Here is a 57,671-nt window from a genome sequence, read left to right as displayed (position 1 = left end):
TCCCTCCGACGATCGCGCTGTGCCGGGAGCACTACGGCGAGGACAGCGCGATCGTGTTCGGCTGGGTGCTCGCCGCCCACCAGGTGGGTGCGGCCCTGGTGGCCTTCCTCGGCGGGGTGGCGCGCGACGTCTTCGGCTCGTACGACGTGGTCTGGTACGCCTCGGGCGCGCTGTGCGCGATGGCCGCGCTGATGTCGATGGTGGTCCGCCGCCGCCCCGCGGCCTGACGCACGGACGCCGCGGAGGGCGTACGGGGAAAGGGGCGGCGGCGGACCGGACGGGCTCAGCCCGCGGTGACGGTGATCTTCAGCTCCCCGTCCGGCCCGGCGAGCAGCACCGGAGTGGCCGGGCCGCCGAGGTCGCGGACGGCGGCGCGGTCGAGGGCGGCCGGTTCGGCGGCCTCGGTCACCACGGCCGCCGCCTCCAGGGACTGCGCACCACTGGCGACCGCCATCGCGACGGCGGTCTGCAGGGCGCTGAGGCTGAGCGAGTCCAGCGTCACCGTGCCGGCCACGTAGGTGCGGCCGGTCTCGTCCCGGACGGCCGCCCCCTCGGCCACGCCGTTGCGGGCGCGGGCGCTGCGGGCCAGGGTGATGATCTTGCGGTCCTCGGGGTCGATCCCGTTGCCGCCGGAGATGCTGTCGGTCATGCCGGAAAGCATAGGGACCGGAAAAACGGAGCGCCTCGGCGGACCCGTGCCGGAGCACGGCGCCGCCGAGGCGCTCTCCCCTCCATCCCCCGGCCTGTGGGTGGTCAGCCCTTCGGCGACGACGGCGTGAAACAGTGCATAGGGATCTTCCTTGGCGGAAGCAAAGCCAAGACTAGGGCACGGCAAACCGTGGATCCGAACGTCCTGCGAAATTGTGACCTTGCACCCGAAGGGTCCGCCGCACCGACCGGTCCGCACCTGGGTCGAAAACCGGCCACCGGTTTACGGTCGATCCAGCCGCAGCCGCTCCGCCCGCGGGAGCCCCGCCACCACCAGGTCGTACGAGTCCTCGACGAGCTCCTTCAGGAGGGTGCCGGGGACCTCGGAGACGGTCACGGTGTTCCAGTGCCGCTTGTTCATGTGCCAGCCGGGCATCACGGCCGGGTACTGCTCGCGCAGCCGCAGCGCGTTCTCCGGGTCGCACTTGAGGTTCACCCGCAGTGGACTGGCGTCCAGGGCGCTGAGCGCGAACACCTTGCCGAGCACTTTGAAGACCGAGGTCTCCGGGTTGAAGGGGAACTCCTCCACGACGGCGTTGAAGCCCAGGCAGAACGCCCGCAGCTGCTCCGGGGTCACGGCGCGGGGTCCTCCCCGGCCGTGTCGGGCGCTGCCTCCGGCTCCACCAGCACCGTCACGATCCTGTTCCGGCGGCCCGCCGGGGCCTCCGCCGTCAGCCGCAGCCGGCGGCCGTCGGGCAGCTCCACCACGGATCCGGCGCCCGCGATCGGCACCCGGCCCAGCGCCTTGGCGAGCAGCCCGCCGACCGTCTCCACGTCCTCGTCGTCGTACTCGTCGATGCCGAACAGCTCGCCGAGGTCCGTGATGTCGAGACGGGCCGTCACCCGGTAGCGGTCGCCGCCGAGTTCCTCGACGGGCGGAAGTTCCCGGTCGTACTCGTCGGTGATCTCGCCGACGATCTCCTCCAGGATGTCCTCGATGGTGACGATGCCCGCGGTGCCGCCGTACTCGTCGATGACGACGGCGACGTGGTTGCGCACCTGCTGCATCTCCCGCAGCAGGTCGCCCGCGTTCTTCGTGTCCGGCACGAAGACGGCCGGGCGCATCGCGGTGGACACCGGATCGGCCTCGGCCTCGCGGTTGATGTGCGTCTTGCGGACGAGGTCCTTGAGGTAGACCATCCCGACGATGTCGTCCTCGTTCTCCCCGGTCACGGGGATCCGCGAGAAGCCGGACCGCAGCGCGAGCGTGGTGGCCTGACGGATCGTCTTGTACCGCTCGATGCAGATCAGGTCGGTGCGCGGGACCATCACCTCGCGCACCAGGGTGTCGCCGAGTTCGAAGACCGAGTGCACCATGCGGCGCTCGTCGTCCTCGATCAGCGACTCCTTCTCCGCGAGGTCGACCATGGCGCGCAGCTCCGCCTCGGAGGCGAACGGGCCCTTGCGGAAGCCCTTTCCGGGAGTGAGGGCGTTGCCGAGGAGGATCAGCAGCTGCGGGACCGGCCCCATCACGCGGGCCAGCGGCAGCAGGACGTACGCGGCGGCGGTCGCGGTGTTCAGCGGGTGCTGGCGGCCGATGGTGCGCGGGGAGACGCCGACGGCCACGTACGAGACGAGGACCATGACGGCGATCGCGACGACCAGGGCGGTCCAGTTCTCGCCGAACTCGTCCAGGCAGACGTAGGTGACCAGGACCCCGGCTGCCATCTCGCAGAACACCCGGACCAGCAGGGCGACGTTCAGGTAGCGGGTCGGGTCGGAGGCGACCTGGAGCAGCTTGGCGCTGCCGCGCCGCCCGGAGCGGACGGCCTCCTCGGCCCGGAAGACGGAGACGCGGGCGATGCCGGCCTCGGCGCAGGCGGCCAGCCAGGCCACGATGACCAGCGCCACCGCCCCGGCGATCAGCTGGGCGGCGCTCACGAGACGGTGGGCGCGGGCGACGGACCGGTCAGGCCGCGCTCGGCCCGCCAGCCGTCGACGATCGCCGCCTGCAGGCCGAACATCTCGGCCTTCTCGTCCGGCTCCTCGTGGTCGTAGCCGAGCAGGTGGAGGACCCCGTGGACGGTGAGGAGCTGGAGCTCCTCGTCCATCGAGTGCCCGGTGGGCGCGTCCTCGCCCTGCTTCTTGGCGACCTCGGGGCAGAGCACGATGTCGCCGAGGAGCCCCTGCGGGGGCTCCTCGGAGTCCTTCGTCGGCGGGCGCAGCTCGTCCATCGGGAAGGACATGACGTCAGTGGGTCCGGGCAGGTCCATCCACTGGATGTGGAGCTCCTCCATCGCCTGGGCGTCCACCACGATCACCGAGAGCTCGGAGAGGGGGTGGATCCGCATCCGGGTCAGGGCGTAGCGGGCGACGTCGAGGATCGCCTGCTCGTCGACCTCGGTTCCGGACTCGTTGTTGACGTCGATCGACATGTGGTTCTCGAACTACTTCCCGTTGCGGCTGTCGTACTGCTCGTACGCGTCGACAATACGGCCGACGAGCTTGTGCCGGACGACATCCTGGGACGTGAGCCGCGAGAAGTGGACGTCCGGGACGCCGTCCAGGATCTCCTGGACCTGCTTGAGACCGGACTTGGTCCCGCCGGGCAGGTCGATCTGCGTCACGTCACCCGTGATGACGATCTTCGAATCGAAGCCGAGCCGGGTGAGGAACATCTTCATCTGCTCGGGGTTCGTGTTCTGCGCCTCGTCCAGAATGATGAACGCATCATTGAGAGTTCTGCCACGCATGTACGCCAGCGGCGCGACCTCGATGGTGCCCGCGGCCATCAGGCGGGGGATGGAGTCGGGGTCGAGCATGTCGTGCAGGGCGTCGTACAGCGGGCGCAGGTACGGGTCGATCTTCTCGTAGAGGGTGCCGGGGAGGAAGCCGAGGCGTTCGCCGGCCTCCACGGCGGGGCGGGTCAGGATGATCCGGCTGACCTGCTTGGACTGCAGGGCCTGGACCGCCTTGGCCATGGCGAGGTACGTCTTTCCGGTGCCGGCGGGGCCGATGCCGAAGACGATCGTGTGCTTGTCGATCGCGTCGACGTACCGCTTCTGGTTGAGGGTCTTGGGTCGGATGGTGCGGCCGCGGCTGGAGAGGATGTTCTGGGTGAGCACCTCGTGCGGGGTCTCCGGCACGGCGTCCGTGCCGTCGCCGCCATTCGCCCGGAGCATGGCGATCGAGCGTTCCACTGCGTCCTCCGTCATCGGCTGCCCGGTGCGGAGCACCAGCATCATCTCGTCGAACAAGCTCTGGATCAGGGCGACTTCCGCGATGTCGCCGACGGCGGTCACCTGGTTGCCGCGGACGTGGATGTCGGCGGCGGGGAACGCCCGCTCGATCACGCGCAACAGGGCGTCACCCGAGCCGAGCACCATCACCATCGGGTGCTTCGCGGGGACGGTGAAGTGGGCTCGCGCCTGTCCCGGTGCAAGGGTCTGGTCTGTGGGTGTCTGAGTCATGGGCCGGCTCTCTGGCCTGCACATACCTCCCGTTGCGAGGTCTCGCCGTTCGACGACCTCTGTGACTTCCAAGCGTACGACGCCGCCGCGACGCTTCCGAGAGGTTTTCGGGGCTCCGCCCCGGACCGGCCGAAGTCCGGACAGGGGAAAAAATCAAGCCCGTCCGGCGTTTGAGGACCGGGGTCCGGGGCGGAGCCCCGTGGGCTGGGGCGCCGGGTCAGGCGGAGTGGCGGAAGCCGATGGTGGGGACGGCGCGGCGGCGCGGGCCGCAGGCTTCCGCGTCGAGGGCCGAGTCCGCGAGCAGCCCGTCCAGGAACCCGTACCGGCGCAGCTCCTCCGGCAGCCCGCCGGCCCGCTCCCGCACGGCACGCCACCAGGCCGCGACCTCCGGCCACCCCGGCGCGGACAGCGAGCCGCCGAACTCCTGGACCGACAGCGCCGCCGTCAGACCGGCGAACGCCAGCCGGTCGGCCAGCGGCCAGCCGGCCAGGGTCCCGGTGAGGAACCCGGCCACGTACACGTCCCCGGCCCCGGTGGGATCCAGCTCCGCCACGGCGATGCCCGGTACCCGCGCGGTCTCCCCGGTCCGCCCGTCGACGGCGTACGAGCCCTCCGCCCCCATGGTGACGACTGCGATCGGCACCCGCTCGGCCAGCGCCCGGGCCGCGGCCAGCGGGCACTCGGTGCGGGTGTAGTGCATGGCCTCGCCGGCGTTCGGCAGGAAGGCCTCGCAGTGCTCCAGGTCGTGCAGCCCGTCGAGGTCCCAGCGGCCGCTGTCGTCCCAGCCGACGTCGGCGAAGATCCGCGCGCCGCGGGCGGCGGCCGAGGCGATCCACTCGGACCGGCGGCCCGGTTCCAGGGAGGCTACGGCGGCGCGGGCCCGGGGCGGGCAGTCCGGGAACGGGCCGGGCCCGGCCGGCGGGGGCGCCTCGTGGCCGTGCGAGACCATCGTCCGCTCGCCCTCGTACGCCATCGACACGGTGACCGGTGAGTGCCAGCCGGGGATGGTCCGCGACATCGACAGGTCGATGCCCTCGCCCTGCTCCAGAGCGTCCCAGCAGTACTCGCCGTAGTGGTCGTCGCCGAAGGCCGCGGCGAGCGAGGTGCGCAGGCCGAGGCGGGCCAGGGCGGTGGCCATGTTGGCGACGCCGCCGGGGCTGGAGCCCATGCCGCGGGCCCAGGACTCGGTGCCGCGGACGGGTGCGGAGTCGAGCCCGGTGAAGATGATGTCCAGGAAGACCGTGCCGGTCAGGAACACGTCGCAGCCCGGGTCCTGCGGGGCCCTTACGGCGCGCAGCGGGTCCAGCGGGGCTCGCAGGGGCGGGTGGTGTCCGTTCCGGCTGGTCACGTGAGGTCTCCCCGTCCTGAGGGGTCGTTTCTGCTGCGTCGGCAGGGGCGGCAGGGACTGCCGGGAGGGAAAATCACCGCAGGACCGCCAGCCCTGCCCGGGATGCCCCCGCCCCAAACCCAGTGTGGCCCAGATCACCGGCATACGGCGTACGGGGCGCCGGCCGGGCCGGGGGCGGGGTCAGGAGCGCCGGGGCAGCGGGACCCTCAGGAGGTCCTGGGCGACGGTCAGTTCGCCGTCGAAACTGGTCGCGCGGGCCTGCCGTTCGAAGGCTTCGGGGTCGGTGTACCGCTGCGAGAAGTGGGTCAGGACCAGGTGCCGGACGCCTGCGTCGCGGGCGACCCGGGCGGCCTGCCCGGCGGTCAGGTGGCCGTGCTCGGTGGCCAGGTGCTCGTCCTCGTCGAGGAAGGTCGACTCGATGACGAGCATGTCGCAGCCCTCGGCGAGCGCGTCCACGCCCTCGCACAGCCGGGTGTCCATGACGAAGGCGAAGCTCTGCCCCCGCCGGACCTCGCTGACCTGGTCGAGCCTGACCTCGCCGAGCCGGCCCTCGCGCTGGATCCGGCCCACGTCCGGCCCGGAGATCCCGTACCCGGCCAGCAGCTCCGGCAGGATCCGCCGGCCGTCGGGCTCGGTGAGCCGGTAGCCGAACGACTCCACGGGGTGGCTCAGCCGGCGCGCCTCCAGCCGGTACGACGGCCCGGCCGCGAGGACCCCGTCCGCGCTGACCGGCGCCTCGTCGATGACGACGGTCTCACGGTAGGCGGTGGCGTGCCGCAGCCGGTCGTAGAACTGCTGCCCGGACGCCGGGAAGTGTGCCGTGACCGGGTGCGGGACCCGGTCCAGGTTGATCCGCTGGATCACCCCGGCCAGGCCGAGCGAGTGGTCCCCGTGGAAGTGCGTGATGCAGATCCGGTCGATGTCGTGCGCGGCCACGCCGGCCCGCAGCATCTGCCGCTGGGTGCCCTCGCCGGGATCGAAGAGGATCCCCTCTCCGTCCCAGCGCAGCAGGTACCCGTTGTGGTTGCGGTGCCGGGTCGGGACCTGGCTCGCGGTGCCGAGCACCACGAATTCACGTACGGACACGGAGGGTTATCCCGGGGGCCACTGGAGGCCGCGGCCGCCGAGCACGTGCGCGTGGGCGTGGAAGACGGTCTGGCCGGCGCCGGTGCCGGTGTTGAAGACGATCCGGTAGCCGGAGCCGTCCACCTTGTCCTCGGCGGCGATCTCGCCGGCCTCCCGCAGCACGTCGGCGGCGAGCGCGGGCTCGGCGGCGGCCAGCGAGGCCGCGTCCGGGTAGTGCGCCTTGGGGATCACCAGGACGTGCGTCGGGGCCTGCGGGTTGATGTCGCGGAACGCGACCGTGGTCTCCGTCTCGCGCACGACCGTCGCGGGGATCTCCCCCTTGACGATCTTGCAGAACAGGCAGTCCGCCTGCGGTTCCCCTGCCATGTGCTTCGCCTCCGTAGCGTGATCGGTCAGTCGCATCGTAGCGAGCGCCCGGCCGGGGACCGCTCGACGGGCCCTGGAGCCCGGCTGCTACGACCAGCGACCGGTGCGGGCCAGGAGGACGGCGGTGGCCGCGGTGCCGGCCGTGGAGGTGCGCAGCACCGAGCGTCCCAGCCGGTACGGGCGGGCGCCGGCCTCGGCGAACACGGCCAGCTCCTCCGGCGAGACGCCGCCCTCGGGGCCGACGACGACCACGATCGAGCCGGCCGCGGGCAGCTCGGCGAGGGCCAGCGCGCCGCTGTCGGCGTCCCGGTCCTCGTGCAGGACGACCGCGAGGTCGGCCTCCGCGAGCAGGGCGGCGACCTGCTTGGTGGACAGGGCCTCGGTGACCTCGGGAAAGCGGACCCGGCGGGACTGCTTGCCAGCCTCGCGGGCCGTGTTGCGCCACTTGGCCAGGGACTTGGCGCCCCGGTCGCCGCGCCACTGGGTGATGCAGCGGGCGGCCTGCCAGGGCACGATCGCGTCGACCCCGGTCTCGGTCATGGTCTCGACGGCCAGCTCGCCGCGGTCGCCCTTGGGCAGGGCCTGCACCACGGTGATCCGCGGGGCCGGCTCGGGCTCCTCGGCGACCGTCCGTACGTCGACCACCAGGCGGTCCTTGCCCTCGGCGGCCGCGACCACGCCCTCGGCCCAGGCGCCGCGGCCGTCGGTGAGGACGACCTCCTCGCCGGGTTCCAGCCGCTTCACGGAGACCGCGTGCCGGCCTTCGGGCCCGTCCAGGACGAACTGCGGCCCGGCGGGCACCTTGTCGACCACGAACACGGGGGCGGTCATGACGCACTCCTCATCTGCATCGCGCTCTGCGCTTCGGCCACTTCGGCCGTGAGAACCTCCACCAGCTGCCCGGCGGGCAGGGTGCGGGCCAGCCGGTGGCCCTGTCCGGCCCACAGGGCCATCCCCTGCGGGTCGCCCGCGTCGGCGGCGGCCTTGCGCAGTCCGGTGGTCAGATGATGCACCTGCGGGTACGCGGCCGGCGCATAGGGGCCGTGTTCGCGCATGAACCGGTTGACCAGCCCGCGGGCGGGCCGCCCGGAGAAGGCCCGGGTCAGCTCGGTGCGGGAGAACAGCGGGTCGGTCAGGGCCCGCTTGTGCAGCGGGTCGGCGCCGGACTCCGGGCAGGGCAGGAACGCGGTGCCGAGCTGGGCGGCGGCCGCGCCCGCGGCCAGCACGGCGGCTATCTGCGCCCCCCGCATCAGGCCGCCGGCGGCGATGATCGGGACCGCGACGGCCTCGCGGACCTGCGCGACGAGCGGCAGCAGGCCGAAGCCGCCGCCGTCGGCCTCCGGGTCGTCGCGGTGGGTGCCCTGGTGGCCGCCGGCCTCGATGCCCTGCACGCAGACCGCCTGGGCGCCGGCGTGCTGCGCGGTCCGTGCCTCCTCGGCGGTGGTGACGGTCACCGCGGTGCAGGTTCCGGCGCGGTGGAAGGCGTCGAGGGTGGCGGGGTCGGGGCAGCCGAAGGTGAAGGAGACCAGCGGCACCGGGTCGTCGAGGAGGATCGCGACCTTGGCGTCGTAGCCGTCGTCACAGCCGCCGAAGACGTCCTCGCCGAGCGGGGTGTCGTACCAGGTGGCCTCGCCGGCGAGCTGGCCGCGGTACGCCTCGACGGCGGCCGGGTCCACGGCCGGGGGCTGCGGCATGAAGAGGTTGACGCCGAAGGGGCGGGCACTGAGCGCGCGGAGCCGCTTGATCTCCTGGTACATGCCGTCGGCGGTCTTGTAGCCGCCGGCCAGGAATCCGAGTCCGCCCGCGTCCGACACGGCCGCGGCGAGTTCGGGGCGGGAACCGCCGCCTGCCATCGGAGCCTGCACGACCGGATACCGGCAGAGATCGCTCAGTGCGGAGGACATGAGCGCATCGTGCCATGTCCCCCGCACCAGGCCGAATCAGGGCATTCGCCTGGCATAGTCCGGCGACCGGAACGCGCCGGCCGTGGCCCGGCCGCCGGTAGGGGAAGCCCGACGGCGGCGAACCGGAAGCCCGGCCCGCCGCCGTCCGTCAGGCGTCAGCGCCCGTTGAACGCGTCCTTCAGGCGACTGAAGAGCCCCTGCTGCCCCGGCTGACCGCATCCACCCGGGGAGCCACCCCCGGACCCCCGGGGCGCGGCAACCCACCGCCGCCCGTCAGGCGTCAACGCCCGTTGAACGCGTCCTTCAGACGGCTGAAGAGCCCCTGCTGCCCCGGCTGGAACTGGCCCAGGGGGCGTTCCTCGCCGCGGAGCTTGGCGAGCTGGCGGAGGAGGTCCTCCTGCTGCGGGTCGAGCTTGTTCGGGGTCTGGACCTCGACGTGCACGATGAGGTCGCCCCGGCCGCCGCCGCGCAGGTGCGTGACGCCGCGCCCGTGCAGCGGGATCGACTGGCCGGACTGGGTGCCGGGCCGGATGTCGACCTCCTCCATCCCGTCGAGCGTCTCCAGCGGGCACTTGGTGCCCAGCGCGGCCGCCGTCATCGGGATGGTCACGGTGCAGTGCAGGTCGTCGCCGCGCCGCTGGAACACCGGGTGCGGGAGCTCGTGGATCTCCACGTACAGGTCGCCGGCGGGGCCGCCGCCGGGGCCGACCTCGCCCTCGCCGGAGAGCTGGATGCGGGTCCCGTTCTCCACACCGGCGGGGATCTTGACGGTGAGGCTGCGACGGGACCGGACCCGGCCGTCGCCCGCGCACTCGGGGCACGGGGTCGGGACCACGGTGCCGAAGCCCTGGCACTGCGGGCACGGGCGCGAGGTCATGACCTGGCCCAGGAAGGAGCGGGTGACCTGGGAGACCTCGCCGCGGCCGCGGCACATGTCACAGGTCTGGGCGGAGGTGCCGGGGGCGGCGCCCTCGCCGGAGCAGCCGGTGCACACGATCGCCGTGTCGACCTGGAGCTCCTTGGTGGTCCCGAAGGCCGCCTCGTCGAGTTCCAGGTCCAGGCGGATCATCGCGTCCTGGCCGCGGCGGGTGCGCGAACGCGGGCCCCGCTGGGACGCCTGTCCGAAGAAGGCGTCCATGATGTCCGAGAAGTTCCCGAAGCCGCCGGCGCCGAAGCCGCCTGCGCCACCGCCGCCGCCCGAGGCGGACAGCGGGTCCCCGCCGAGGTCGTAGACCTGCTTCTTCTGCGGGTCCGACAGCACCTCGTACGCGGCGTTGATCTCCTTGAAACGCTCCTGCGTCTTGGGATCGGGGTTCACGTCCGGGTGCAGCTCGCGGGCGAGCTTGCGGAAGGCCTTCTTGATCTCGTCCGGAGACGCGTCGCGGCGTACGCCGAGCACGGCGTAGTAGTCCGTGGCCACTTACGACTCCGCCAGGATCTGTCCGACGTAACGTGCCACTGCGCGTACCGCTCCCATCGTTCCGGGGTAGTCCATGCGGGTCGGTCCGACCACGCCGAGTTTGGCGACTGCCTCGCCGCCCGAACCGTAGCCGACCGAGACGACGGACGTGGAGTTCAGTCCCTCGTAGGCGTTCTCATGCCCAATGCGTACGGTCATGCCGGATTCGTTGGCCTCGCCGAGCAGCTTGAGGAGCACGACCTGCTCCTCCAGCGCCTCCAGCACCGGCCTGATCGTGAGGGGGAAGTCGTGCCCGAAGCGGGTGAGGTTGGCGGTGCCGCCGATCATCAGCCGTTCTTCGGTCTCTTCCACCAGGGTTTCCAGCAGGGTAGCGAGGACGACCTGGACGGTGCCGCGGTCGTCCGTCTCGAACGACTCCGGCAGGTCCTGCACCAGCTGCGGCACGTCCGCGAACCGGCGGCCGACGACCCGGCTGTTGAGCCGGGCCCGCAGGTCGGCCAGCGCGGCCTCGCCGAACGGCGCCGGTGCGTCGACCATCCGCTGCTCGACCCGGCCGGTGTCGGTGATGAGGACGAGCATCAGGCGGGCGGGTGCCAGCGCGAGCAGTTCGACGTGCCGGACGGTGGAGCGCGTCAGCGACGGGTACTGCACGACCGCCACCTGCCGGGTCAGCTGCGCGAGCAGCCTGACCGTGCGTCCCACCACGTCGTCGAGGTCGACGGCGCCGTCCAGGAAGTTCTGGATGGCCCGGCGCTCCGGCGAGGACAGCGGCTTGACGCCCGCGAGCCGGTCGACGAAGAGCCGGTAGCCCTTGTCGGTCGGGATGCGGCCGGCGCTGGTGTGCGGCTGGGCGATGTACCCCTCGTCCTCCAGGACCGCCATGTCGTTGCGCACGGTGGCCGGCGAGACGCCGAGCTTGTGGCGCTCCGTGAGCGCCTTGGAGCCGACCGGCTCCTCCGTCCCGACGTAGTCCTGGACGATGGCGCGCAACACCTCGAGTCTGCGTTCGCTGAGCATCGGCGCACACCTCCAGCTGTGATGCCTGTTCGTTCCGTTGCGGTCCTGCTGCTGGCACTCGGGCTGCCCGAGTGCCAGAGATCCCCCGGTCAGTGTACGGCGGTGAGGTACACCCCTAGCAAGGGCGGCCCGTCACGGTAGCGTCGCGCCATGGACGTCCAATGGGAAGAGGCCGGGTGGGAGGGGCTGACCGGGCGAACCGGCCGGCTGCGCCTCCCGGTGTGGGACTGCACGGCGGGACTGGTGGTGGGAGACGATGCGGTGCTGCTCGTCGACCCCGGCTCCTGTGTCCGCGAGGGGGCCGCGCTGCGGGCCCAGGCGGAGCGGCTGGCGGGCCGCAGAGTGACTCATATCGCATTCACGCACGGCCATTTCGACCATGTCCTGGGCGCCTCGGCGTTCTCGGGGGCCGAGGTCTACGGCGCGGTGGGCCTGGACGGGCTGCTGCTGGCGGGCCGGGACCTGCTGCGGGAGGAGGCCGTACGGCACGGGCTGGCAGAGGCGGAGGCCGCGGATTCGGTGGAGCTGCTGGTGCCGCCGCGGCACCTGGTCTCGGGCGAGTGGACGCTGGACCTGGGCGGGGTGCAGGTGCTGCTGGCGAACGTCGGGCCGGGGCACACCGGGCACGATCTGGCGGTGTTCGTGCCGGGCGAGCAGGAGGTCGTGTTCTGCGGGGACCTCGTGGAGGAGTCCGGCGAACCTCAGGCGGGTTTCGACGCGGTCCGCAGGCAGTGGCCGGCGGCGATCGGCCGGCTGCTGGCGCTGGGCGGCGAGGACGCGGTGTACGTGCCGGGGCACGGGGCGGTGGTGGACGCGGCGTTCGTGCGTGCGCAACGCGCCACACTGGCGGCGCGTTTCGGCGTGTCGCCTTCCTGACCCGGCCCCCCTCCCTACTGTCGTCCGAATGCGCGAGTACTCACCCGACCTGACCCCGCCGTGGAAGCGGAGCGCCGCCCGGCCGGTGCCGGAGGTGCCGGCGGATCCGGATCTGGTCGTGGAGGTGGCCGGTACGGACTTCTGCGGCGCGGTGACCGCCTGCGAGGGCGGGACGGTGACGCTGGAGGACCGCTTCGGGAAGCGGCGGGTCTTCCCGCTGGAACCGCGGGGCTTCCTGCTGGAGGGCGAGGTCGTCACCCTGGTCCGCCCGTCCCGGCGCCCGGCCGCACCGGCCCGCACGGCGTCGGGGTCGGTGGCGGTCCCGGGGGCGCGGGCGCGGGTGGCACGGGCCGGGCGGATCTACGTGGAGGGGCGGCACGACGCGGAGCTGGTGGAGCGGGTCTGGGGTGACGACCTGCGCATCGAGGGCGTCGTCGTGGAGTACCTGTCCGGGATCGACGACCTGGCGGCGGTCGTCGCGGAGTTCGCCCCGTCGGCGGACGCGCGGCTCGGAGTCCTGGTCGACCACCTGGTGCCCGGCTCCAAGGAGTCCCGCCTGGCGGCGGCGGTCACGGACCCGAACGTCCTGGTCGTGGGCCACCCGTACGTGGACGTCTGGCAGGCGGTGAAACCGGGCTCTCTGGGAATCCCCGCCTGGCCGGTGGTCCCGCCGGGCCAGGACTGGAAGACGGGCGTCTGCCACGCGCTCGGCTGGCCGCTGCCCACCGGGGCCGCCTGGCAGCACATCCTGTCCCGCGTCCACACCTACCAGGACCTGGAACCGTCCCTCCTGTCCCGGGTCGAAGCCCTCATCGACTTCGTCACGGCCCCCTGACCCGCCGGGCTGGAATGTGCCGCGTCCGGGCTTCGGCTGCCCAGAGGGCCGGATGCGGCGGGGCAGAATCCAGCCCCGCCGGCGTTTGAGGCGCGGGGGTCCGGGGGCGGAGCCCCCGATCTTTGAGGCGCGCCGGCAACGGCGGCGCCGGGTCGGGGGCGGGGCCGGTCCAGCGGCGGGGCCGGTCCAGCGGCGGGGCTAGTCGACCAGGTCGCGGACGACCGCGTCGGCCAGGAGACGACCGCGCAGGGTCAGGACGGCACGGCCGTCCTGATAGGCCGCGTCCTGGAGGAGACCGTCCGCCAGCGCCCGCCGGGACGCCGCCAAGCCCACAGGCGCGAGCAGGGACAGCGGCACGCCTTCCAGCAGCCGCAGCTCCAGAAGGATCCGCTCGACCCGCCGGTCCTCGTCCGACAGGACCTCACGCCCCGCCCCGGGGGAGCGGCCGGCCGCCAGCGCCCCCGCGTACGCCCCGGGATGCTTCACGTTCCACCACCGCACCCCGCCGACGTGGCTGTGCGCGCCCGGCCCGGCCCCCCACCAGTCCGCCCCGCGCCAGTACAGCTCGTTGTGCAGGCAGCGTCCCACCTCGGACGTGGCCCAGTTGGAGACCTCGTACCAGTCGAAGCCGGCCGCGCCGAGCACCTCGTCGGCGATCAGGTACCGGTCCGCGTGCACGTCGTCGTCGGTCATCGGCACCTCGCCCCGCCGGATCCGGCGCGCCAGCTGCGTCCCCTCCTCGACGATCAGCGCGTACGCCGAGATGTGGTCGGGCCCGGCCCCGAGGGCCGCGTCCAGCGAGGCCCGCCAGTCGTCGTCGGACTCGCCCGGGGTCCCGTAGATCAGGTCCAGGTTGACATGCTCGAAGCCGGCCGCCCGCGCCTCCCCCACACACGCCTCGGGCCGCCCCGGCGTGTGCGTCCGGTCGAGCACCTTCAGCACGTGCTGCCGCGCGCTCTGCATGCCGAACGAGATCCGGTTGAACCCGCCCGCCCGCAGCTCCTCCAGGTACGCCGGCCCGACCGACTCCGGATTCGCCTCGGTGGTGATCTCGGCATCGGCCGCCAGGCCGAACTCGTCCCGGATCGCACCCAGCATCCGGACGAGGTCCGCGGCGGGCAGCAGCGTGGGCGTGCCGCCGCCGACGAAGACGGTCCGCACCTCGCGCGGGTCGTCACCGAGCACCTTGCGGGCGAGGCGCACCTCGTCGACGAGGGTCTCGGCGTAGTTCTCGCGGGAGGCGAGCACGCCGCCGGTGCCGCGCAGCTCGGTGGCGGTGTACGTGTTGAAGTCGCAGTAGCCGCAGCGGGTCGCGCAGTACGGCACGTGCAGGTAGAAGCCGAGTGGCCGGTCCGCCGCCCCGTTCAGGGCATGCGCGGGCAGCGACCCGTCTTCGGGCATGGGTTCGCCGTCGGGCAGTACGGAAGGCATGCCCCCATTCTCCCGCACCTCCCGGGAACGGCCGACCGGCCGACGGGCGGCGCCCTCCCGGCCCGGGGCCGGGAGGGGGCGAGGAGGGGGCAAGGAGGCGGCGCGAAGGGGCGGGGAAGGCTTCCCGCCCCTTGTGGTCACGCCTCGCGCGTGCCCTCGTACATCCCGTCGATCAGGGCCTTGAACTCGCGCTCGACCGCCGGGCGCTTCAGCTTCAGGCTCGGGGTGAGTTCGCCGTGCTCGACGTCGAGGTCGCGCGGCAGCAGTTCGAACTTCTTGATCGTCTGCCAGCGCTGGAGGCCCTGGTTGAGGGTGTCGACGTAGCCCTGGACCAGCTCGCGGGTCTGCGGGGCGGCCGTCACCTCGGCGTAGGACTTGCCCTCCAGGCCGTGGTCCTTGGCCCAGCCGAGGAGCGCGGGCTCGTCGAGCGCGATGAGGGCGGTGCAGTAGTTGCGGTCGGCGCCGTGCACGAGGATGTTCGACACGAACGGGCAGACCGCCTTGAACTGGCCCTCGACCTCGGCCGGCGCGACGTACTTGCCGCCGGAGGTCTTGATCAGGTCCTTCTTGCGGTCGGTGATCCGCAGGTAGCCGTCCGCGGACAGCTCGCCGATGTCGCCGGTGTGCAGCCAGCCGTCGGACTCCAGCACCTCGGCGGTCTTCTCCGGCAGGCCGTGGTAGCCCTCCATGATGCCGGGGCCGCGCAGCAGGATCTCGCCGTCGTCGGCGATGCGGACCTCGCAGCCGGGGAGCGGCTTGCCGACCGTGCCGGTGCGGTACGCCTCGCCCGGGTTGACGAAGCTGGCGGCGCTGGACTCGGTGAGCCCGTAGCCCTCCAGGATGTGGATGCCCGCGCCGGAGAAGAAGAAGCCGATCTCCGGGGACAGGCCGGAGGCGCCGGAGACGGCGGCGCGCAGCCGGCCGCCGAAGGCGTCGCGGAGCTTGGAGTAGACGAGCGCGTCGGCGACCTTGTGCTTCATGCCGAGGCCCATGGGGACCGAGGCGGTGCCGGTGCGCCGGAAGTTGTCCTGGGAGGTCTTGGCGTACTCGCGGGAGACCTCGGCGGCCCACTTGAAGATCTTGTACTTGGCGCCGCCGGCGGCCCGGGCCTTGGCGGCGACCCCGTTGTAGACCTTCTCGAAGATGCGCGGTACGGAGGCCATGTACGTGGGCTGGACCACCGGCAGGTTCTCGATGATCTTGTCGACGCGGCCGTCGACGGCGGTGACGTGGCCGACCTCGATCTGGCCGGAGGTCAGCACCTTGCCGAAGACGTGCGCGAGCGGCAGCCACAGGTACTGGACGTCGTCCCTGGTGACCAGGCCGGTCGCGGCGATGGCCTTGGCCATGTACGACCAGTTGTCGTGCGGGAGGCGGACGCCCTTGGGGCGGCCGGTGGTGCCCGAGGTGTAGATGAGGGTGGCGAGCTGCCCGGAGGTGATGGCGCCGACCCGCTCCTTCACGGACTCCGGGTGCTTCGCGAGGTACTCGGCGCCACGCGCCTCCAGCTCGGCGAGGGTGAGCACCCAGCCCTCGGGGTCGCCCTCGGCGGGCTCGGCGCCGGCCGGGTCGATGACCACGACGTGCCGCAGCTCGGGCAGGTCGGCCCGGCGCTCGCGCGCCTTGGCGAGCTGGCCGGCGTCCTCGGCGATGAGGATCCGGCTCTCGGAGTCGGAGAGGATGAACGCCGACTCCTCGGCGTTGGTGCTGGGGTAGATCGTGGTGACCGCGCCGCCCGCACACATCACGCCGAGGTCGCTCAGGATCCACTCGACGCGGGTGTTGGCGGCCAGCGCGACCCGCTGCTCCGGCTCCAGGCCGAGGCTGACGAGGCCGGCGGCGATGCGGTAGACGCGGTCGGCGGCCTGGCCCCAGCTCAGCGACTTCCAGTCGTCCGGGCCCTGGCCGGAGGCGGCGGGCACCGGATACCGGTAGGCCTCTGCGTCCGGGGTGGCGGCGACGCGCTCAAGGAAGAGGGCCGCCACCGAGGGCGGGCGGTTCTCGATCAAGGTCTGTGTGTCGCTCACGACATCCTCCGGACCACGCTGTACCGCGTGGGTTAACTGGCGAGTAACCATCGAGCAGAGATCAGCGTAGAGGTCGACCGGCCCCCGCGTAAGAGGCGCCGAGCGGCCGCTTTATAACGAACGGGCCCCTGCGCACTCGCGCAGGGGCCCGTTCGGAGGACTGCCGGGGGGTGGCTACTTCTTGCCCTTGCCGCCGGACTCGTCGCTGGACAGCACGGCGATGAAGGCGTCCTGCGGGACCTCCACCGAGCCGACCATCTTCATGCGCTTCTTGCCTTCCTTCTGCTTCTCCAGCAGCTTCCGCTTACGGGAGATGTCACCGCCGTAGCACTTGGCGAGGACGTCCTTGCGGATGGCGCGGATGGTCTCGCGGGCGATGACCCGGGAGCCGACGGCCGCCTGCACGGGCACCTCGAAGGCCTGCCGCGGGATGAGCTCGCGCAGCTTGGCGACCAGGCGCACGCCGTACGCGTACGCCGCGTCCTTGTGGGTGATCGCGGAGAAGGCGTCCACCTTGTCGCCGTGCAGCAGGATGTCGACCTTGACCAGGCTGGAGGCCTGCTCGCCCGTGGGCTCGTAGTCCAGCGAGGCGTAGCCGCGGGTCTTGGACTTCAGCTGGTCGAAGAAGTCGAAGACGATCTCGGCGAGCGGCAGGGTGTAGCGGATCTCGACGCGGTCCTCGGACAGGTAGTCCATGCCGATGAGGGTGCCGCGGCGGGTCTGGCAGAGCTCCATGATCGAGCCGATGAACTCGCTCGGGGCGAGGATCGTGGCGCGCACGACCGGCTCGTACACCTCGGAGATCTTGCCCTCGGGGAACTCGCTCGGGTTGGTGACCGTGACCTCCTTGCCGTCCTCCAGGACGACGCGGTAGACCACGTTCGGCGCGGTGGCGATGAGGTCGAGGCCGAACTCGCGCTCCAGGCGCTCGCGGATCACGTCGAGGTGCAGCAGGCCGAGGAAGCCGACGCGGAAGCCGAAGCCGAGCGCGGCGGAGGTCTCCGGCTCGTAGACCAGGGCGGCGTCGTTGAGCTGGAGCTTGTCCAGGGCCTCGCGGAGGTCCGGGTAGTCCGAGCCGTCGAGCGGGTACAGGCCGGAGAAGACCATCGGCTTCGGGTCCTTGTAGCCGCCGAGGGCCTCGGTGGCACCGCCCGTCATCTGGGTGATGGTGTCGCCGACCTTGGACTGGCGGACGTCCTTCACACCGGTGATGAGGTAGCCGACCTCGCCGACGGACAGGCCGTCGGCCGGCAGCATCTCGGGCGAGTTGCAGCCGATCTCCAGCAGCTCGTGGGTGGCGCTGGTGGACATCATCCGGATCCGCTCGCGCTTGTTGAGCGTGCCGTCGACCACACGGACGTACGTCACGACGCCGCGGTACGAGTCGTAGACGGAGTCGAAGATCATCGCGCGGGCGGGGGCGTCCTTAACGCCGACCGGGGCCGGGACGGCCTGCACCACGCGGTCGAGCAGGGCGTCCACGCCAACACCGGTCTTGGCGGAGACGCGCAGCACGTCGTCGGGGTCGCAGCCGACCAGGTTCGCCAGTTCCTCGGCGAACTTCTCCGGCTGGGCAGCCGGCAGGTCGATCTTGTTGAGGACCGGGACGATCGCGAGGTCGTTCTCCATCGCCAGGTACAGGTTGGCCAGGGTCTGCGCCTCGATGCCCTGGGCGGCGTCGACGAGCAGGACGGTGCCCTCGCAGGCCGCCAGCGACCGGGAGACCTCGTACGTGAAGTCCACGTGGCCCGGCGTGTCGATCATGTTGAGGATGTGGGTCTTGCCCATGCCGTCGCCCTCGGTGGGCGACCAGGGCAGACGGACCGCCTGGGACTTGATCGTGATGCCGCGCTCACGCTCGATGTCCATGCGGTCGAGGTACTGGGCACGCATCTGCCGCTGGTCGACGACACCGGTCAGCTGGAGCATCCGGTCGGCGAGAGTCGACTTGCCGTGGTCGATGTGCGCGATGATGCAGAAATTGCGGATCAGCGCCGGGTCGGTACGGCTCGGCTCGGGCACGTGGCTGGGGATCGCGGGCACGCAAGGTCCTGATTCTCGGGCGACGACTATGGATACTCAGGCTCCATGGTCCCATGCGCGGGGCGCTGCGCTCGGTTTGGGCTGGTCCGACTGGGCCTGGTAGCCTGGGTGGCTGTGTCTCGTCTGCCCTCTCAGCTCACGCGGCACAATCCGAAGATCAACCTCTGAACCTGAAAAGGCTCTTTCGTGGCGAACATCAAGTCCCAGATCAAGCGGAACAAGACGAACGAGAAGGCCCGCCTTCGCAACAAGTCCGTCAAGTCCGAGCTCCGCACCTTCATCCGCAAGGCCAACGAGGCCGTCGTCGCCGGCGACGCCGAGAAGGCCACCGCTGCGGCCCGTGCCGCTTCGCGGAAGCTGGACAAGGCTGTCTCGAAGGGTGTCATCCACAAGAACGCCGCCGCCAACAAGAAGTCGGCGCTGGCGATCAAGGTTGCCGCTCTTCAGGGCTGAGCACTCTGATGTGATCGCCGGAAAGGATCCAGCGGGCCCTCTCATCCGCTCCTGACCGGCACCCCGTCCCACACGCGGCCTGCGTTCGCCACGCGGGTGTGGGACACACAGGTTGTGAACCGGAGGCCCCGGTCCCGTCCTTCCCCAGGACGTGACCGGGGCCTTCGGCATGTCCGGGGGCGTCCCGCGGGCTAGAGTCCGGGAACCGATTGCGGGTGGGACGAGAGGGGCGGGGCATGGCCAAGGTCAACATCAGCCTGGACGCAGAACTCGTGGTGGAGGTGATGGTGCTCGCCGGGGTCGGCTCGCCGCAGGACGCGGTGGAGGCCGTCGTACGCGACTACATCGCCCGCGGCCACCGCACGGAAGCCCGCACCGATCTCGCCGACCGCCGCCTTCACGACGCCGGCACCCGCCCCCAGGACCCACAGGGCTGAGGCACCCGCCCGGGCCGGTACGCATCCGGCTGCCGGGGGTACACGACGCAGCCGGGTCGGGGCCCCCGGCCCACGGCCGGGTGCGGGCCGGGGCCGGGCGGGCGCATACCGGGGCCGGGCGGGTGGGGCCGTGCCCGGCCGGGGGGGTCAGTACGTGTCGCGGCGGGGTGGGCGGGCGGCGCGTGCCACGGCGACGACGGCCTTCTCCAGGGCGTATTCGGGGTCGTCGCCGCCGCCCTTGACACCGGCGTCGGCCTCGGCGATCGCCCGCAGGGCGGCCGAGACGCCGTCCGCCGACCAGCCGCGCATCTGCTGGCGCACCCGGTCGATCTTCCACGGCGGCATGCCGAGGTCCCGCGCCAGGTCGCCGGGGCGGGCGCCGCGCGGCGCGGAGGCCAGCTTGCCGATGGCCCGGACGCCCTGGGCCAGCGCGCTGGTGATCATGACGGGGGCGACGCCGGTCGACAGCGACCAGCGCAGCGCCTCCAGGGCCTCCGCCGCCCGGCCCTCGACGGCCCGGTCCGCAACGGTGAAGCTGGAGGCCTCGGCCCGGCCGGTGTAGTAGCGGCCGACGACCGCCTCGTCGATGGTGCCCTCGACGTCCGCGCACAGTTGGGCGACCGCGCCGGCGAGCTCGCGCAGGTCGCTGCCGATGGCGTCGACGAGCGCCTCGGTGGCCCCGGGGGTGGCCGAGCGGCCCAGCCCTCGGAACTCGGTCCGCACGAAGGCCAGCCGGTCGGCGGCCTTGGTCATCTTCGGGCAGGCCACCTCGCGGGCACCCGCCTTGCGGGCCGCGTCGAGCAGCCCCTTGCCCTTGGCGCCGCCGGCGTGCAGCAGCACCAGGGCGATGTCCTCCACCGGGTCCGCGAGGTACGCCTTCACGTCCTTGATGCTGTCGGCGGACAGGTCCTGCGCGTTGCGCACGACCAGGACCTTGCGCTCCGAGAACAGCGAGGGGCTGGTCAGCTCGGCGAGGGTGCCGGGCTGGAGCTGGTCGGAGGTCAGGTCGCGGATGTCGGTGTCGGCGTCCGCCGCGCGGGCGGCCGCCACCACCTCCCGCACGGCGCGGTCGAGCAGCAGCTCCTCCTGACCCACCGCGAGGGTGAGCGGGGCGAGCAGATCGTCGGTGGGGTTCTTCCTGGTGGCCATCGCCGTCCAGCATCCCACGCCCCACCGACAGGCCCGGCCCGGACGGTGCACCAGAATGGGAGCCGTGAACGCTCGACATGTACTGGTACTGCCCGACCGCGACGCCGCGCAGGAGGTGGCGGACGAGGTCTCGGACCGCTTCGGCCTCGCCGAGGAACCCCAGCTGGTCAGGGACGCCCTGGCCGGGGAGGACGACGCCGAGGACGCCCAGTGGCTGGTCGTCGTGGAGGACCCGCAGGGCCGCCTGGACCCCGCGGAGCTGGACGCTGTCGCCGTGGAGTACGAGGGCTGGCTGGAAGCCCCGTAACGGCCCGGCGCCCGGCCACCGCTGGCCGCCCGGTCAGTTCTTGTGCACGATCTGCACGTCGAGCGACACGTCGATGCTCGACCCGACGGCGGCTATCCCGTGGGCCAGCAGGGACTGCCAGGTGAGGGTGAAGTCCTCCCGGTGCAGTTCGGTGCCGGCCCGGCAGGCTGCCCGGGTCTCCCCCTCCATGCCGGTCCCGACCCCCAGGTACTCGGTGTCCAGCGTCACGGACCGGCTCACCCCGTGCAGGGTCAGCGCTCCCGCGACCGCCCAGCGGCTGCCGGTGCGGTGGATGAACCGCTCGCTGTAGAACTCGATCGTCGGGTGCCGGGCCGCATCGAGGAAGTCCGCCGACCTCAGGTGCTCGTCGCGCATCCGGACCCCGGTGTCGATGCTGGCCGCATCGATGATGACGTGCATCGCGGAGTCCTCCATGTGGTCCGCGATGCGGACCGCGCCGGCGAACGTGTTGAACCGGCCGCGGATCCTGGCCAGTCCGATGTGCCGCGCGCTGAACGCGATCGACGAGTGCGTCGGCTCTATCTCCCAGTGCCCGGGCCGCGGCAGCAGCGGCGGGTCGACGGCCTCCACGAGGATGTCTCCGGGCCCCGGCGGCCCGCCCGGCTCGACGAGCGCCGAGGCGTGGTACGGCGCGTAGCCCTCGGCGGTGACGGCGAGCCGGTACTCGCCGGCCGGCACCGCCGCGTGCAGTCCGCCGTACGGATCGGTCTCGCCGGCGACGATGCGCCGCCCGATCGGATCGGTGACCTCGTACCGGGCCTGCCGGACCGGCTGCTGGAACCGGTCGATCACCCGGCCGCTGAGCACGCCCGCTTCGGGCGGCACGGCCACGGTGAGTGTGGTGTGTGAACTTCCGGCCGTCTCATTCCCCCGCCGGCGACCGAACATCGCGTATGCACCCCCGTGCTGTCTGAACCGCTTCTGGCGACGACGCATTCGATCATGTGGACGTGTTGCGGGCAAACAGAATGGTCGGCCCGGTATGGCCGGGCCCGGCCCGTGCTGCCCGATGTAAGGACCGGACCGCCGGTACGCCCTTTCAGTCCGCCGTCGACGGCCCGCGGGGACGGCCCGCAGCCCCGGCCCGGCTCCGGTGACGGCGACCGATCCGTCGGTGTCGGTCCGCAGCACGGCGGCCCCGGCGGCCCTCAGGGCGGCCACGGTCCGGGCCGACGGATGGCCGTAACGGTTGTCCGCGCCGACCGGGACGAGCGCCAGCCGCGGCCGGGCCCGCGCGAGCAGCCCGGGGTCCTGGTGGGCGGAGCCGTGGTGCGCCACCTTGAGGACGTCGACCGGACCGAGATCCGGACGCTCTCTCAGCAGCGCCTGCTGGGCCGGCGGTTCGAGGTCCCCGAGCAGCAGCAGCCGGATCCCGGACGCCTGCACGAGCAGGGCGACGCTGGCGTCATTGGCCCCGCCGCCGGGCGGACCGCCGGGCGGCGGCCAGAGCACCTGCCAGTCCAGCGGCCCGGCCCGGCGCCGCTCCCCGGGCGCGGCCCGCACGACCGGCACCCCGGCGGCCGCCGCGGCTGCCCGCACCGCCCGCGCCCCTTCGGGCGGCTCGTCGAGTCCGGTGGTCTGGATCACCCCGACGCTGCGGCCGCGCAGCACGCCCGCGAGCCCGCCGACGTGGTCCTGGTGGAAGTGGGTCAGGAGCAGCAGGGGCACCCGGGTGACTCCGAGCAACCGCAGGCAGCGGTCCACCGGCCCGGGTTCGGGCCCGGCGTCGACGACCACGGCGGTGCCCGGTCCGGCGGCCAGCACCCCGGCGTCCCCCTGTCCCACCGCACACTGCACGTACCGCCAGTCCGGCGGCGGCCAGCCGGCGACCACCCGGGTCAGCGGCGCCGGCCGGACCACGGCCAGGAGCAGCAGCAGGGCCGCCGCCGCGCACACCCACCGGTGGCGGACCAGCCGGGCCGCCACGGCCACCGCGACCAGGGTCGCCGCGGCGAGCAGCAGTCCGCCCGTCACCCCGCCCGGCCAGCCCGCCTCCGCGCCGGGCAGGGCCGCGCCGGTGCGGGCCACGCCCGCGATCCAGCCGGCGGGCAGGCCCGCGCACCAGGCCAGCGCCTGCGCGGCCGGCATCCACACGGCGGCCGCGGCCAGCGCGGCGAACCCGAGGACCGTCGCCGGCCCGGCAGCGGGCTCCGCCAGCAGGTTGCACGGGACGGCGACCAGGCTGACCCGTGCGGCCAGGACGGCCACCACCGGGGCGCACACCGCCTGCGCGGCGGCGGCCGCCGCCAGCGGCTCGGCGAACCGCGGCCGCATGCCGCGCCGCTGGAGGGCGGTGCTCCACCGCGGCCCGAGGGTGAGCAGCGCCCCGGTGGCCAGCACGGAGAGCAGGAACCCGGGGCTGCGGGCGAGCCAGGGGTCGTACAGCACGAGCAGCAGCACGGCGGCGGCGAGCGCCGGGATCAGGGACCGGCGACGTCCGGTGCCGATGGCCAGCAGGGTGACCGCCCCGCAGGCCGCGGCCCGCAGCACGCTGGGCTCCGGCCGGCACACGACGACGAACGCGAGCACCAGCCCCGCCCCGCACACCGCCGTGCTCCGCAGCGTCAGCCCGAACCGGGGCGCCAGCCCGCCGCGTTCCGCCCGCATCGCCCGCCCGGGCGGTCCGACCAGCAGGAACAGCACCACGGTGAGGTTGGACCCGGAGACCGCCAGCAGGTGCACCAGGTCGGTGGCGAGGAACGCCTCGTGCAGATCCGGCGGCACCCGGGAGGTGTCGCCCACCACCAGCCCCGGCAGCAGCGCCCGGGCGTCGGGGGCCAGGCCTTGCGTCGCCTCGCGCAGTCCGGCGCGCAGGTCGCCGGCGGTCCGCTGGAGCCGGTCGGGTCCGCCGAGCACCTCCGGCGGCCGGCTGCCGGACACCCGGACGGCGGCCACCGGCCGCTCCCCGTCGTGCCGCGGAGGTACGAGCCGGCCGGTCACGCGGACCCGGACCGACGGCAGCAGCCGGGTCCAGGCCTCGTGCCGTGCGAACACCAGCACCGGCGTGCGGGTGGCAGTGGTCCGCCCGTCGGGCTCCGTGACTCGGGTCAGCTGCGCGTCGAGCAGCACCGCGGGCGGGCCGCGGCGGGTGCGCCTCGGGTCGGAGGACACCGTCAGTTCCGCGGTGACCGGGGTGTGTTCGGCGGCGAGGGCCGCGACGGGCCCGCTGCGGGCCTGCGCCGCGTGCAGTCCCGCCACCCCGGCACCGGCAGCCGCGCACAGCAGGACGGCTGCTCCCGCGGCTCCGAGCCGCCGCGCCCGGCCCGTGGCGGCGGCCCCGAGCAGCAGGACCCCGCCGGCCGCGCAGGCGGTCGTCCCGGCAGCGGCCCAGGCCCCCGGGAGGCCGACGGCCACGGCGGCGGCGGCCCAGGCCGCCAGCGCCGGCGGCACCAGCCGGAGATCGGCAGGCCCTTCCCGGTCGCCACCGGACCCCGCCGGGGGTCCCGGCCCGCCCCTCCCCGCCGCACCGCCCGCACCGCCCCCCGGACCCGGGCCGGGCCGTCCGCGGTTCACGGCCGCACCAGGGGGCGCAGGTCCGCGAACCTGCGCTCCCCGATGCCGGTGACCTGGCGCAGGTCGTCCACCGACCGGAAGCCGCCGCGGGCGGTGCGGAACTCCACGATGTGCCGGGCCAGGACGGGCCCGACCCCCGGCAGTGCGTCGAGCTGCTCGACGGTGGCGGAGCCGAGGCTGACCGGTGCGCCCGGTGCCGCAGCCCCGGGCGGGCCCGGCGGCCCGGCGGGCGGTGCCGGAGCCCCGACCACGACGTGCTCGCCGTCGGCCAGGACCCGGGCCCGGTTGAGCCCGCTGGTGTCGGCGCCCGACCGCACTCCCCCGGCGGCGGACAGCGCGTCCTCGACGCGGGCGCCGGCCGGCAGCCGGAGCACGCCCGGGGAATGCACCTTCCCGGCGACGTCCACGACGATCCGGGCGCTCCCGGCCGCCGCCGGGGCCGTGCTCGGGGCCACGGCCGCCCCGGCGCTCACCACCCGGGGTGCGGCCACCGGCTCCGGCCGCCCCGCCCAGAAGTGCCGGGCCGCGAACCCGAGGGCGATCACGAGCACCAGCACGACGGCGACCACCGTCCGCGTCTCGTACCCGCACCGCGCCTGCAGCCACACCGGCAGTCGCTCCCGCAGCGCAGCCCCCGCCATCGACACCGCGGGCGGCGTACCACCAGGCACCGGATCGAGCCGTACGGCCGCGGGCGGCCCGGCCACGGGCGCTCCCGCTGCAGGCGGCACACCGCCGGGCACCACCCCCGCCGGCACCCCCGGCAGCGGCGGCACCGACGGCGGCACGGGCCCGGGAGCCGTCACGGGAGCCGGAGCGGTCAGCGCAGCCGGAGCAGTCAGCGGAGCCGGAGCAGTCACGGGAGCCGGAGCCGAGGGCGGCGCGGGCCCCGCGCCCGGCGGGATCCCCGCCAGCAGCGTCCGGGCGCGCATCCGGACCGCCCCCGGATCCGGCCCGCGGCGCTGCCGGAACCTGCCGTCGGAGGCCGCCCGGCGACCCGGCCCGCTCGCCGCCCGGTCCGCCCGCCACCCGCCGCGGGGTCCGCGCCGTGCGTGCCTGCCCCGGCCCGCCCCGCCGCGCACCGCCGGGAGCGGGCCGGCCCCCGGGTCCGGCGGCGCCGCACCGGCAGCCGCGGCAGAATCCGCACCCGGGCGCGAAGGAACGAGGACATCCTGAACGTGCTGTCGAAGAGTCATGCCCAACACGTTAGGCAGAAAAGGAAATCAGCGGGCCGACCACCCGTTTTCTGTGCACAGCAGCCCAGTTGTGGACAACTCCGTCACCCGAACCGGTGCGTGCAAGGACCGCGAGGAGGTCACCGCGGAAGAATCACCGCGGAGAGACCACCGCGGCCAGCAGCCCCGGCCCCGTGTGCGCACCGATCACCGCGCCCACCTCGCTGACGTGCAGCTCCACCAGCCCCGGCACCCGCTCCCGGAGCCGGTCCGCCAGCCGTTCGGCGCGCTCCGGGGCGGCCAGGTGGTGCACGGCGACGTCCACCTCGGCGGTACCGGCCCGCTCCACCGCGAGCTCCTCCAGCCGCGCAATCGCCTTGGAGGCCGTCCGCACCTTCTCCAGCATCTCGATCCGCCCGCCGTCGAGTTGCAGCAGCGGCTTCACGGCGAGTGCGGAGCCGAGGAGGGCCTGGGCGGCGCCGATCCGGCCGCCGCGCCGCAGGTAGTCGAGGGTGTCCACGTAGAAGAAGGCGGACATGCCCGCCGCCCGCTTCTCGGCGGCCGCGACCGCGTCGTCCACGGTGCCGCCCGCCTCCGCGGCCTCGGCGGCGGCCAGGGCGCAGAAGCCGAGCGCCATCGCGACCATGCCCGTGTCGACGACCCGGACCGGCACCGGCGCCGTCTTCGCGGCCACCACGGCCGCGTCGTAGGTGCCGGAGAACTCGGAGGAGAGGTGGAGCGAGACGATGCCGGTGGCACCGGAGTCGGCGGCGGCCCGGTAGGCACGGACGAAGTCCTCCGGACTAGGCCGGGAGGTCGTCACCGGGCGGCGCTTCTGGAGCGCGAGGGCCAGCGACCGCGCGGAGATCTCGGTGCCCTCTTCGAGGGCCTCGTCCCCGAGCACGACGGTCAGCGGTACCGAGGTGATCGCGTGCCGCACCATCGCCGGCTGGGGCAGGTAGGCCGTGGAATCGGTGATGATCGCGACATGGCGGGACATGACGGGGAGGTTACCGGCAGGAGGCCGTTCCCGGCAGCCCGGGCCGCCCGCTCCGGCCGGCCCACCGGCCCCGCGCGACGCCCGCCCCCGTCCCGCCCGGGCCCGCCGAGCACGGGAGCGCAGGTCTCGGGTCCCGGGCCGCGGGTCTCAGGAACTGGCCTCGGGCCGCGCCGTCTTCTCCCACGGGTACGAGGTCTCCCACTGCTGCGTGGCCGGCCCGAGCGACTTCGGCCCCGCGGCCCCGCCGGCCCCGGCACCGCCCGGACGCCCGGCAGTCCCACCCGATCCGGCACCCGATCCGGCCCCGGCAGCACCCGCCCCGTCCACCGGGTCGAGCCCGTCGAGCCCGTCCGCCCGTTCCTTCGCCGCCCAGTCGCGCAGCGCCCCGGACTCCATCTCGATCTCCGAGGTCAGCAGGTCCAGCTCGTCCGAGGCGAAGGACCGGGCACGGTCGCGCGCCGCCCACCGCAGCGAGTCCGCCGCCTTGGTGATGCGCTCGGTGCGTTCCCGCAGCTCGGGCAGCCGCTCGGCGATGCGGGCCTTGTCCGGGTCGCTCTCCATCCGCTTCAGCTCGGCGTCCAGCTCGTGCCCGTGCGCGCTCAGGCGCTCGAACAGGCCGATGGTCTCGCGCAGGGAAGCGTCCTTCTCGACGCCCTGGAACAGCGCCTCCTGGGTGGCTCGCATCGAGTTCCGCAGGTCCAGGCGCAGCTGCGCCAGGCTGCCGCCGACGCCCGCCTGGCCGATGCTGCGGGCCCGCAGCGTGGTGTCCTCGACGGTCCGCCGGGCCTGCGTGATCGTACGGTCGACACCGGCCTTCGCCGCCTTGACGACCTTGGCCGTGACGTAGACGCCCAGCCCGAGGAAGGCGAACAGCATCAGCGCCACGATGATCAACAAGGCCTCCATGAGAGCCCCTTCCCCGGATGTCCCTGCCCGCTCTGCTTCCCTCCACCGTAAACGGAACGGGCAGGCCGGAGGTTCCCGCGAAACCCCCGTCCTGCCCGTAAGGGACAACCCTCAGGGCCGGCCCGCGGGCCGGCCCGTCACGCGTCAGATGACGATGTTGACCAGCTTCGGTGCACGCACGATCACCTTGCGGATCTCCGCGCCGCCCAGGGCAGCGACCACGCCCGGGTCGGACACGGCCAGCTGCTCCAGGTCGCCCTCGGAGATCGTCGGCGGCACCTCCAGGCGGGCCTTGACCTTGCCCTTGACCTGCACGACGCAGGTCACCGCCTCGTCCACGACGTACGCCGGGTCCGCCACCGGGAAGTCCTGGTGGACGACCGAGTCGGTGTGGCCCAGGCGGTGCCACAGCTCCTCCGCGATGTGCGGGGCCAGCGGGGCGACCAGCAGCACCAGCTGCTCGGCCACCGGCCGGGACAGCGGGCCGCCGGCCTTCGTCAGGAAGTTGTTCAGCTCGGTGATCTTGGCGATGGCGGTGTTGAACCGCAGCCCCGCCAGGTCCGCGCCGGCCCCGTCGATCGCCTTGTGCAGCGCGCGCAGCGTGTCCTCGCCGGGCTCGGAGTCGACGACCGTCACGGCGCCGGTCTCCTCGTCGACGATGTTGCGCCACAGGCGCTGCAGCAGGCGGTACTGGCCGACCACGGCGCGGGTGTCCCACGGCCGGGAGACGTCCAGCGGGCCCATCGCCATCTCGTACAGGCGCAGCGTGTCGGCGCCGTACTCCTCGCAGATGGTCTCCGGGGTGACGGCGTTCTTCAGGGACTTGCCCATCTTGCCCAGCTCGCGCTTGACCGGCTCGCCCTCGAAGAAGAACGTGCCGTCCCGCTCCTCGACCTCGGTCGCGGTCACCGGGAAGCCGCGCTCGTCACGGTAGACGTACGCCTGGATCATGCCCTGGTTGAACAGCTTGTGGAACGGCTCGGCCGAGGAGACGTGGCCCAGGTCGAAGAGCACCTTGGACCAGAAGCGCGCGTACAGCAGGTGCAGCACGGCGTGCTCGGCGCCGCCGACGTAAAGGTCGACACCACCGTGCGGGGCGCCCTCGCGCGGGCCCATCCAGTACCGCTCGATCTCCGGGTCGACCAGCGCGTCGGAGTTGTGCGGGTCCAGGTAGCGCAGTTCGTACCAGCAGGAGCCGGCCCAGTTCGGCATGGTGTTGGTCTCGCGGCGGAACGGGCGCAGGCCGCGGCCGTCGCCCAGGTCCAGCTCCACGTTGACCCAGTCCTCGCGGCGCGACAGCGGGGTCTCGGGCTTCGAGTCGGCGTCGTCGGCCTCGAAGGTGCGCGGCGAGTAGTCGTCGACCTCGGGCAGTTCCAGCGGCAGCATCGACTCGGGCAGTGCGTGCGCGACGCCGTCCTCGTCGTAGACGATCGGGAACGGCTCGCCCCAGTACCGCTGGCGGCTGAACAGCCAGTCGCGCAGGCGGAAGTTGACGGTGCCCTCGCCGATGCCGCGCTCGGTCAGCCAGGCGGTGATGGCGGCCTTCGCCTCGACGACGCCCAGGCCGTCCAGGGAGATGCCGTCGCCGGCCGAGTTGATCAGCTTGGCGTCGTGGGAGACGAACGCGTCCTCCCAGTCGGCGGTGTCGGTGCCGCGGCCGTCGGTGGGCTCGACCACGCAGCGCACGGGCAGCTCGAAGGCGCGCGCGAACTCGAAGTCGCGGCTGTCGTGCGCCGGCACCGCCATGATCGCGCCGGTGCCGTAGCCCATCAGCACGTAGTCGGCGATGAAGACGGGCACCTTGGCGCCACTGACCGGGTTGACGGCGTACTCGCCGGTGAAGACGCCGGTCTTGTCCTTGGCCTCGGCCTGGCGCTCCACGTCGGACTTGGAGGCGGCCTGCTTGCGGTACGCGTCGACGGCCTCGGCCGGGGTGGCGTGGCCGCCGGTCCACACCTGGTGGGTGCCCTCCGGCCAGGCGGCCGGGATGAACTTCTCGACCAGCGGGTGCTCGGGCGCCAGGACCATGTACGTGGCGCCGAACAGGGTGTCGGGGCGGGTCGTGAAGACGGTGATGGCCTCGTCGCCCAGGGCGAAGTCCACCCGGGCGCCTTCGCTGCGGCCGATCCAGTTGCGCTGCTGCAGCTTGATGGCCTCGGGCCAGTCCAGCTCGTCCAGGTCGTCGATCAGCCGGTCGGCGTACGCGGTGATCCGCATGTTCCACTGGCTCAGCCGCGACTTGAAGACGGGGAAGTTGCCGCGCTCGGACCGGCCGTCGGCGGTGACCTCCTCGTTGGCCAGGACGGTGCCCAGGCCGGGGCACCAGTTGACCGGCGCGTCGGAGGAGTAGGCCAGGCGGTACTCGCCCAGGACGTCGGCGCGCTCGGCCTCGGTCAGGGCGGACCAGGCGCGGCCGCCGGGGACCTCGCGGGTGCCGGCCTCGAACTCGGCGGCCAGCTCGGCGATCGGGCGGGCCTTCTTCGCGTCCGTGTCGTACCAGGAGTTGTAGATCTGCAGGAAGATCCACTGGGTCCACTTGTAGTAGTCCGGGTCGATCGTCGCGAACGAGCGGCGCTTGTCGTGGCCCAGGCCCAGCCGGCGCAGCTGCGCCTTCATGTTCTCGATGTTGGCCTCGGTGGACACCCGCGGGTGGGTGCCGGTCTGCACGGCGTACTGCTCGGCGGGCAGGCCGAACGCGTCGAAGCCCAGGGTGTGCAGGACGTTGTGGCCGGTCATCCGCTGGTGGCGGGCGAAGACGTCGGTGGCGATGTAGCCGAGCGGGTGGCCGACGTGCAGGCCCGCACCCGAGGGGTACGGGAACATGTCCATGATGAACTTCCGGGGCCGCGCGGCGACGGCCGGGTCGCCGGCCAGGTCACCGGTCGGGTTGGGCGCCTCGTAGGTGCCCTCCGCGTCCCATACGTCCTGCCAGCGTGCCTCGATGTCGGCGGCCATGGCAGCCGTGTAACGGTGCGCCTCGGCCGCCTCGGGGGCCGGGGTGTTCGTCTCGCTCATGATTCCTGAAGCTCCATCGATCGTCTCTGCCGTCTCGGCCCGCCCAAACGAAAAAACCCCTCGCACAGGAGGGGACGCCGCGCCGATGCCGGCCTGGTCATCGCAGGCCCGGTACTGATCAGCGCGGCTCGGTAAGCAGAAGGCGTACGGCACGCATGGCGTCAGGGTACCGCAGCGCTGTCTGCGCCCGCTCGGACGACCGCACAACGAGAAGGCGGGCCACCCGATCCGGGTGGCCCGCCTTCTTCACTGTGGAGCTAAGGAGAATTGAACTCCTGACCTCCTGCATGCCATGCAGGCGCTCTACCAACTGAGCTATAGCCCCTTGTTTCTCTCTGCCGCCGGGCCCCTTCTCGGTTTCCCTTGCCGGTTCCCCTGGCGACATCGAGAACATTACACGAGCTGCGGCGAAGTCCAAAAACGGGTTTCCGTCGCGCCCGGTTCGCCCGCTTCGCCTGTCCTGCCCGCACCGGGCGTCAGGCGCTGGCGAACTGGTAGAAGCGCTTGAGGGTGCAGTGCTCGTCGAGCAGGCGGCCGTAGATCGGCTCGCCCTCCAGCTCGCGGTACGTCTCGATGGGGTCGCCTTTTATGATCAGCGCCCGTGCGCATTCCTCGCACCAGTACTGGTAGTCGGCGTTGACCGGTTCCATGTCCCGCACGATCGGCGTGCCGCTGTTGCACCAGTCGCACCGCCGCCGGTGTGCACCCATCAGTCAGCGACTCCCTCCCGCTCCGGGCCGTCGTCTCCCCCTCCGGCGCTCCGATTCTGCCATGTCGGGCCGGGGTCGGGCAGGGGAACAAAAGCAAGGATCCCGCCCCCTGTTGGGGACGGGATCCTGATTGTGGAGCTAAGGAGAATTGAACTCCTGACCTCCTGCATGCCATGCAGGCGCTCTACCAACTGAGCTATAGCCCCGCAGTTCGCTTGCTTCCCGCTGTTTCCTGCGCTCTGCGCTGCGAACAAGAAGAACTCTAGCCTGCGATGGGCCCGAAAGTGAAATCCGGGTCCCGGACGCCGTCAGTCGTCGTCGCCGAGCACCGGTTCGGGCAGGGTTCCGGCGTTGTGCTCCAGCAGGCGCCAGCCCCGCGCGCCCTCGCCGAGGACCGACCAGCAGCAGTTCGAGAGGCCGCCCAGACCCTCCCAGTGGCGCGGCTCCAGGCCCAGCAGCCGGCCGATGGTGGTGCGGATGGTGCCGCCGTGGCTGACCACGACGAGGGTGCCGTTCGGCGCGAGCGCGTCGGCGTGCCGGAGCACCACCGGGGCCGCCCGGTCGGCGACCTCGGTCTCCAGCTCGCCGCCGCCGCGGCGGACCGGCTCGCCGCGCTTCCACGCCGCGTACTGCTCGCCGTACTTCGCGACGATCTCGTCGTGCGTCAGGCCCTGCCACTCGCCCGCGTAGGTCTCGCGGAGGGCGGCGTCGTGCGCGACGGGCAGGCCCGTGATCGCGGCCAGCTCGGCGGCCGTGGCGGCCGCCCGCTGCAGGTCGGACGCGACGATCGCGTCGGGCCTGAGCGAGGCCAGCAGGCGCGCCGCGCGGCGCGCCTGGGCCAGGCCGGCCTCGGTCAGCTCGATGTCCGTGGAGCCCTGGAAACGGCGCTCCAGGTTCCACGAGGTCTGGCCGTGGCGCCACAGGACGATCCGGCGGCCGGCCTTGGTGGCGCTCAGAACAGATCACCGTCCAGGTCGTCGTCGCCCTGGGCCTCGCGGAGCTTCGCGTGCTCCTCGGCCTTGCCCTTGGTGAGCTTGGCGTCCTCGGGCAGCTCGATCTCGGGGCAGTCCTTCCACAGCCGCTCCAGGGCGTAGAAGACCCGCTCCTCGCTGTGCTGGACGTGCACGACGATGTCGACGTAGTCGAGCAGGATCCAGCGGGCGTCGCGGTCACCCTCGCGGCGCACCGGCTTGGCGCCGAGCTCCTTGAGGAGGCGCTCCTCGATCTCGTCGACGATGGACTTGACCTGGCGGTCGTTGGGCGCCGAGGCCAGCAGGAAGGCGTCGGTGATCGACAGCACGTCGCTGACGTCGTACGCGATGATGTCGTGCGCGAGCCGGTCGGCCGCCGCCTGAGCGGCGGTGGTGATGAGCTCGATGGAGCGGTCCGTGGCGGTCACAAGCCATGCTTTCGGTTGGAGGTCAGATCGACCTCAAGGGTCTCATGTACCGCCGTGACCGCCCGCGCAGATTCCGGTCCGCTCCCGTCCGCCCCGGTCAGGGGGCCTTGTAGTCCTTGCCGAGGACCACCACGACGTCGGCGTTCACCTGCGACTCCGCCTTCTTCACGGCCGAGGCCGGCAGGCCGAGGGTCTTGGCGACCTCGGAGGCCTTTTCCTTCTGGCTGTCGTCCGCGTAGGTGACCTGCGAGGCGTCCTCGGTGCCGGTCGCCTTGCCGCCGTCGACGAAGGTGTAGCCGCCGTTGACGAGCTGGACCCGGGCGCTGGTGGCCGCCTTCACGGTGCCGGTGGCGTCCTTGAGGCCGACCCTCGGGATCGAGCCGGGTTCGGGGGCCTTCAGCGCGCCGCCGAGGAGCTTCTTGACGACGGAGTCGGTGGCCTTCGCGGTCAGCGCGCCGTCGTCCTGGACCTCCAGGACCTCGGTGCGGTGGTCGCCGATCTTGGCGTGCTCGGCAAGCCGGGCGAGGGCGCCGCCGAGGTCGCTCTCGGTGAGCGAGGGGTCGAGGATCTGGGCGAGGGTCTCGACCGTGACGGTGGCGGCCTTCGGGTCGTCGGGCATCTTGCGCAGGACGCCGTAGAGGACGGTGCCGAAGCGCTGGAGCTGGCGGGCCTCGGGCTCGCCGGGGCCACGGAAGGTGGCGTAGGCCACGGCCATGGCGCCGCTGAGGCTCTGCTTCTCGCCCTTGCCGACCGCCGGGATCTTCGCCTTGGCGTCGGCCGGGACCGCGGTGTCGGTGTCGACCTCGATGCCGCCGACCAGCTCGACGAGGTTCTCCAGGTACGGGGTGTCCAGGCGCCAGGTGCCCTCGATGCGGGTGCCGAGCATGGCGTCGAGGGACTCGCGGGTGCCGCCGAGGCCGTCCTCCTCGACGGACTTGCCGAGGGTGATGGCGGCGCCGTCCTCGGCGCTGACGGCGAGGTTGTTGGGCAGCAGGACGGTGGCGCCCTGCTTGGTGGTGACGTTGTCGACGAGCAGCGCCGTGGAGGTGCCGCCCTTCTTGGTGTTGTGCAGGTGCACGACGATCATGTCGCGCTTCTGCGGGCCGGCCGCGGCGCCGGACTTCGCGGCGGAGCCGCCGCCCAGGCCGGGCAGCTTGCCCGCGTACCAGAGCCAGCCGATGCCGCCGACGACCAGCAGGGCGAGGACGACGATCAGGGCCACCACGCGGTTGCGGCCGCGGCGGCGGGCCTCCTCGCGGCGTTCGGTGCGGCTCTCGGTGAACTTGAGCCAGTCGATGACGTCCCCGGACTCGTCGTCGGGCTGGTCGAGGAAGGCGAACTGCTCGGTCCGGTAGTCGGGGGCCTCGGCGGCCCGGCGAGGCTCGGGGACCTGCGGGGGTGCGGCCGCCGGCTCGGGGGCCGGGGCCTGCTGCGGGATCCACTGCGGGGCCTGCTGCACCTGGCTGCGGGCCTGCGGGACGGGCTGGGTGAAGTCGGGGACGGCCTGGTGGGAACCGGTGGCGGACGGGTCGTGGCCGTAGCCGCCGTAGGGCTGCTGCGGCCCGGCGTAGGGGTCGTATCCGGTGCCCGGCTGCTCGTACCCGTCGGCGGGCACGCCGTATCCCGGGGCGGGCTGCTGCGGCTCCTGCTGCTGTCCGTACGCGTCGTAGCCGTAGCCGTACGCGTCGTACTGCCGGTCGGGCTCGCCGGAGGCAGGGCCGTATACCGGCTGCCCGTAGGCGTCGTAGCCGATGAGCTGCTGCTGTCCGGCCGGGTATTCCTCGTACCGGCCGCCGTACGGGTCCTGTCGGTCGTTCACCGGTGCCCCTCTCTCTCGGGAACCCTCAGGCGCCCCGGTACAGCTCACGCTTGTGGATGTAGCGCACCACGCCGTCCGGCACCAGGTACCAGACGGGATCGCCCTGGGCCACGCGCTCGCGGCAGTCCGTGGAGGAGATCGCGAGCGCGGGCACCTCGACGAGGGAGACCTTGCCCTCGGGCAGTCCGTCGTCGGTCAGTATGTGGCCGGGCCGGGTCACTCCGATGAAGTGGGCGAGGGAGAAGAGCTCCTCGGCGTCGCGCCAGGTGAGGATCTGCGCGAGCGCGTCCGCACCGGTGATGAAGAACAGGTCCGCGTCGCCGTTGAGGGCGCTCAGGTCCCGCAGCGTGTCGATGGTGTACGTCGGCCCGCCGCGGTCGATGTCGATCCGGCTGACCGAGAACTGCGGGTTCGAGGCCGTGGCGATGACCGTCATCAGGTAGCGGTCCTCGGCCGGCGACACGGCCCGGTGCGACTTCTGCCACGGCTCACCCGTGGGGACGAAGACCACCTCGTCGAGGTGGAACAGGGCGGCCACCTCGCTGGCGGCCACCAGATGTCCGTGGTGGATCGGGTCGAACGTCCCGCCCATCACTCCTATGCGGCGCTTGACCGGACCGGTAGGCACTTCCTGCTCTCCCATGCGTGCAGAGCCTACTGGCCCGGTGGAGCGGCCCCGACTCAGCGGTCGCGGTTGAGGCGGGTGGTGATCCACAGCAGGAGCAGCAGGGCCACGAGGGCGCCGCCGCCGGTCAGGTACGGGTTGAGGCTGTCGTGGTTGCCACCGTGCTCGGCACCCTCCGAGGCGAGGGCGACCAGGCTGTGGGCGGTGCTGGAGAGGCTCATCAGGCAGGGGACCTATCGGTGTCGGGATCAAGCGGAGAGACTTCGCGCACATCGTATGCGGGCGGTCCGGGCACGCTCACGCCGACTCAGGCGTTTGGGAGGGTGGTGAGGTACACGAGCAAGGGGGAAGCGATGTCAGACCAGGCGCAGGAGCGGCTGCCGGAGCGGACGAGGCGGCGGTTCCAGGGGATCTCCTCACGGGCGTACGAGCACCCGGCGGACCGGTCCGCACTGGTGGCGCTGCGGAAGCTGACGGGCTTCGACACCGCGCTGAAGGCGCTCAGCGGGCTGCTGCCGGAACGCAGCCTGCGACTGCTGTACCTGTCGGATTCGGTGCGGGTCGGCGAGATGCAGTTCCCGCACCTGCACACGATGCTGCTGGACGCCTGCCACATCCTCGATCTGGACCGGGTCCCGCAGATGTACGTGCAGCAGGACCCGAAGCCGAACGCGATGTGCATCGGGCTGGACGAGCCGATCATCGTGGTGACGACGGGTCTGGTGGAGCTGCTCGACGAGGAGGAGATGCGGGCGGTGGTGGGCCACGAGGTGGGCCATGCACTGTCCGGGCACTCGGTCTACCGGACCATCCTGCTGTTCCTGACGAACCTGGCGCTGAAGGTGGCGTGGATCCCGCTGGGCACGGTGGCGATCACGGCGCTGGTGACCGGGCTGCGGGAGTGGTTCCGCAAGTCGGAGCTGTCCGCCGACCGGGCGGGCCTGCTGGTGGGCCAGGACCTCCAGGCCTCGATGCGGGGGCTGATGAAGATCGCCGGCGGCAACCACCTCCACGAGATGAACGTGGACGCCTTCCTGGCGCAGGCGGAGGAGTACGAGGCCGCCGGCGACCTCCGCGACTCCGTACTGAAGATCATCAACGTGCTGCCGCGCTCGCACCCGTTCACGACGGTACGCGCCGCGGAGCTGAAGAAGTGGGCGGCGACCCGCGACTACCAGCGGATCATGGACGGCCACTACCCGCGGCGCGAGGAGGACAAGGACACCTCGGTGTCGGACTCGTTCCGCCAGTCGGCCTCGCACTACGCCGATTCGGTGCGCACCAGCAAGGACCCGCTGATGAAGCTGGTCGGCGACCTGGCGGGCGGTGCCGGCGAGTTCGGCGGCCGGCTGCGGGACAGGTTCACGGGCGGCGGCGCCGCCTCGAGCACGGGCTCCGATACGGGCTCCGGTACGGGCTCCGGCTCCGCCGAGGGCGCCGGGGGCGGCGCTAAGGGCGGGGAGTCGCCGGGCTCGGCTGGGCGCTAGCCGACAGCACGCCGCAGACGCCGGCCCCGGTGTGCGGCCGGCCGGTCCGGAAGGGGTCGGTGACCGCCGGGCCGGCGCCGCTCGCCCGCTCCCCCGCCAGCAGCGGGCGGAAGGCGGCGGACGGGTCGGCGGCGCAGTCCAGCGGCCCGGCGAGGACGGCGGCGGAGAACAGCTCGGCCCGGCCGAGCCCCAGGTCCTGCCGGTCGAAGCGGAACCGCAGTTCGCGGCGGACGGTGAACAGCGAGGCGGCGGGACGGCCCGCCGCCCCGTCGGTCCCCGGCCCGGCCACGGCCGGCCGGACGGCGTACACGAAGGTGTGGTCGGTGGCGACCTCCAGCACGTCCGGACCGGCCTCGGCGGCGGTCATGGTGCCGGCGACCCGGACCCGGGAGTCGGCCAGCACGGCCGTCGCCGGGTCGAAGCGCACCAGCCAGCCGGTCGCGGCGTGCCGCCCGTCGGGCGCCGGCCGGCCGAGGCTCTCGTCGAACTGGGTCACCTGGTCGGGGTCGAGGAGCATCCGCACCGGGCGGGTGGCGGCGCCGGCCAGCACGTCCGGGTCCAGGGAGGACTGGACGAGGTAGTCCTTGGCCGTGGACAGCGCGCTGACCACCTGCTCGGCGCTGAAGTGCGCGGTACGGCGGACCGGCGGCAGCGTGATGCCGGCGGCACCCACCCGGTGCTCGGCCGCGGGGCTCGCCCCGTACAGCTCGGCGGGCCGGCCGCCGGGGACCGCGCCGCGCGGGGCGAGCGGGACGACGGAGATGCTCAGCGGGTCGGTGTGGCTCACGGGCGGGGCGACGTAAGGGCTGCGCAGGCCCATGAAGACGGCGGCGCCGAAGGCGACGGCCACCACGAGCATCAGGGCCAGGCCCTGGCGGCCGCGGCGGGAGCCGCTGCGGTCGCCGCCGCCCCAGCCGGAGCGGCTGCGGACGGCCCGGCTGTGCTCGCCGAGGCGTTCCTGTGCGGAGAACTCCTGGAGCCGGGCGGCGCGCACGAAGTCCTCGTCGAACACGACGGACCGGTACTCGTCGTCGGCACCGCCGATGCCGTCGGGTACGTCGGGTGGATCTCCGGGCACAGCCATCGCTTCTCCCCGCATGAGAAGCCCGCATGGGAGGCCCTCGGCCGAAGTCGCCGGAGGGGCCGTACCTTCAGGGTTGGTCGCAGGGGGTGAAGGTAAACGCCCCGGGCCGGAGAATTCACCGACTTTCCGGAGGGCGCGCCCAGACGGTCGGACGGGGCGGCTCAGGGGGCGGTGACGACGGGTGGGCCGCCCGGGCCGCCCCTCGCCTTCCCGGACTCGGGCGGGTTGCCCGGGCCGGTGCCGATGCCGGTGGTGGCGGGCAGGGGTGCCTGGTCCCGGCGGTCGTCGGAGGCACCCCGGTAGACGGCCGTGAAGGCGAGGGCAACCATGCCGACGCCCATCACCACGGCCAGCATCCAGGCCACCGGCCGGTGCCAGCGGGCCCGGCCGCGGTAGGGGCGCAGGGAGCCGCCGTACGCCCCGTAGGGGCCGTAGCCGTATCCGTACCCGTAGGCGAAGTCCGGGCCGAAGCCGTAGGGCTCGCCGTCGGGGCCGTAGCCGTACCCGTAGCGGTCGAGGTAGCCGTCGTAGCCCTCGGGGCCCTCGTCGGCGGCCGCTCTGCCGCCCGCGACGGCGCGGGCCTCCTCCGCCTCGGCGCGGGCCTGGGCAGCTGCCCGGACCCGCTCGTCGGCGGTCGGTTCATGAATGCGTGCGCCCCGCACGAAGGCCTCGTCGAACACCACGGAGGCGAAGTCCTGGTCCGCGCCTCCGCGGTCGTCGTCGGGCTCCCAGTCGTCCGGGAACGGCTTGCCCCCCACGTCGTCCGGCACGGAACCAGCGTAGACCTGGGGGGCTGCTTTGGGCAGGGTGTGCGCGACTTTCAGCCACACGAGGTCGAGCGGATCGTCACCGTACGTGACCGTCGCCGGTGACGATGTACTTGGTGGAGGTGAGCTCCGGGAGGCCCATGGGGCCGCGGGCGTGCAGCTTCTGGGTGGAGATGCCGATCTCGGCGCCGAAGCCGAACTGGCCACCGTCGGTGAACCGGGTGGAGGCGTTCACGGCGACCGTGGTCGAGTCGACCAGCTGGGTGAAGCGGCGGGCGGCGGCCTGCGAGGTGGTGACGATCGCCTCGGTGTGGCCGGAGGTCCAGCGGCGGATGTGGGCGACGGCGTCGTCGAGGGAGTCCACAACGGCGGCGGCGATGTCGTACGAGAGGTACTCGGCGGCCCAGTCCTCGTCGGTGGCCGGCAGGGCGGTGGCCTTGGAGTCGGCGGCGTAGCCGAGGACGGCCTCGTCGCCGTGGACGGTCACGCCGGCTTCGGCGAGGGCGTCGAGGGCGCGGGGCAGGAAGTCGGCGGCGATGTCGCGGTGCACGAGGAGGGTCTCGGCGGCGTTGCAGACGGAGGGCCGCTGCGCCTTGGAGTTGATCAGGATGTCGACGGCCATGCCGAGGTCCGCCCGGGCGTCGACGTAGACGTGGCAGTTGCCGGTGCCGGTCTCGATGACGGGCACGGTGGACTCTTCGACCACGGTGCGGATCAGGGAGGCGCCGCCGCGCGGGATGAGGACGTCGACCAGGCCGCGGGCGCGCATCAGCTCGCGGACGGAGTCGCGGCTCTCGCCGGGGACCAGCTGGACGGCGTCGGCGGGCAGGCCGGCGGCGGCCACGGCGTCGCGCAGGACGGCGACGAGGGCGGTGTTGGAGGCGTACGCGGAGGAGCTGCCGCGGAGCAGGACGGCGTTGCCGGACTTCAGGCAGAGCGCGGCGGCGTCGACGGTGACGTTGGGGCGGGCCTCGTAGATGATGCCGACGACGCCGAGCGGGACGCGGACCTGGCGGAGGTCGATGCCGTTGGGGAGGGTGGAGCCGCGGACGACCTCGCCGACGGGGTCGGGCAGGGCGGCGACGTCCCGGACGTCGGAGGCGATGGCGGCGACCCGCTCCGGGGTGAGGGTGAGCCGGTCGATGACGGTCTCGCTGGTCCCGGCGGCACGGGCCTTGGCGGTGTCGACGGCGTTGGCCTCGACGATCTCGGCCGTACGGGCCTCCAGCGCGTCGGCGATCGCGAGCAGCGCGGTGTCCTTGGCGGACCGCGGCAGGGGGGCGAGGGTGGCGGCGGCCGTGCGGGCGCGGGTGGCGGATTCGGTGACGGGGCTCTGCGGGGTCATGGGTGCAGGGTAAACCCGGCTGCGGCGCGCGCCTTTGCGGGTTTCGCTCCGCGAGACGGGGCCCTGCGGGTGGGTGGGCTCGGCCGCTGCGCGGGGCTTTCCCCTCCCCGCCCCTTCCCGGACCGGGGCTCCGCCCCGGACCCCGCACCTCGAACTCCCCCAGCCCCAGGGGGCTGGGGGTGCCCCCTGGCGAGGCTGGAAGTTGCCCCCGGCGCGGCCGGAGGTTGCCTCAGTACGGGTGGACGCCCACCGGGGAGGCGGGGGGCGGGCCGTAGCCTTCGGCCACGCGCTGGTGGTAGGTGGCGCGGTCGATGACCTCCAGGCCGACGATCTCCCACGGCGGGAGTCTGGCCGTGGAGCGGTGCTCGCCCCAGAGGCGGAGGGCGACGGCCGCGGCGTCGTGGAGGTCGCGGGCCTCCTCCCAGTAGCGGATCTCCGCGTGGTCGGCGGCGTACCGGCTGGTGAGGAGGAAGGGGTGGTCGTGGGCGAGCTGCTCCAGGCCGCGGCGGACCTCGGCCAGGGGGGCCGGGGCCCCCGAGACGCTCAGCGTGACGTGCCAGAGGCGGGACGCGACGACGTCGTCGCCCGTTTCGACGCTGGTCAGCGCTCGCTCCCCCGGGCGCGTTCGTCTCACCGGCGGCCTCCCTGCTGCGTTCCGTCCGTCATTGTCCCGCCACCAAAGTTGACCAGTCCGAGCGCGGCTGCGCTCCTGTTTTACCGAACCTCAGCCGTGCAGGAGCACCAGATCGTCGCGGTGGACGACCTCGCGTTCGTATTCCGGCCCGAGTTCCTTCCCGAGTTCCCGCGTCGAACGCCCGAGCAGCTGCGGCAGCTCCTTGGCGTCGAAGTTGACCAGGCCGCGGGCCACGGCGCGGCCCTCGGCGTCGCGCAGTTCCACCGGGTCGCCGGCGGTGAAGTCGCCTTCGACGGCGGCGATGCCGGCGGGCAGCAGGGAGCTGCCGCGCTCGGTGACCGCGCGGACGGCCCCCTCGTCGAGGACCAGGTGGCCCTGCGGGGTGGAGGCGTGCTGGAGCCACAGGAGCCGGTCGGCGGAGCGCCGGCCGGTGGCGTGGAAGTAGGTGCCGGTGCCGCGGCCGGCGAGGGCGTCGGCGGCCTGGCTGGCCGAGGTCAGGACCACCGGGATGCCGGCGGCGGCGGCGATCCGGGCCGCCTCGACCTTGGTGACCATGCCGCCGGTGCCGACGCCCGCCTTGCCGGCGCTGCCGATGGAGACGTGGGCGATGTCCGCGGGGCCGCGGACCTCGTCGATGCGGCTGGTGCCGGGCAGGGACGGGTCGCCGTCGTACAGCCCGTCGACGTCGGAGAGCAGGACGAGCAGGTCGGCGCGGACCAGGTGGGCGACGAGCGCGGCGAGCCGGTCGTTGTCGCCGAACCGGATCTCGTCCGTGGCAACGGTGTCGTTCTCGTTGACGACGGGCAGCGCACCCATGGCCAGGAGCTGGTCCAGGGTCCGGTACGCGTTGCGGTAGTGGGCGCGGCGGCTGGTGTCGTCGGTGGTCAGGAGGACCTGGCCGACGCGGACTCCGTAGCGGGCGAAGGAGGCGGTGTAGCGGGCGACGAGGAGCCCCTGGCCGACGCTGGCGGCGGCCTGCTGGCGGGCCAGGTCCTTGGGGCGGCGGCGCAGGCCGAGGGGGGCGAGGCCGGCGGCGATGGCGCCGGAGGAGACCAGCACTATCTCCTTCTCGCCGCCGCTGCGGGCCTTGGCGAGCACGTCGACCAGGGCGTCGACGCGGTCGGCGTCGAGCCCGCCCGCGGCGGTGGTGAGGGAGGAGGAGCCGACCTTGACGACGATCCTGCGGGCGTCGGTGACTCCCTGCCTTGCCGCTGACACGTCCATCCCCTTTGCACCACGTGATGAGGGCACCCAATCTACGGGGTGCCCGACGGCGGCCGCCCGCGCATTCCGGTCCGCGGACGGCGGCCGGCGGGGTCAGCGGGCCCGGGCGGGACGGGGTACGAGGATGCGGGTGGCGAGCAGGTAGGTGACGGGGACGGCGGCGGCCGCGGCGGCCAGCGGGGCGGTCCGGGTGTCCATGCCGGCCCAGCTGACCAGCGCGTACAGCCCGGCGGACTGGACGGCGTAGTTGGTGGCGTTGGTCAGCGGGAAGAGCAGGAACTTCTTCCAGGTGGGCCGGGTGCGGTAGGTGAAGTAGGTGTTCAGGAAGAAGGAGCCGACCATGCTGAGCAGGAAGGCCGCGGTGTAGGCGGCGAAGTACGGCAGCCAGGGGTGCAGCAGCAGGTAGAGCGCGAAGAAGACGGCCGTGTTGACCCCGCCGACCAGGGCGAACCGCAGCACCTGCGCAGCCTGCCCGGACGGCGGGCGGCGGCGCTCTGGGCGGGGCGCGGGGGGCGGGGCGGGGGTCACCGCGGGTCGAGCCGGACGGGCTCCCCGAGCGGGGTCCGGGCGTGCCAGGCGGCCGCGGCGGTGCGGGCGGCGGGGGTGTGCGCCTCCTTGACGAGGAAGTGCGGGCGGCGCTTGGTCTCGTAGTAGATGCGCCCGATGTACTCGCCGATGAGGCCGAGCATGACGAGCTGGACGCCGCCGAGGCCGACGGTGATCGCGACGAGGGTGACGTAGCCGGGGGCGCTGATGCCGAAGGCGAGGGCCATGCCGACGACCCACAGGGCGTAGAGGCCGGAGAGCACGGTGAGGGCGGCGCCGGTCCAGATGCCGAGGCGCAGCGGCCGGTTGTTGAACGAGATCAGGCCGTCCATGCCGTAGTTGAGCAGGGCGCCGAAGCGCCATTTGGTCTCGCCGGCGCCGCGCTGGGCGTTGCGGTAGTCGAAGTGGACGGTGTCGAAGCCGATCCAGGAGAAGAGGCCCTTGGAGAAGCGGTTGTACTCGGGCATGGACAGGAGGGCGTCGACGGCCGGGCGGGAGAGCAGCCGGAAGTCGCCGACGCCGTCGGCGAGCTCCACGTCCACCCAGCGGTTCACCCCGCGATAGTAGAGGCGGCTGAGGGCGGACCGGATCCGCTTGTCGCCTTCGCGGGTGCGGCGGGCGACGACCTGGTCGTGGCCCTGCCGGTAGAGGTCGAGCATGCGGGCGATCAGCTCGGGCGGGTGCTGGAGGTCGGCGTCCATGATCACGACGGCTTCGCCGCCGGCTTCGCGGAGGCCGGCGAGCATGGCGGCCTCCTTGCCGAAGTTGCGGCTGAAGGAGACGTAGCGGGCGCGGTCGCCGTGGGTGGCGGCGATGCGGCGGAGCCGGCCGAGGGTGCCGTCGCTGCTGCCGTCGTCGATGTAGCAGACCTCGTAGTCGACGGGGAGGGCGTCGAGGGTGCGGCGGATCTCGGTGTCGAAGCTGTCGATGACCGCTTCCTCGTTGAAACACGGAACGACCACGGACAGCTTCGTCATGCCTGCTTCCCCGTCCACGTACGAAACCGGCCCTCCCGCATGCGGAAGGGCCCCGGCACTGCAACGCGCGTCCAGTATGCACGGATCAGTCGGCTATGCCCGGTTCATTCACACGACCTGGTAACAGACGGGGGCGACAGGTTGGAAGAAAAGGAACAGATCCGGCCATAAGGGGGGTATCCCGCTGTCAAGCCACCGAGGAACACACGGTAGCTTTGACGGGCGTGCAGGAGAACAAATGGATTGAGGTGCCAGTGCCCGACGTCTCCGTGGTCGTCATCGTCTACAACGACGCAGCGCGGCTGCCCACGGCCGTCCAATCGGTGTTGGACCAGACCCTCGACAGCGTTGAGGTCGTCATCGTCGACGACTGCAGCAAGGACAGGTCCTTCGAGGTCGCCAAGGAACTGGAAGCAGCGCACCCGCAGGTGCGCGCCTACCAGCTGCCCGAGAACAGCGGCGCCGGCGGCGAACCCCGCAACGTGGGCATCGGCCACGCCCGGGGCCGCTACGTCATGTTCCTCGACAGCGACGACGTCCTCGAACTCAACGCCTGCCGCAACATGCTGGAGGCCGCCGAGCGCACCGAGGCCGACATGGTCTCGGGCCTGTGCGTGCGCGTCCACAAGGACACCCGCAACCAGAAGCGCGACGAGTGGTACTCCTGGCTGTACCGCACCACCCGCACCCTGACCTCGGTCAGCGAGCTGCCGGACCTGTTCGTGTGGGACACCCTCTCCACGAACAAGTGCTACCGCCGCGACTTCCTCATCGAGAACAACCTCCTGTTCCCGAAGGGCATGCTCTACGAGGACCTGATGTTCATCGCCGAGGCCTACCTCGCCGCGAAGAAGATCACCCTCATCCCGAACCAGGTCTACTTCTGGCACGTCCACGCCCAGGCCAAGGTCAAGTCCGTGACCAACCGCCGGCACGAGATGAGCAACTACATCCACCGGCTGGAGATCCACCGGCGGATCGACGCGCTACTCGAACAGCACGGCATGGCCGAGATGAAGAAGGCCAAGGACGTCAAGTTCCTCAAGCACGACCTTGTACTGCATCTGCGTGACCTGCCGTTCCGCGACGAGTCCTACCGGCGCGAGTTCGCCGAGCTCTCCCGCGACTACCTGGCGGGCCTCGACCACGAGGCGTACACCCGGGTCCAGCCCATCCAGGCGATCTGCGCGTACCTGCTGCAGAAGGGCGACTGGGACAACCTGCTGCCCGCCGTCGACACGCTGACCCACCGGGACAAGATCTCCGCGCCGCTCGCCGAGCGCGACGGCCGCATCTACTGGTGCGGCGAGCACCTCGACGACGCGTTCGGCCGCAGCATCCTCGACGTCACGGACCTCGGCTACCACCAGAAGCCGGTCCAGAAGATGTTCCTGCGCAACGCGCTGACGGACTACGCCGAGTCCGACGGCACCGTGCGCCTCGCGGGCCGCATCACCAACCCGCTGGGCGTGATGCCGGCCGACGCGAAGATCAAGGGCCAGATCGAGTTCCGGGCCCGCCGCCGCAGCCTCCAGACCTTCGTCTTCCCGGTGAAGTCGCTGCGCCACGAGGGCCGCTTCGTCACCTGGGACGCCGAGGTCGACCTCAGCGCGAAGCTGCGCCCGCTCGGCATCATCGACTCCGTCTGGGACGTCCGCGTCATCCTCGACGTCAACGGCCAGAAGACCAACACCCGCCTGACGGTCGGCGAGAGCGAGCTCGGCAGCGGTCTGCTGCCGGTCAAGCCCCGCCTGACCCGGCTGGTCGCCGACCACATCGAGCCGCACCCGACCGCCAAGGGCCACCTGGCCTTCCGGCTGGTGTCCGCCAAGCACGACAACGAGCGGATCGAGGAGTTCATCCAGACCGCCGTGCGCGGCAAGCCGGGCAAGCTCGCCAAGGCCGGCTACCGCAGGGCCAAGGACCTCCGCAAGACGCTGACCTCGGACAAGACCAAGCTGCGCCTCTTCCACGAGGTGTACGGCCGGCTGCCCGTGAAGAAGCGGACCGTCGTCTTCGAGAGCATGCTGGGCAAGCAGTACAGCGACAGCCCGCGCGCGGTCTACGAGGAGATGCGCGCCCGCGGCCTGGACTTCGAGGCGTACTGGTCCTACGCGGGCCCCGCCCCGAAGGACTTCCCGAAGGACGCCCACCTGGTGCGCCGCTGGTCGCTGCCGTACCTCAAGGCGCTGGCCCGGGCCGAGTTCTGGGTGGACAACCAGAGCTACCCGCTCAAGCTCGCCAAGCGCCCCGAGACCACGTACATCCAGACCTGGCACGGCTCGGCGCTCAAGAAGATGGGCTTCGACCAGCCGGGGCTGAAGGCGGCCACGCAGGCGCAGCAGGCGGCGGAGCAGAAGCACCTCGACCGCTTCGACCACTTCCTGTGCCGCTCCGAGCACGACGTGCGGACCCTCGCCCGGGCCTTCCGGATCCCCGAGGAGAAGCTGCTGCGGGTCGGCTACCCGCGCAACGACGTGCTCGTGAAGACCCGGCAGGCCGAGGACGCGGCCGACGGCGCGCGGGAGCGCGGCGCGCTCGCCGCCGAGCTGGGCATCCCCGCGGACAAGACGGTGCTGCTGTACGCGCCGACGTTCCGCACGCCGGGCGCCTTCCCGATGCCGTTCGACGTGGAGAAGTTCGCAGAGGAGTTCGGCGACCGGTACGTGCTGCTGGTCCGGGCCCACTACCTCAACCACGTGGTCCTGCCGCCCGCCGCCAAGGGCAAGGTCATCGACGTGTCGGCGCGCCACGACGTGATGCCGCTGATGCAGCTGGCCGACGTCCTCATCACGGACTACTCCTCCGTGATGTTCGACTACGCGCTGCTCGACCGGCCGATGCTCTTCTTCACGTACGACTACGACAAGTACGTGCACGAGGGCCGCGGCACCTACTTCGACCTGCTGGAGCACGCTCCGGGTCCGGTGTTCCGGACCGAGGAGGAGTTCCACGACGTGCTGAAGACCCTGGACGTGGCGGACGACACGCACGCCGAGGCCCGCAAGCGCTTCGTGGCCGAGTTCGGCGAGTACGACCAGGGCACCGCAGCCAAGACGATCGTCGACACCTTCTTCTCGGGCTGGAGCCGTTGATGCCCCAGTCGACCGACACGACCGCAGCCACCGGAACGGCCATGACCGAAACGCACGAGAGCCGGCCCCGCGACATCTTCCTCGTCTCCAACAGCGTGGACGAGCTGGGCGGCATCACCAGCTGGTCGCACCAGATGGCCCGGCTCTTCGCGGAGCGCGGCCACGGGGTCCACGTCGTCGGCATCGTCCCGGCCCCCGAGGGCCGGCGCGCCGACCTGGGCCCGGACCTGCCGTACCGGACCACCACCCTGTACGACGTGCACCCGCCGTCCGTGAAGTCCCTCTCGGGCCTCAAGGGCAAGCTGGACCTGGTCGAGCGGCGGCGCCGGGCCGCGCGCGACACCGGCATGCGGGAGCAGGCCGCGAAGATGTCGGCACTGTTCCGGGCCGCCCGACCTGGTTCCGTCGTCATCGTCACGCAGGTCTGGGCGATGGAGTGGGTGGCGCTCGCGGACACCGCCGGCCTGAAGGTCGTCGGCATGAGCCACGAGTCCTTCGAGACCTGCCGCAAGTCCTCCCGCTTCGGCCGCGTCAAGCGGTTCTACGCGGACGTCGACCGGATGCTGGCCCTCACCCGCGAGGACGCGGACCTGTGGATCCGCCAGCGGATGGACAACGTCGGCGCCATGCCGAACCCGCTGCCGTTCTTCCCCGAGGAGCCGTCCCGGCGGACCGCCAAGCGCGTGGTCAGCATCGGCCGGCTCCACGAGGAGAAGGGCGTCGACCTCCTCCTCGACGCCTGGGCCGAGGTCGCCGACAAGCACCCCGAGTGGGTGCTGACCCTCTACGGCTCCGGCCCGGAGGAGGAGGCCCTCAAGAAGCAGGCCGCGCAGCTGGGGATCGCCTCCTCGGTGGAGTGGATGGGCCGCACCAGCCAGGTCCCGGACGCGCTGCGGGCGAGCGCCGTGTTCGCGCTGTCCTCCCGCGGCGAGGGCTTCCCTCTGGCGCTGATGGAGGCCATGGCCACCGCGGTGCCGTGCGTGGCGTTCGACGTGGCGCCCGGCGTCCGCGAGATCATCACGGACGGCGAGAACGGTCTGATCGCGCCGCCCGGCAACACGGGCGAGTTCGCCCGCCGGCTGGACCGGCTGATGTCCGACCGCGAGCTGCGCGACCGGATGGGCGAGCAGGCCCGCGAGGACATCCAGCGCTACTCCACGGACGAGATCACCGGCCGCTGGGAGAACCTCTTCACCCTGCTCCACCGCTGACGGACAGCATGTAGCACACGGCTGCGCCGAGCGCAGCGGGACGGGCCATCACCCTGCGGTGGTGGCCCGTCGGCGTACGCTCGATGGGGAAGGCCGTCAGGGGACCAGCAAGCCGAGGGAACCGCCCATGGGCTCCCGCATCACCGTCAGCGTCGTCATACCGGTGCACGACACCGCGCGCTACCTCCAGCGCTGCTTCGACTCCGTCGCCGCCCAGACCCTGGGCGCGGACCGGATCGAGGTCATCGCCGTGGACGACGGCTCCACCGACGGGTCGGGCGCCTGGCTGGACGCCTGGGCGGCCGCGCACCCCCGCACCACGGTCCGCCACGAGCCCGCTTCCGGGGGCGCGGGCCGCCCCCGCAACCTCGGCGTCGCGCAGGCCCGCGGCCGCTACCTGTTCTTCCTCGACTCCGACGACTACCTGGGCGACGAGGCCCTGGAACGGCTCGTCGCCATGGCGGAGGAGCACGGCTCGGACGTCGTCCAGGGCCGGATCATCGGCATCGGCGGCCGCCCCGCCCCCGTCGACCTGCGCACCACCAGCCCGGACGTCAGCCTCTTCGACTCGCCGGTGTACTGGACCCTCGCCGCGTACAAGCTGTGGCGGCGCAGCCTGGTCGACCGGCTGGGGCTGCGGTTCGCGGAGGGCCGGCTGGTCGGCGAGGACCTGCCGTTCTCGGTGCCCGGCCTGCTGGGGGCGGCGAAGGTGTCGGTGGTCGCCGACTACGACTGCTACTACCTGGAGGGCCGGGCCGACGGCTCCAACGCGACCCGGCAGGACCTCGACTGGCCGGAGCAGCTGGCCTTCACCGGCACGGTCCTCGACCTGGTCGCCGCGCACGTGCCGGCCGGGCCGGACCGCGACAAGCTGATGCGGCGGCACTTCCACGGGGAGGTGCTCGCCCCGTTCGGCGGCCACTACCTGGCCCGGGATCCGGCGGGGCGGGCCGCGATGGCGGCGGCCGCCGCACCGCTCGTGCGGCAGTGGGGCACCGACGGGGTGCTGACCGCGCTGCCGCCGGGGCTGCGGCTGCGCGCCCGGCACCTGCTCGCCGGCGATGCGGCCGGCCTGGACGCCGTGGTGGCGGCGGACAGCGCCGCGGCGGACGTGCCGACCGTGATCGAGGAGGGACGGGCGTACGCGGCCTACCCGGGTTTCCGGGAGCCGGCGGCCGGCCTGCCGGACGAGCTGTTCGAGCTGACCGCGAAGGTGGCGCTGCGCCAGCAGCTCGACGACTGCCACTGGGACGGGCCGGTGCTGCGGCTGCGCGGCCGGGCCCGCCTCACGGGGCTGGGGCCCGGCGTGCCGCAGCGGGCGGGGGTCCTGCTGCGCCGGCAGGGCGTCACGTACCTGGTGCCCGCCGACAGCGACGACGAGGGGCACTACACCTGCGCGGTCGACGTGGGGCACGCGGCGGACGGCGGGCCGCTGCCGGACGGCGTGTGGACCATGCGGATCACGATCGCGGCCGGCACCCTGCACCGCGAGGCCTGGCTGCCGGAGCCCGCGGCCGAGGCGTACGAGCCCGATCCGGAGCCGCGGCTGGTCGTGCGCGGCCGGGCCGCCGGGCCGACCGCGGTGGCGGCCTTCTCCTCGGTGGCGCACGGCCACCTCAACCTGGACGTCGGGGCCGTCCGCCGGCCGCTCGGCCGGGGCGCCCGCGGCCGGCTGCGGCGCGGGCCGCTCGGCGGCCGCACCGCCGAGGTCACCGCCACCCTGCCGGGCCTGCCGCCCGGGGCCCGGCTGCGGCCGCTGCTGACCGCGCCGGAGCGCACTCCCCTGCTGGCCGCCGCCGCGGACACGGAACGGGGACCGGACGGGCGGGTCCTCGTCCGCTGTGCCCTGCACGGGCTGCCGCCGGGGACCTGGGAGGTGAAGCTGCACCTGGAGGCCGGGACGTTCGTCCGGGACCTCCCGGTCGCCGGCCCCGACGGCGGGCCGCTGCGGGTGACAGTGCGCCGCCCCGCACACGCGCGATGGGCGCGCCGCGCCCGGTCCGGACTCGGACAGGTCCTGCGGCACGCCCATCCCTGAGCGCGGAAGGTCAGCGCTGTTCGGTGTGGTGGCCGGCGGAGACGCGGTGGGCGGCCCAGCCCTCCCACGCCGAGGTGATCATGGCGCGGACGTCGTGCTTGGCCTTCCAGCCCAGCTCGGCGGCGATCCGGTCGGCGGAGGCCACCACCTTGGCCGGGTCGCCGGGGCGGCGCGGGGTGACCACGGGCCCCTCGGTGTGGCCGGTGTTCTCGTTGATCAGCTCGACCATGTCGCGGACGGAAACGCCCTCGCCGCGGCCGATGTTCACGGTCAGGTCCTGGTAATCGCCGGCGGCGGCCCACTCGGCGAGCTTGCGGGCGGCCACCAGGTGGGCGTCCGCCAGGTCCTCGACGTGGATGTAGTCGCGGATGCAGGTGCCGTCGGGGGTCGGGTAGTCGTCGCCGAAGATCCGGGCGCCCTCCCCCGCGTCGAGGCGCTCGAAGACCATCGGGACCAGGTTGAACACGCCGGTGTCGGCGAGCTCGGGGGTCGCGGTGCCGGCCACGTTGAAGTAGCGCATGCAGGCGGTGGCGATGCCGTGGGCCCGGCCCGCGGCGCGCACCAGCCACTCGCCGGCCAGCTTGGTCTCGCCGTACGGGCTCATCGGCGCGCACGGGGTGTCCTCGGTGACGAGGTCCACGTCCGGCATGCCGTACACCGAGGCGGAGGAGGAGAACAGGAAGTTGCGGATGCCGGCGGCCGCGACGGCCTCCAGGAGGACCGCGAGGCCCTGCACGTTCTCCTGGTAGTAGTAGAGCGGCTTCTCGACCGACTCGCCGACCTGCTTCTTGCCCGCGAGGTGCACGACGCCGGTGATCCGGTGCTCGGCGATGGTGCGGTCGAGGACCAGCCGGTCCAGCACCGAGCCGACCACCAGCGGCACGCCCTCCGGCACCCGGTCCTCGTCGCCGGTGGAGAGGTCGTCGAGGACGACGACCTGCTCGCCCGCGAGCGTCATCGCCCGGACCACGTGCGAACCGATGTAACCGGCACCGCCGGTGATCAGAAACGTCATTCGTAACTCCCGAGTCCTGTCCGTCTGTCAAGCAGTCTGAGCGGTCCGTGCGACCGGGCCCCGTGGGGCTCCGGCCGCCGGGCCTCAGCCGTTACGCCGCCGCATCCGCGCCCGGAAGATGCGGTTCCTGACCAGGCTGACCGCTCCGTGCAGTCCCGGTGCCAGCCGCAGGGCCAGCGATCCGCTGGCCGTCTCGTACGGCTGCACCAGCAGCACACCGTACCGGCTGCTGAGCAGCGCGCTGCGCCGGAGCGGTTCGGACTGCGGGCGCAGGGAGGCGAGCAGCGAGCCGCCGTCGGCGCAGTGCACGCGCAGCCGGACGTCCCATACCTGCAGGCCACGGCGGCCGCGCCGGCGGCCTGCGGCGGCCAGCGCGGTCATGCCCACCGGCAGCCGGGCGGTCCAGGTGCCGTCCTGCTGCGCGCGCAGGTCCACGGGCCGGCTGAGGGCCGGCTCGTCGCCGCGGCGGGTGTCGAACTCCAGGTGCACGCTGCGCGGCCCGGCCTCGGCGAGCCGCCCGTACAGGTCGTGGACGACCACCTTCAGTTCGCCGGCCAGGCCGGTGACCAGGCGGGCGTCCACTATGACCGGCAGCTCGGCGAGCGGCAGTTCGGCCAGCCCGTCGAGGCGGGCACCGGGCAGCTCGTCGCTCCACACCGGGACCCCGTCGGCCAGGGCGTACGGCGGCAGCAGCCGCGGCGGGTCGGCCGCGAACTGCACCAGCCGTTCCAGGTCGGCGGGCGGCTCCGGGGTGGCGAGCAGCACGTGTGCGATCCAGCGGGCCCGGGTGCCGGTGCCCGCGATCTCCTCCGCGGTGAAACCGGCGAGGTACTCGCGGGTCAGCGTCCACCATGCGCGCTGGTACCCGGCGTTGGTGCCGATCTCGCGCAGGTACATGCGCAGGTCGTATTCGAGGAACTTGATCCGGCAGGCGGTGACGAGGGCGTCCGAGCCGGAGTCGCGGAGGATCTCCACGGCCTTGCGGTGGGCGCCGACGCGGGCCTGCCAGTTGCCGATGTCCGCGCGGTCGAGGGAGATCGACACCTGGGCGGCGCTGCGGCGCACGTGCCAGACGTAGACCAGTTCGGGGATCACCGCGATGCGCGGGGCGGCCGCCAGCACCTGCGCGGTGAAGACGAAGTCCTCGTAGATGAAACGACCGTCGGGGAAGCGGATGGAATGCCTGTCCAGGAAGGACCGCTCGTACAGCTTGTTGACGCACAGCGTGTCGCGGACGAGTTCCGGCTTGCCGGCCGGTCCTTCGATGACGGCCGGCGCGTCGTACAGACCGGGCACCCAGGGCACGTCGTGCTCCTGCGGGAGCTCGCGGCGGACGCACGCGCCGACGGTCACCGGCGCCCGGTGCCGCTCGGCGGCGGCCAGCAGGGCGGCGGCGGCCCCCGGCGGCAGCACGTCGTCGCTGTCGAGGAACAGGACGTACGGGGCCGTGGCGGCCTTGATGCCGTCGTTGCGCGGGGTGCCGCAGCCTCCGCTGTTCTGCTTCCGGTGGACGACCCGCAGCCGCGGGTGCGCGGCGGCGAGTTCGTCCAGCACCGCCGGGGTGCCGTCGGAGGAGCAGTCGTCGACCGCTATGACCTCCGACACCACGTCACCCTGGGCGAGGGCCGATGCCACGGCCTCGCCCACGAGTTCGGCGTCGTTGTACGCGATGACGACTACGCAGACACTGCCGCTGGCGGGGCCGGTGGAAGCTTCCGTTCCACCGGCCGTCTGGTCGAGCACGATACTCACCCGGGGATCCTACGGGAGGGGTGTAAAGGCGACTTCAACCCCGTGGTCAGAACGGACGGAACTCGTCGTACTCCCGCTGCGCCGCGTCCCCGCGCTGCGCCTCCTTGTCCTTCCGGCGCTGCACCGCCGGACGCGGGGCGTCCATGCGGTGGTCCTCGCCGCGGCGGCCCAGCATCTCGGCGCCGGCCATCATGGTCGGCTCCCAGTCGAAGACGACCGCGTTCTCCTCGGAACCGATGGCCACGCCGTCGCCGGCGTGCGCGCCGGCCTTCTTCAGCGCGTCCTCGACGCCCAGGCGGTTGAGGCGGTCGGCCAGGTAGCCCACGGCCTCGTCGTTGTTGAAGTCGGTCTGGCGCACCCAGCGCTCCGGCTTCTCGCCGCGCACGCGGTAGACGTCCTCGGTCTCGTCGTACACGACGGTGAAGCCGCTGTCGTCGACGGCCTTGGGCCGGATGACGATCCGGGTGGCCTCGGCCTTCGGCTTGCGGGCGCGCGCCTTGGCGACGATCGCGGCCAGCGCGAAGGACAGCTCCTTGAGGCCGGTGCGGGCGACCGCGGAGACCTCGAAGACCTTGTAGCCGCGCGCCTCCAGGTCCGGGCGGATCATGTCCGCGAGGTCCTGGCCGTCCGGGATGTCGACCTTGTTGAGGACGACCAGCCGCGGCCGCTTCTCCAGGCCGCCGCCGTACTGCCGCAGCTCCTCCTCGATGACGTCGAGGTCGGAGACCGGGTCTCGGTCGGACTCCAGGGTGGCGGTGTCCAGGACGTGCACGAGGACCGAGCAGCGCTCGACGTGCCGCAGGAACTCCAGACCCAGGCCCTTGCCCTGGCTGGCGCCCGGGATCAGGCCGGGCACGTCGGCGATGGTGTAGACGGTGGAGCCGGCGGTGACCACGCCCAGGTTCGGGACCAGGGTGGTGAACGGGTAGTCCGCGATCTTCGGCTTGGCAGCGGACAGCACCGAGATCAGCGAGGACTTGCCGGCGCTCGGGAAGCCGACCAGCGCCACGTCGGCGACGGTCTTGAGCTCCAGGACGATGTCGCCGGTGTCGCCGGGCACGCCGAGCAGCGCGAAGCCGGGGGCCTTGCGGCGGGCCGAGGACAGGGCCGCGTTGCCGAGGCCGCCGCGGCCGCCCTGGGCCGCGATGTACGTGGTGCCCTGGCCGACCAGGTCGGCGAGGACGTTGCCCTCCTTGTCGAGGACCACGGTGCCGTCCGGCACGGGCAGGACGAGGTCCTGGCCGTCCTTGCCGGAGCGGTTGTCGCCCTCGCCGGGCTTGCCGTTGGTGGCCTTGCGGTGGGGGCTGTGGTGGTAGTCCAGCAGGGTGGTGACGGCCTGCTCGACGACCAGGATCACATCGCCGCCGCGGCCGCCGTTGCCGCCGTCGGGGCCGCCGAGGGGCTTGAACTTCTCCCGGTGTACGGAGGCGCAGCCGTGCCCCCCGTTACCCGCGGCGACGTGCAGCTCGACGCGGTCCACGAAGGTGGTCATGGGTGTTCCTCCAGATACATGCGGGTATGTCCCGGGCAGACCTTGCTGCCCATTAAACGTGTCTATGTGACAACGCGCCGAGGGCGGATCCCTCTTCCCGGCTTGCGCCGGGAAGGAGTGAGATCCGCCCTCGGGAAGTTACGAACGCTTGATCAGCAGAAGCTGGATCAGGCGGCCGGAACGATGTTCACGACCTTGCGGCCACGGTGGGTGCCGAACTGCACCGAACCGGCCTGCAGGGCGAACAGCGTGTCGTCGCCACCGCGGCCGACACCGGCGCCCGGGTGGAAGTGGGTGCCGCGCTGGCGGACGAGGATCTCACCAGCGGAAACGACCTGACCGCCGAAGCGCTTCACGCCGAGCCGCTGGGCATTGGAGTCGCGACCGTTCCGGGTGGACGATGCGCCCTTCTTGTGTGCCATTGCTCAGTCCCTCTTTACTTCGCGGCGGTCGGGATGCCGGTGACCTTGATCGCCGTGTACTGCTGACGGTGACCCTGACGACGACGGTAGCCCGTCTTGTTCTTGTAGCGCAGGATGTCGATCTTGGCGCCCTTGTGGTGGTCCACGACCTCGGCCGTGACCTTGATGCCGGCCAGGACCCACGGGTCGCTGGTCACGGCGTCGCCGTCGACAACGAGCAGGGTCGAGAGCTCGACCGTGTCGCCAACCTTGGCAGTGGAAATCTTGTCAACCTCAACGATGTCGCCGACAGCAACCTTGTGCTGGCGACCACCGCTGCGCACGATGGCGTACACGCGGATCTCTCTCTCGCTCGAAAATCGGAACCCCTGAAGCCAGCCGACCCCGCCGGAAAGCGGGCGGCCTCTCCCGCGCCGTGAAGCCCGGGAGGTGAGGTGCTCAGGAGCTGGCGTGCACGTAGACACGCCGACGGTCAAGGTTACGGGGCCCGGTTTGAGAGGTCAAACCGGGCCCCGTCACCCCTTCTGAACTGCGCCGATCAGGCTTCGGAAGCCGCCGGGGCGGACTGCTCCGCCGCCGCGGTCTTCTTCGCCGTCTTCTTCGCAGTGGTCTTCTTGGCCACCGTCTTCTTGGCGACGGCCTTCTTGGCGGTCGTCGTCTTCTTGGCGGCGGCCTTCTTCGCCGGAGCCTTCTTGGCCGCGGCCTTGCGGGTCGTCTTCTTGGCCGGAGCGGCCTCCTCGACGGACTCGGCAGGGGCCTCGGCGGCCGGCTCGGCCACGGGCTCGGCAGCGGCCTGCGGGGCCGCCTCCGGCGCCGCGGGCGCGGTCACGACCACCACGGCCGCAGCCTCGGCACCGGCCGGCGAACCGGCGGGCGCGGTGGCCTTGCGGGTGGCCCGGCGGCGCGCCCGCGGCGGGGCGGCCTCCACGACCGGCTCGGCGACCGGCTCGGCGGGAACCTCGGCCGGGACCTCGGCGACCGGCTCGGCCGGAGCCTCGGCCACCGGGGCCTCGGCGACGGCCGGGGCGGCAGCCTCGGACTCGGGCGCCGGGGCGGTGGCCTTGCGGGTCGCACGACGACGCGTACGGCCCTTCGGCGCGGCATCCTCGGCCACCGGCTCGGCGACGGCCTCGGTCACGGTCTCCTCGACGGCGACGGTCCCGGCGGCCGGCTCCAGCACCGTGTCGGCGGGCTCGGCCACGACGACCGGCTCCGGCTCGGCCACCACGACCGGCTCGGGCTCGGTCACCGCGGCGGCGCGCGGCGCACCGGCCGGAGCGCTCACCTTGCGGGTGGCGCGGCGCCGCGAGCGGCGGCCGCTGACGATGCCCGCGGCGGCCTCGGCCTCGGCGGGGCTGCTGTACAGCTCCTCGTCGGGCGCGAAGTCCGGCTCCGGCAGGGAGACGGGCGCGGCGATCTCCGCCGCGACCTCGGCCTCGGTCTCGGCCTCGACGACGTCCGCCTCGATGCCGGTCACCAGCTCGTGGTCGTGCTCGTGCGCACCGCCGCGGCCGCGCTTCTTGGCGCGCTTGCCGTTGCCGCAGCCGGCCGCGGCCGGCTGCTCCATGTGCACGATGACGCCGCGGCCGTTGCAGTGGACGCAGGTCTCGGAGAAGGACTCCAGCAGGCCCTGGCCGACCCGCTTGCGGGTCATCTGGACCAGGCCCAGCGAGGTGACCTCGGCGACCTGGTGCTTCGTACGGTCCCGGCCCAGGCACTCCAGCATGCGCCGCAGCACCAGGTCCCGGTTCGATTCCAGCACCATGTCGATGAAGTCGATGACGACGATGCCACCGAGGTCGCGCAGCCGCAGCTGGCGCACGATCTCCTCGGCCGCCTCCAGGTTGTTCCTGGTGACGGTCTCCTCCAGGTTGCCGCCCTGGCCGGTGAACTTGCCGGTGTTGACGTCGATCACGACCATCGCTTCGGTCTTGTCGATCACCAGCGAACCGCCGGAGGGCAGCCAGACCTTGCGGTCCAGCGCCTTGGCGAGCTGCTCGTCGATGCGGTACGTCGCGAAGACGTCGACCTCGGAGGTCCACCGCTGGAGGCGGTCGGCCAGGTCCGGGGCCACGTGCGAGACGTAGCCGTGGATGGTGCTCCACGCCTCGTCGCCGCTGACGATGACCTTCGAGAAGTCCTCGTTGAAGATGTCGCGGACCACGCGGACGGTCATGTCCGGCTCGCCGTACAGCAGGCTCGGCGAAGAGGTCGTGATCATCTTCGACTTCTTCTGGATGTCCTCCCACTGGGCCTGCAGACGCTCGACGTCGCGGCGCAGCTCGTCCTCGCTCGCGCCCTCGGCGGCGGTGCGCACGATGACGCCCGCGTCCTCGGGGACGATCTTCTTGAGGATGGTCTTCAGGCGCGCGCGCTCGGTGTCGGGCAGCTTGCGGCTGATGCCGGTCATCGAGCCCTCGGGCACGTAGACCAGGTAGCGGCCGGGCAGCGAGACCTGCGAGGTCAGGCGGGCGCCCTTGTGGCCGATCGGGTCCTTGGTGACCTGCACGAGCACGGACTGGCCGGACTTCAGGGCGGACTCGATGCGGCGCGGGCCGTTGGCCATGCCGAGGGCCTCGAAGTTGACCTCGCCGGCGTACAGGACGGCGTTGCGGCCCTTGCCGATGTCGATGAAGGCGGCCTCCATCGACGGCAGCACGTTCTGGACCTTGCCCAGGTAGACGTTGCCGACGTACGAGGTGGCCTGCTCCTTGTTGACGTAGTGCTCGACGAGCACGTTGTCCTCGAGGACGCCGATCTGGGTGCGCTCGCCGTGCTGGCGGACGACCATGACGCGCTCGACGGCCTCGCGGCGGGCCAGGAACTCGGCCTCGGTGATGATCGGGACGCGGCGGCGGCCCTGCTCGCGGCCTTCGCGGCGGCGCTGCTTCTTGGCCTCCAGGCGGGTGGAGCCCTTGATGGACTGCACCTCGTCGGACGGCTCGGCCTTCTCGCGCGCCGGGCGCGGCTCGCGGACCTTGACGACCGTGCGGACGCCGTCCTCGTCGAGGGAGTCGCTGTCGGAGGCGTCACCGGAGCGACGGCGGCGACGGCGGCGACGGCGGCTGGAGCTGGAACCGAGCCCGGCGGCGTCCTCGGACTCCTCCTCGGCCTCCTCTTCGGCGGCCTCCTCCTCGTCCTCGGCCTCTTCCTCGGCGGCGTCGTCCAGCTCCGCGGACTCACCGCGGCGACGGCGGCGGCCACCGCGACGGCGACGGCGGGACGGACGCTCGTCGGTCTCCTCGGCCTCGTCCGCCTCCTCCGCCTCGGGCTCCTCGACGACGGCCTCGGGCTCCTCGACGACGGGCTCGGCGACGGCGGCCGGCTCCGGCTCGACGGCCGGCTCGGCCTCGACCATGCCGCCACGGCGGCGGCGACGGCGGGCGGCGGGCTGCGGGGCGGGGGCGACGACGGCCTCGGCCTCGGCCTCCTCCTCCTCGGTCTCCGCTTCCTCGGCGAGCGCCGCGGCGGCGGTCATCGGGGTCTGGAACATCGGCTCGGTGAACACCGGGGCCTGGAAGACGGCCACGGCCGGACGGCGACGGCCGCGCGGGGCGGCCGGGGCCTCGGGCTCGGCGGCGG

Annotated in this window: 49 protein-coding genes, 2 tRNA genes and 2 pseudogenes (1 of these 53 running past the window's edge); 10 read left to right on the top strand and 43 right to left on the bottom strand. The window is 72.7% G+C overall.

Annotated elements, in window-relative coordinates; translation table 11 throughout:
- Window positions 1-227, top strand: the 3' end of a protein-coding gene (locus LG634_RS08150; RefSeq protein WP_264202857.1) for an MFS transporter. It extends 1,057 nt beyond the left edge of the window; the window shows 227 of its 1,284 coding nt (coding positions 1,058-1,284); its start codon lies off the left edge, out of view; the stop codon is at window positions 225-227.
- Between the two features lie 56 nt (window positions 228-283).
- Here LG634_RS08150 and LG634_RS08145 read toward each other — a convergent pair whose 3' ends face one another.
- The 12 genes from LG634_RS08145 to hrcA form a co-directional block, all read right to left on the bottom strand.
- A complete protein-coding gene (locus tag LG634_RS08145) occupies window positions 284-649 on the bottom strand; it encodes a cytidine deaminase-like protein (protein WP_226732978.1) in 366 nt (121 codons plus the stop codon).
- Between the two features lie 282 nt (window positions 650-931).
- On the bottom strand, window positions 932-1,285 hold the full coding sequence (locus LG634_RS08140; protein WP_226732977.1) for an MmcQ/YjbR family DNA-binding protein: 354 nt from the start codon (window positions 1,283-1,285) through the stop codon (window positions 932-934).
- Window positions 1,282-2,589 (bottom strand): hemolysin family protein, encoded by a 1,308-nt coding sequence (locus tag LG634_RS08135; RefSeq protein WP_226732976.1) that lies wholly within the window; start codon window positions 2,587-2,589, stop codon window positions 1,282-1,284. The genes LG634_RS08140 and LG634_RS08135 overlap by 4 nt, the downstream gene beginning before the upstream one ends.
- Entirely contained in the window at window positions 2,586-3,083 is a 498-nt protein-coding gene (gene ybeY, locus LG634_RS08130) for an rRNA maturation RNase YbeY (RefSeq protein ID WP_226732975.1), read from the bottom strand. The genes LG634_RS08135 and ybeY overlap by 4 nt, the downstream gene beginning before the upstream one ends.
- Window positions 3,084-3,095: 12 nt before the next feature.
- On the bottom strand, window positions 3,096-4,118 hold the full coding sequence (locus LG634_RS08125) for a PhoH family protein (protein WP_226732974.1): 1,023 nt from the start codon (window positions 4,116-4,118) through the stop codon (window positions 3,096-3,098).
- A gap of 217 nt (window positions 4,119-4,335) precedes the next feature.
- On the bottom strand, window positions 4,336-5,583 hold the full coding sequence (locus LG634_RS08120; RefSeq protein WP_372482391.1) for a PfkB family carbohydrate kinase: 1,248 nt from the start codon (window positions 5,581-5,583) through the stop codon (window positions 4,336-4,338).
- Between the two features lie 63 nt (window positions 5,584-5,646).
- Entirely contained in the window at window positions 5,647-6,552 is a 906-nt protein-coding gene (locus LG634_RS08115) for a ribonuclease Z (protein WP_226732972.1), read from the bottom strand.
- A gap of 6 nt (window positions 6,553-6,558) precedes the next feature.
- Entirely contained in the window at window positions 6,559-6,918 is a 360-nt protein-coding gene (locus LG634_RS08110) for a histidine triad nucleotide-binding protein (protein WP_226732971.1), read from the bottom strand.
- 87 nt (window positions 6,919-7,005) lie between these two features.
- Window positions 7,006-7,749 (bottom strand): 16S rRNA (uracil(1498)-N(3))-methyltransferase, encoded by a 744-nt coding sequence (locus tag LG634_RS08105; protein WP_226732970.1) that lies wholly within the window; start codon window positions 7,747-7,749, stop codon window positions 7,006-7,008.
- The gene (locus tag LG634_RS08100; protein WP_226732969.1) at window positions 7,746-8,822 is read right to left on the bottom strand and encodes a nitronate monooxygenase; all 1,077 of its coding nucleotides are present in this window, start codon (window positions 8,820-8,822) and stop codon (window positions 7,746-7,748) included. Before LG634_RS08100 ends, LG634_RS08105 begins: the two co-directional genes overlap by 4 nt.
- 280 nt (window positions 8,823-9,102) lie before the next feature.
- Window positions 9,103-10,242: a molecular chaperone DnaJ gene (dnaJ, locus tag LG634_RS08095; RefSeq protein WP_226732968.1), complete on the bottom strand. Its 1,140-nt coding sequence runs from the start codon at window positions 10,240-10,242 to the stop codon at window positions 9,103-9,105.
- A complete protein-coding gene (gene hrcA, locus LG634_RS08090; protein ID WP_226732967.1) occupies window positions 10,243-11,259 on the bottom strand; it encodes a heat-inducible transcriptional repressor HrcA in 1,017 nt (338 codons plus the stop codon).
- Window positions 11,260-11,409: 150 nt separating this feature from the next.
- On the opposite strand from hrcA, the gene LG634_RS08085 reads away from it, so the two are divergent.
- Window positions 11,410-12,135 carry an MBL fold metallo-hydrolase gene (locus LG634_RS08085; RefSeq protein ID WP_226732966.1) on the top strand — a complete coding sequence of 242 codons (726 nt, stop codon included), beginning with the start codon at window positions 11,410-11,412 and terminating at the stop codon, window positions 12,133-12,135.
- Between the two features lie 28 nt (window positions 12,136-12,163).
- Window positions 12,164-12,970 (top strand): DUF3097 domain-containing protein, encoded by an 807-nt coding sequence (locus LG634_RS08080; protein WP_226732965.1) that lies wholly within the window; start codon window positions 12,164-12,166, stop codon window positions 12,968-12,970.
- 198 nt (window positions 12,971-13,168) lie between these two features.
- On the opposite strand, the gene hemW is transcribed toward LG634_RS08080, so the two are convergent.
- The 3 genes from hemW to lepA all read right to left on the bottom strand — a co-directional run bounded on the left by hemW (window position 13,169) and on the right by lepA (window position 18,471).
- Window positions 13,169-14,401, bottom strand: a complete 1,233-nt coding sequence (hemW, locus tag LG634_RS08075; protein WP_226732964.1) for a radical SAM family heme chaperone HemW — start codon at window positions 14,399-14,401, stop codon at window positions 13,169-13,171.
- Window positions 14,402-14,538: 137 nt separating this feature from the next.
- Entirely contained in the window at window positions 14,539-16,428 is a 1,890-nt protein-coding gene (locus LG634_RS08070; RefSeq protein WP_226732963.1) for an AMP-dependent synthetase/ligase, read from the bottom strand.
- Between the two features lie 174 nt (window positions 16,429-16,602).
- Window positions 16,603-18,471 carry a translation elongation factor 4 gene (lepA, locus tag LG634_RS08065; RefSeq protein ID WP_226732962.1) on the bottom strand — a complete coding sequence of 623 codons (1,869 nt, stop codon included), beginning with the start codon at window positions 18,469-18,471 and terminating at the stop codon, window positions 16,603-16,605.
- A gap of 186 nt (window positions 18,472-18,657) precedes the next feature.
- Here lepA and rpsT point away from each other — a divergent pair, with 186 nt between their 5' ends.
- Together rpsT and LG634_RS08055 are read left to right on the top strand one after the other, a co-directional pair.
- Entirely contained in the window at window positions 18,658-18,924 is a 267-nt protein-coding gene (gene rpsT / locus LG634_RS08060; protein WP_226732961.1) for a 30S ribosomal protein S20, read from the top strand.
- Between the two features lie 236 nt (window positions 18,925-19,160).
- Window positions 19,161-19,361 (top strand): type II toxin-antitoxin system VapB family antitoxin, encoded by a 201-nt coding sequence (locus tag LG634_RS08055; protein ID WP_226732960.1) that lies wholly within the window; start codon window positions 19,161-19,163, stop codon window positions 19,359-19,361.
- 147 nt (window positions 19,362-19,508) lie between these two features.
- On the opposite strand, the gene holA is transcribed toward LG634_RS08055, so the two are convergent.
- The gene (gene holA, locus LG634_RS08050) at window positions 19,509-20,510 is read right to left on the bottom strand and encodes a DNA polymerase III subunit delta (protein ID WP_226732959.1); all 1,002 of its coding nucleotides are present in this window, start codon (window positions 20,508-20,510) and stop codon (window positions 19,509-19,511) included.
- 55 nt (window positions 20,511-20,565) lie between these two features.
- Here holA and LG634_RS08045 point away from each other — a divergent pair, with 55 nt between their 5' ends.
- Window positions 20,566-20,817, top strand: coding sequence for a hypothetical protein (locus tag LG634_RS08045; protein ID WP_372482388.1), 252 nt, complete (start codon window positions 20,566-20,568; stop codon window positions 20,815-20,817).
- Window positions 20,818-20,850: 33 nt separating this feature from the next.
- Here LG634_RS08045 and LG634_RS38415 read toward each other — a convergent pair.
- The 14 genes and pseudogenes from LG634_RS38415 to LG634_RS07975 form a co-directional block, all read right to left on the bottom strand.
- A pseudogene (locus LG634_RS38415) lies at window positions 20,851-21,354 on the bottom strand (YceI family protein); the annotation flags it as partial.
- 543 nt (window positions 21,355-21,897) lie between these two features.
- A pseudogene (locus tag LG634_RS08035) lies at window positions 21,898-24,351 on the bottom strand (ComEC/Rec2 family competence protein); the annotation flags it as partial.
- Entirely contained in the window at window positions 24,348-25,058 is a 711-nt protein-coding gene (locus LG634_RS08030) for a ComEA family DNA-binding protein (RefSeq protein ID WP_308072361.1), read from the bottom strand. The pseudogene LG634_RS08035 and the gene LG634_RS08030, both read right to left, overlap by 4 nt.
- A gap of 622 nt (window positions 25,059-25,680) precedes the next feature.
- Window positions 25,681-26,526 (bottom strand): DegV family protein, encoded by an 846-nt coding sequence (locus LG634_RS08025; protein WP_226732956.1) that lies wholly within the window; start codon window positions 26,524-26,526, stop codon window positions 25,681-25,683.
- Between the two features lie 147 nt (window positions 26,527-26,673).
- Window positions 26,674-27,432, bottom strand: coding sequence for a hypothetical protein (locus LG634_RS08020; protein ID WP_226732955.1), 759 nt, complete (start codon window positions 27,430-27,432; stop codon window positions 26,674-26,676).
- A 144-nt stretch (window positions 27,433-27,576) separates the two neighbouring features.
- Entirely contained in the window at window positions 27,577-30,447 is a 2,871-nt protein-coding gene (gene leuS / locus LG634_RS08015; RefSeq protein ID WP_226732954.1) for a leucine--tRNA ligase, read from the bottom strand.
- A 252-nt stretch (window positions 30,448-30,699) separates the two neighbouring features.
- Window positions 30,700-30,772 (bottom strand) — tRNA-Ala (locus LG634_RS08010).
- A 151-nt stretch (window positions 30,773-30,923) separates the two neighbouring features.
- The gene (locus LG634_RS08005; RefSeq protein ID WP_226732953.1) at window positions 30,924-31,157 is read right to left on the bottom strand and encodes a hypothetical protein; all 234 of its coding nucleotides are present in this window, start codon (window positions 31,155-31,157) and stop codon (window positions 30,924-30,926) included.
- A gap of 133 nt (window positions 31,158-31,290) precedes the next feature.
- A tRNA-Ala gene (locus tag LG634_RS08000) sits at window positions 31,291-31,363 on the bottom strand.
- A 102-nt stretch (window positions 31,364-31,465) separates the two neighbouring features.
- On the bottom strand, window positions 31,466-32,113 hold the full coding sequence (locus LG634_RS07995; protein ID WP_226733083.1) for a histidine phosphatase family protein: 648 nt from the start codon (window positions 32,111-32,113) through the stop codon (window positions 31,466-31,468).
- Window positions 32,110-32,556, bottom strand: a complete 447-nt coding sequence (rsfS, locus tag LG634_RS07990) for a ribosome silencing factor (protein WP_226732952.1) — start codon at window positions 32,554-32,556, stop codon at window positions 32,110-32,112. Before rsfS ends, LG634_RS07995 begins: the two co-directional genes overlap by 4 nt.
- Before the next feature lie 97 nt (window positions 32,557-32,653).
- Window positions 32,654-34,375 carry an LCP family protein gene (locus LG634_RS07985; protein ID WP_226732951.1) on the bottom strand — a complete coding sequence of 574 codons (1,722 nt, stop codon included), beginning with the start codon at window positions 34,373-34,375 and terminating at the stop codon, window positions 32,654-32,656.
- Window positions 34,376-34,400: 25 nt separating this feature from the next.
- Window positions 34,401-35,018: a nicotinate-nucleotide adenylyltransferase gene (nadD, locus tag LG634_RS07980; protein WP_226732950.1), complete on the bottom strand. Its 618-nt coding sequence runs from the start codon at window positions 35,016-35,018 to the stop codon at window positions 34,401-34,403.
- Between the two features lie 38 nt (window positions 35,019-35,056).
- Window positions 35,057-35,221 carry a hypothetical protein gene (locus LG634_RS07975; RefSeq protein ID WP_226732949.1) on the bottom strand — a complete coding sequence of 55 codons (165 nt, stop codon included), beginning with the start codon at window positions 35,219-35,221 and terminating at the stop codon, window positions 35,057-35,059.
- A 132-nt stretch (window positions 35,222-35,353) separates the two neighbouring features.
- Here LG634_RS07975 and LG634_RS07970 point away from each other — a divergent pair, with 132 nt between their 5' ends.
- Window positions 35,354-36,487 (top strand): M48 family metallopeptidase, encoded by a 1,134-nt coding sequence (locus tag LG634_RS07970; protein WP_226732948.1) that lies wholly within the window; start codon window positions 35,354-35,356, stop codon window positions 36,485-36,487.
- On the opposite strand, the gene LG634_RS07965 is transcribed toward LG634_RS07970, so the two are convergent.
- The 7 genes from LG634_RS07965 to LG634_RS07935 form a co-directional block, all read right to left on the bottom strand.
- Entirely contained in the window at window positions 36,450-37,571 is a 1,122-nt protein-coding gene (locus LG634_RS07965) for an SCO2583 family membrane protein (RefSeq protein ID WP_226732947.1), read from the bottom strand. The two genes, LG634_RS07970 and LG634_RS07965, sit on opposite strands and share 38 nt — an antisense overlap.
- A 161-nt stretch (window positions 37,572-37,732) precedes the next feature.
- Window positions 37,733-38,341 carry an SCO2584 family spore wall biosynthesis protein gene (locus LG634_RS07960; RefSeq protein WP_226732946.1) on the bottom strand — a complete coding sequence of 203 codons (609 nt, stop codon included), beginning with the start codon at window positions 38,339-38,341 and terminating at the stop codon, window positions 37,733-37,735.
- 76 nt (window positions 38,342-38,417) lie between these two features.
- The gene (locus tag LG634_RS07955) at window positions 38,418-39,683 is read right to left on the bottom strand and encodes a glutamate-5-semialdehyde dehydrogenase (RefSeq protein ID WP_226732945.1); all 1,266 of its coding nucleotides are present in this window, start codon (window positions 39,681-39,683) and stop codon (window positions 38,418-38,420) included.
- Between the two features lie 229 nt (window positions 39,684-39,912).
- Window positions 39,913-40,317 carry a DUF8830 family protein gene (locus LG634_RS07950; protein WP_372482387.1) on the bottom strand — a complete coding sequence of 135 codons (405 nt, stop codon included), beginning with the start codon at window positions 40,315-40,317 and terminating at the stop codon, window positions 39,913-39,915.
- A 90-nt stretch (window positions 40,318-40,407) separates the two neighbouring features.
- The gene (gene proB, locus LG634_RS07945) at window positions 40,408-41,541 is read right to left on the bottom strand and encodes a glutamate 5-kinase (RefSeq protein WP_226732944.1); all 1,134 of its coding nucleotides are present in this window, start codon (window positions 41,539-41,541) and stop codon (window positions 40,408-40,410) included.
- A gap of 93 nt (window positions 41,542-41,634) precedes the next feature.
- On the bottom strand, window positions 41,635-42,000 hold the full coding sequence (locus tag LG634_RS07940) for a GtrA family protein (RefSeq protein ID WP_226732943.1): 366 nt from the start codon (window positions 41,998-42,000) through the stop codon (window positions 41,635-41,637).
- Between the two features lie 65 nt (window positions 42,001-42,065).
- Window positions 42,066-43,064, bottom strand: a complete 999-nt coding sequence (locus LG634_RS07935) for a glycosyltransferase family 2 protein (RefSeq protein WP_226732942.1) — start codon at window positions 43,062-43,064, stop codon at window positions 42,066-42,068.
- A gap of 254 nt (window positions 43,065-43,318) precedes the next feature.
- On the opposite strand from LG634_RS07935, the gene LG634_RS07930 reads away from it, so the two are divergent.
- From LG634_RS07930 to LG634_RS07920, 3 genes are all read left to right on the top strand, one after another.
- A complete protein-coding gene (locus tag LG634_RS07930) occupies window positions 43,319-46,159 on the top strand; it encodes a bifunctional glycosyltransferase/CDP-glycerol:glycerophosphate glycerophosphotransferase (protein ID WP_226732941.1) in 2,841 nt (946 codons plus the stop codon).
- Between the two features lie 41 nt (window positions 46,160-46,200).
- Window positions 46,201-47,370 (top strand): glycosyltransferase family 4 protein, encoded by a 1,170-nt coding sequence (locus LG634_RS07925; protein WP_226733081.1) that lies wholly within the window; start codon window positions 46,201-46,203, stop codon window positions 47,368-47,370.
- A gap of 127 nt (window positions 47,371-47,497) precedes the next feature.
- A complete protein-coding gene (locus tag LG634_RS07920) occupies window positions 47,498-49,408 on the top strand; it encodes a glycosyltransferase family 2 protein (protein ID WP_226732940.1) in 1,911 nt (636 codons plus the stop codon).
- 10 nt (window positions 49,409-49,418) lie between these two features.
- On the opposite strand, the gene galE is transcribed toward LG634_RS07920, so the two are convergent.
- The 6 genes from galE to LG634_RS07890 form a co-directional block, all read right to left on the bottom strand.
- Entirely contained in the window at window positions 49,419-50,423 is a 1,005-nt protein-coding gene (galE, locus tag LG634_RS07915; protein ID WP_226732939.1) for a UDP-glucose 4-epimerase GalE, read from the bottom strand.
- A gap of 84 nt (window positions 50,424-50,507) precedes the next feature.
- Window positions 50,508-52,175, bottom strand: coding sequence for a glycosyltransferase family 2 protein (locus tag LG634_RS07910; protein ID WP_308072359.1), 1,668 nt, complete (start codon window positions 52,173-52,175; stop codon window positions 50,508-50,510).
- 46 nt (window positions 52,176-52,221) lie between these two features.
- Window positions 52,222-53,667, bottom strand: a complete 1,446-nt coding sequence (gene obgE, locus LG634_RS07905) for a GTPase ObgE (RefSeq protein WP_226732938.1) — start codon at window positions 53,665-53,667, stop codon at window positions 52,222-52,224.
- Between the two features lie 167 nt (window positions 53,668-53,834).
- The gene (gene rpmA, locus LG634_RS07900; protein WP_226732937.1) at window positions 53,835-54,089 is read right to left on the bottom strand and encodes a 50S ribosomal protein L27; all 255 of its coding nucleotides are present in this window, start codon (window positions 54,087-54,089) and stop codon (window positions 53,835-53,837) included.
- Between the two features lie 14 nt (window positions 54,090-54,103).
- Window positions 54,104-54,424, bottom strand: a complete 321-nt coding sequence (gene rplU, locus LG634_RS07895; protein ID WP_114036861.1) for a 50S ribosomal protein L21 — start codon at window positions 54,422-54,424, stop codon at window positions 54,104-54,106.
- 203 nt (window positions 54,425-54,627) lie between these two features.
- A partial coding sequence (locus tag LG634_RS07890) for an Rne/Rng family ribonuclease (protein ID WP_226732936.1) occupies window positions 54,628-57,671 on the bottom strand: 3,044 nt, incomplete at its 5' end.

This window comes from Streptomyces bambusae, assembly GCF_020532645.1.
Classification (GTDB): domain Bacteria; phylum Actinomycetota; class Actinomycetes; order Streptomycetales; family Streptomycetaceae; genus Streptomyces; species Streptomyces bambusae.
The sequence above is the reverse complement of the archived record's forward strand: the minus strand, read 5'-3'. Positions and strand labels throughout refer to the sequence as shown.

Coding starts and splice junctions, on each gene's coding strand:
- LG634_RS08045 (WP_372482388.1), top strand. CDS start 20,566: ATGGGAGCCGTGAACGCTCGACATGTACTGGTACTGCCCGACCGCGAC.
- LG634_RS08005 (WP_226732953.1), bottom strand. CDS start 31,157: ATGGGTGCACACCGGCGGCGGTGCGACTGGTGCAACAGCGGCACGCCG.
- leuS (WP_226732954.1), bottom strand. CDS start 30,447: ATGAGCGAGACGAACACCCCGGCCCCCGAGGCGGCCGAGGCGCACCGT.
- LG634_RS07970 (WP_226732948.1), top strand. CDS start 35,354: ATGTCAGACCAGGCGCAGGAGCGGCTGCCGGAGCGGACGAGGCGGCGG.
- LG634_RS07965 (WP_226732947.1), bottom strand. CDS start 37,571: ATGGCTGTGCCCGGAGATCCACCCGACGTACCCGACGGCATCGGCGGT.
- holA (WP_226732959.1), bottom strand. CDS start 20,510: ATGGCCACCAGGAAGAACCCCACCGACGATCTGCTCGCCCCGCTCACC.
- LG634_RS08080 (WP_226732965.1), top strand. CDS start 12,164: ATGCGCGAGTACTCACCCGACCTGACCCCGCCGTGGAAGCGGAGCGCC.
- LG634_RS08105 (WP_226732970.1), bottom strand. CDS start 7,749: ATGACCGCCCCCGTGTTCGTGGTCGACAAGGTGCCCGCCGGGCCGCAG.
- LG634_RS08025 (WP_226732956.1), bottom strand. CDS start 26,526: ATGTCCCGCCATGTCGCGATCATCACCGATTCCACGGCCTACCTGCCC.
- LG634_RS08085 (WP_226732966.1), top strand. CDS start 11,410: ATGGACGTCCAATGGGAAGAGGCCGGGTGGGAGGGGCTGACCGGGCGA.
- LG634_RS07920 (WP_226732940.1), top strand. CDS start 47,498: ATGGGCTCCCGCATCACCGTCAGCGTCGTCATACCGGTGCACGACACC.
- LG634_RS07935 (WP_226732942.1), bottom strand. CDS start 43,064: ATGACGAAGCTGTCCGTGGTCGTTCCGTGTTTCAACGAGGAAGCGGTC.
- LG634_RS07955 (WP_226732945.1), bottom strand. CDS start 39,683: ATGACCCCGCAGAGCCCCGTCACCGAATCCGCCACCCGCGCCCGCACG.
- hemW (WP_226732964.1), bottom strand. CDS start 14,401: ATGCCTTCCGTACTGCCCGACGGCGAACCCATGCCCGAAGACGGGTCG.
- ybeY (WP_226732975.1), bottom strand. CDS start 3,083: ATGTCGATCGACGTCAACAACGAGTCCGGAACCGAGGTCGACGAGCAG.
- obgE (WP_226732938.1), bottom strand. CDS start 53,667: ATGACCACCTTCGTGGACCGCGTCGAGCTGCACGTCGCCGCGGGTAAC.
- LG634_RS07925 (WP_226733081.1), top strand. CDS start 46,201: ATGACCGAAACGCACGAGAGCCGGCCCCGCGACATCTTCCTCGTCTCC.
- rpmA (WP_226732937.1), bottom strand. CDS start 54,089: ATGGCACACAAGAAGGGCGCATCGTCCACCCGGAACGGTCGCGACTCC.
- galE (WP_226732939.1), bottom strand. CDS start 50,423: ATGACGTTTCTGATCACCGGCGGTGCCGGTTACATCGGTTCGCACGTG.
- LG634_RS08125 (WP_226732974.1), bottom strand. CDS start 4,118: ATGACTCAGACACCCACAGACCAGACCCTTGCACCGGGACAGGCGCGA.
- LG634_RS08110 (WP_226732971.1), bottom strand. CDS start 6,918: ATGGCAGGGGAACCGCAGGCGGACTGCCTGTTCTGCAAGATCGTCAAG.
- hrcA (WP_226732967.1), bottom strand. CDS start 11,259: ATGCTCAGCGAACGCAGACTCGAGGTGTTGCGCGCCATCGTCCAGGAC.
- proB (WP_226732944.1), bottom strand. CDS start 41,541: ATGGACGTGTCAGCGGCAAGGCAGGGAGTCACCGACGCCCGCAGGATC.
- LG634_RS08020 (WP_226732955.1), bottom strand. CDS start 27,432: ATGGAGGCCTTGTTGATCATCGTGGCGCTGATGCTGTTCGCCTTCCTC.
- LG634_RS08145 (WP_226732978.1), bottom strand. CDS start 649: ATGACCGACAGCATCTCCGGCGGCAACGGGATCGACCCCGAGGACCGC.
- nadD (WP_226732950.1), bottom strand. CDS start 35,018: ATGGGAGAGCAGGAAGTGCCTACCGGTCCGGTCAAGCGCCGCATAGGA.
- LG634_RS08055 (WP_226732960.1), top strand. CDS start 19,161: ATGGCCAAGGTCAACATCAGCCTGGACGCAGAACTCGTGGTGGAGGTG.
- LG634_RS08100 (WP_226732969.1), bottom strand. CDS start 8,822: ATGTCCTCCGCACTGAGCGATCTCTGCCGGTATCCGGTCGTGCAGGCT.
- LG634_RS07975 (WP_226732949.1), bottom strand. CDS start 35,221: ATGAGCCTCTCCAGCACCGCCCACAGCCTGGTCGCCCTCGCCTCGGAG.